This is a genomic window from Aminobacter sp. J41 (genome assembly GCF_000526635.1).
Lineage (GTDB): Bacteria > Pseudomonadota > Alphaproteobacteria > Rhizobiales > Rhizobiaceae > Aerobium.
In genome coordinates this window covers 1-57671 of sequence record NZ_JAGL01000015.1, presented here as the reverse complement: position 1 = coordinate 57671, position 57671 = coordinate 1, and the positions used below count along the sequence as shown (strand labels likewise).

Annotated in this window: 52 protein-coding genes and 1 pseudogene; 36 read left to right on the top strand and 17 right to left on the bottom strand. The window is 62.9% G+C overall.

The genetic code is table 11. The features are described 5' to 3' along the window. Positions 1 to 93: 93 nt before the first annotated feature. The 3 genes from L630_RS0111845 to L630_RS0111835 are packed head-to-tail and all read right to left on the bottom strand — an operon-like array spanning position 94 to position 3331. Positions 94 to 1599: an AMP-binding protein gene (locus L630_RS0111845; RefSeq protein WP_024848470.1), complete on the bottom strand. Its 1506-nt coding sequence runs from the start codon at positions 1597 to 1599 to the stop codon at positions 94 to 96. A 20-nt stretch (positions 1600 to 1619) separates the two neighbouring features. Then, positions 1620 to 2603 carry a fumarylacetoacetate hydrolase family protein gene (locus tag L630_RS0111840; protein WP_024848469.1) on the bottom strand — a complete coding sequence of 328 codons (984 nt, stop codon included), beginning with the start codon at positions 2601 to 2603 and terminating at the stop codon, positions 1620 to 1622. A gap of 32 nt (positions 2604 to 2635) precedes the next feature. Then, positions 2636 to 3331 carry a TetR family transcriptional regulator gene (locus L630_RS0111835; protein ID WP_024848468.1) on the bottom strand — a complete coding sequence of 232 codons (696 nt, stop codon included), beginning with the start codon at positions 3329 to 3331 and terminating at the stop codon, positions 2636 to 2638. A gap of 160 nt (positions 3332 to 3491) precedes the next feature. Between L630_RS0111835 and L630_RS0111830 the strand changes: the two genes are divergently transcribed. The 4 genes from L630_RS0111830 (at position 3492) to L630_RS0111815 (ending at position 7545) form a co-directional block, all read left to right on the top strand. Further along, on the top strand, positions 3492 to 4565 hold the full coding sequence (locus L630_RS0111830; RefSeq protein ID WP_024848467.1) for a C4-dicarboxylate TRAP transporter substrate-binding protein: 1074 nt from the start codon (positions 3492 to 3494) through the stop codon (positions 4563 to 4565). Positions 4566 to 4641: 76 nt separating this feature from the next. Continuing rightward, the gene (locus L630_RS0111825; protein WP_024848466.1) at positions 4642 to 5202 is read left to right on the top strand and encodes a TRAP transporter small permease; all 561 of its coding nucleotides are present in this window, start codon (positions 4642 to 4644) and stop codon (positions 5200 to 5202) included. Next, the gene (locus L630_RS0111820; RefSeq protein ID WP_024848465.1) at positions 5199 to 6515 is read left to right on the top strand and encodes a TRAP transporter large permease; all 1317 of its coding nucleotides are present in this window, start codon (positions 5199 to 5201) and stop codon (positions 6513 to 6515) included. The genes L630_RS0111825 and L630_RS0111820 overlap by 4 nt, the downstream gene beginning before the upstream one ends. Positions 6516 to 6528: 13 nt before the next feature. Then, positions 6529 to 7545, top strand: coding sequence for an MBL fold metallo-hydrolase (locus tag L630_RS0111815; protein WP_024848464.1), 1017 nt, complete (start codon positions 6529 to 6531; stop codon positions 7543 to 7545). A 103-nt stretch (positions 7546 to 7648) separates the two neighbouring features. Here L630_RS0111815 and L630_RS0111810 read toward each other — a convergent pair whose 3' ends face one another. Next, entirely contained in the window at positions 7649 to 8566 is a 918-nt protein-coding gene (locus tag L630_RS0111810; protein WP_024848463.1) for a LysR family transcriptional regulator, read from the bottom strand. 134 nt (positions 8567 to 8700) lie between these two features. Between L630_RS0111810 and L630_RS0111805 the strand changes: the two genes are divergently transcribed. From L630_RS0111805 to L630_RS0111775, 7 genes are all read left to right on the top strand, one after another. After that, entirely contained in the window at positions 8701 to 10248 is a 1548-nt protein-coding gene (locus L630_RS0111805; protein ID WP_024848462.1) for an ABC transporter substrate-binding protein, read from the top strand. Positions 10249 to 10273: 25 nt separating this feature from the next. Continuing rightward, positions 10274 to 11155, top strand: coding sequence for a dihydrodipicolinate synthase family protein (locus L630_RS0111800; protein ID WP_024848461.1), 882 nt, complete (start codon positions 10274 to 10276; stop codon positions 11153 to 11155). 105 nt (positions 11156 to 11260) lie between these two features. Then, the gene (locus L630_RS0111795) at positions 11261 to 12220 is read left to right on the top strand and encodes a nucleoside hydrolase (protein WP_024848460.1); all 960 of its coding nucleotides are present in this window, start codon (positions 11261 to 11263) and stop codon (positions 12218 to 12220) included. Continuing rightward, positions 12217 to 13191: a nucleoside hydrolase gene (locus tag L630_RS0111790; protein WP_024848459.1), complete on the top strand. Its 975-nt coding sequence runs from the start codon at positions 12217 to 12219 to the stop codon at positions 13189 to 13191. Before L630_RS0111795 ends, L630_RS0111790 begins: the two co-directional genes overlap by 4 nt. Continuing rightward, entirely contained in the window at positions 13188 to 14165 is a 978-nt protein-coding gene (locus L630_RS0111785; RefSeq protein ID WP_024848458.1) for an ABC transporter permease, read from the top strand. The genes L630_RS0111790 and L630_RS0111785 overlap by 4 nt, the downstream gene beginning before the upstream one ends. A 65-nt stretch (positions 14166 to 14230) precedes the next feature. Next, positions 14231 to 15100: an ABC transporter permease gene (locus L630_RS0111780; protein WP_051473235.1), complete on the top strand. Its 870-nt coding sequence runs from the start codon at positions 14231 to 14233 to the stop codon at positions 15098 to 15100. 3 nt (positions 15101 to 15103) lie between these two features. Next, a complete protein-coding gene (locus tag L630_RS0111775; RefSeq protein WP_024848456.1) occupies positions 15104 to 16924 on the top strand; it encodes an ABC transporter ATP-binding protein in 1821 nt (606 codons plus the stop codon). 85 nt (positions 16925 to 17009) lie between these two features. On the opposite strand, the gene L630_RS0111770 is transcribed toward L630_RS0111775, so the two are convergent. Then, positions 17010 to 17933 (bottom strand): LysR family transcriptional regulator, encoded by a 924-nt coding sequence (locus tag L630_RS0111770; RefSeq protein WP_024848455.1) that lies wholly within the window; start codon positions 17931 to 17933, stop codon positions 17010 to 17012. Between the two features lie 245 nt (positions 17934 to 18178). Between L630_RS0111770 and L630_RS0111765 the strand changes: the two genes are divergently transcribed. From L630_RS0111765 to L630_RS0111740, 6 genes are read left to right on the top strand one after another with little or no spacing between them, the layout of a single operon-like run. Beyond that, on the top strand, positions 18179 to 18559 hold the full coding sequence (locus tag L630_RS0111765; protein WP_024848454.1) for a carboxymuconolactone decarboxylase family protein: 381 nt from the start codon (positions 18179 to 18181) through the stop codon (positions 18557 to 18559). 9 nt (positions 18560 to 18568) lie between these two features. Continuing rightward, on the top strand, positions 18569 to 19462 hold the full coding sequence (locus L630_RS0111760; RefSeq protein ID WP_024848453.1) for an NAD(P)-dependent oxidoreductase: 894 nt from the start codon (positions 18569 to 18571) through the stop codon (positions 19460 to 19462). Positions 19463 to 19492: 30 nt separating this feature from the next. Then, the gene (locus L630_RS0111755) at positions 19493 to 20530 is read left to right on the top strand and encodes a TRAP transporter substrate-binding protein (RefSeq protein ID WP_024848452.1); all 1038 of its coding nucleotides are present in this window, start codon (positions 19493 to 19495) and stop codon (positions 20528 to 20530) included. 7 nt (positions 20531 to 20537) lie between these two features. Further along, entirely contained in the window at positions 20538 to 21077 is a 540-nt protein-coding gene (locus L630_RS0111750; protein ID WP_024848451.1) for a TRAP transporter small permease, read from the top strand. Next, positions 21074 to 22369 (top strand): TRAP transporter large permease, encoded by a 1296-nt coding sequence (locus L630_RS0111745; RefSeq protein WP_024848450.1) that lies wholly within the window; start codon positions 21074 to 21076, stop codon positions 22367 to 22369. Before L630_RS0111750 ends, L630_RS0111745 begins: the two co-directional genes overlap by 4 nt. A 22-nt stretch (positions 22370 to 22391) precedes the next feature. Further along, positions 22392 to 23798: an aldehyde dehydrogenase family protein gene (locus L630_RS0111740; protein ID WP_024848449.1), complete on the top strand. Its 1407-nt coding sequence runs from the start codon at positions 22392 to 22394 to the stop codon at positions 23796 to 23798. A 614-nt stretch (positions 23799 to 24412) separates the two neighbouring features. Here the strand turns inward: L630_RS0111740 and L630_RS23160 are convergent. Next, positions 24413 to 25177 carry an arginase family protein gene (locus L630_RS23160; RefSeq protein ID WP_084465961.1) on the bottom strand — a complete coding sequence of 255 codons (765 nt, stop codon included), beginning with the start codon at positions 25175 to 25177 and terminating at the stop codon, positions 24413 to 24415. A gap of 115 nt (positions 25178 to 25292) precedes the next feature. Between L630_RS23160 and L630_RS0111725 the strand changes: the two genes are divergently transcribed. Beyond that, positions 25293 to 26000: a glutathione S-transferase gene (locus L630_RS0111725; RefSeq protein WP_024848446.1), complete on the top strand. Its 708-nt coding sequence runs from the start codon at positions 25293 to 25295 to the stop codon at positions 25998 to 26000. Here L630_RS0111725 and L630_RS0111720 read toward each other — a convergent pair. From L630_RS0111720 to L630_RS0111710, 3 genes are all read right to left on the bottom strand, one after another. Continuing rightward, positions 25997 to 26842 carry a DMT family transporter gene (locus tag L630_RS0111720; RefSeq protein ID WP_198019545.1) on the bottom strand — a complete coding sequence of 282 codons (846 nt, stop codon included), beginning with the start codon at positions 26840 to 26842 and terminating at the stop codon, positions 25997 to 25999. The genes L630_RS0111725 and L630_RS0111720 overlap by 4 nt on opposite strands. Before the next feature lie 125 nt (positions 26843 to 26967). After that, positions 26968 to 29703, bottom strand: a complete 2736-nt coding sequence (locus L630_RS0111715) for an AAA family ATPase (protein WP_024848444.1) — start codon at positions 29701 to 29703, stop codon at positions 26968 to 26970. Between the two features lie 87 nt (positions 29704 to 29790). Next, positions 29791 to 30714: a LysR family transcriptional regulator gene (locus tag L630_RS0111710; protein ID WP_024848443.1), complete on the bottom strand. Its 924-nt coding sequence runs from the start codon at positions 30712 to 30714 to the stop codon at positions 29791 to 29793. A 127-nt stretch (positions 30715 to 30841) separates the two neighbouring features. Here L630_RS0111710 and L630_RS0111705 point away from each other — a divergent pair, with 127 nt between their 5' ends. Beyond that, positions 30842 to 31477, top strand: a complete 636-nt coding sequence (locus L630_RS0111705) for an FMN-dependent NADH-azoreductase (protein WP_024848442.1) — start codon at positions 30842 to 30844, stop codon at positions 31475 to 31477. Positions 31478 to 31665: 188 nt separating this feature from the next. Here L630_RS0111705 and L630_RS0111700 read toward each other — a convergent pair whose 3' ends face one another. Together L630_RS0111700 and L630_RS0111695 are read right to left on the bottom strand one after the other, a co-directional pair. Further along, a complete protein-coding gene (locus L630_RS0111700; RefSeq protein WP_024848441.1) occupies positions 31666 to 32760 on the bottom strand; it encodes a LuxR C-terminal-related transcriptional regulator in 1095 nt (364 codons plus the stop codon). A gap of 141 nt (positions 32761 to 32901) precedes the next feature. Continuing rightward, positions 32902 to 33690: an N-formylglutamate amidohydrolase gene (locus L630_RS0111695; RefSeq protein WP_024848440.1), complete on the bottom strand. Its 789-nt coding sequence runs from the start codon at positions 33688 to 33690 to the stop codon at positions 32902 to 32904. A gap of 213 nt (positions 33691 to 33903) precedes the next feature. On the opposite strand from L630_RS0111695, the gene L630_RS0111690 reads away from it, so the two are divergent. The 5 genes from L630_RS0111690 to L630_RS0111670 are packed head-to-tail and all read left to right on the top strand — an operon-like array spanning position 33904 to position 37923. Continuing rightward, a complete protein-coding gene (locus L630_RS0111690; protein WP_245263720.1) occupies positions 33904 to 34638 on the top strand; it encodes an ABC transporter ATP-binding protein in 735 nt (244 codons plus the stop codon). Next, positions 34631 to 35368 carry an ABC transporter ATP-binding protein gene (locus tag L630_RS0111685; protein ID WP_084465956.1) on the top strand — a complete coding sequence of 246 codons (738 nt, stop codon included), beginning with the start codon at positions 34631 to 34633 and terminating at the stop codon, positions 35366 to 35368. The genes L630_RS0111690 and L630_RS0111685 overlap by 8 nt, the downstream gene beginning before the upstream one ends. Then, positions 35365 to 36255 (top strand): branched-chain amino acid ABC transporter permease, encoded by an 891-nt coding sequence (locus L630_RS0111680; RefSeq protein ID WP_024848437.1) that lies wholly within the window; start codon positions 35365 to 35367, stop codon positions 36253 to 36255. The genes L630_RS0111685 and L630_RS0111680 overlap by 4 nt, the downstream gene beginning before the upstream one ends. After that, a complete protein-coding gene (locus tag L630_RS0111675) occupies positions 36236 to 37288 on the top strand; it encodes a branched-chain amino acid ABC transporter permease (RefSeq protein WP_084465954.1) in 1053 nt (350 codons plus the stop codon). The genes L630_RS0111680 and L630_RS0111675 overlap by 20 nt, the downstream gene beginning before the upstream one ends. After that, on the top strand, positions 37285 to 37923 hold the full coding sequence (locus L630_RS0111670) for an isochorismatase family cysteine hydrolase (RefSeq protein ID WP_024848435.1): 639 nt from the start codon (positions 37285 to 37287) through the stop codon (positions 37921 to 37923). The genes L630_RS0111675 and L630_RS0111670 overlap by 4 nt, the downstream gene beginning before the upstream one ends. A gap of 36 nt (positions 37924 to 37959) precedes the next feature. Here L630_RS0111670 and L630_RS0111665 read toward each other — a convergent pair whose 3' ends face one another. Together L630_RS0111665 and L630_RS0111660 are read right to left on the bottom strand one after the other, a co-directional pair. Next, positions 37960 to 39270, bottom strand: a complete 1311-nt coding sequence (locus L630_RS0111665; protein WP_024848434.1) for a glutamine synthetase family protein — start codon at positions 39268 to 39270, stop codon at positions 37960 to 37962. A 27-nt stretch (positions 39271 to 39297) separates the two neighbouring features. Next, complete coding sequence (locus L630_RS0111660) at positions 39298 to 40194, bottom strand: MurR/RpiR family transcriptional regulator (RefSeq protein ID WP_024848433.1); 897 nt, start codon at positions 40192 to 40194, stop codon at positions 39298 to 39300. Between the two features lie 175 nt (positions 40195 to 40369). Here L630_RS0111660 and L630_RS0111655 point away from each other — a divergent pair, with 175 nt between their 5' ends. From L630_RS0111655 to L630_RS0111620, 8 genes are all read left to right on the top strand, one after another. Then, entirely contained in the window at positions 40370 to 41509 is a 1140-nt protein-coding gene (locus L630_RS0111655) for an ABC transporter substrate-binding protein (RefSeq protein WP_024848432.1), read from the top strand. Positions 41510 to 41680: 171 nt separating this feature from the next. Then, a complete protein-coding gene (locus L630_RS21370; protein WP_245263718.1) occupies positions 41681 to 42241 on the top strand; it encodes an isochorismatase family cysteine hydrolase in 561 nt (186 codons plus the stop codon). A 234-nt stretch (positions 42242 to 42475) separates the two neighbouring features. After that, positions 42476 to 43636 carry an ABC transporter ATP-binding protein gene (locus L630_RS0111645; RefSeq protein ID WP_024848430.1) on the top strand — a complete coding sequence of 387 codons (1161 nt, stop codon included), beginning with the start codon at positions 42476 to 42478 and terminating at the stop codon, positions 43634 to 43636. Positions 43637 to 43662: 26 nt separating this feature from the next. Further along, complete coding sequence (locus L630_RS0111640; protein WP_024848429.1) at positions 43663 to 44799, top strand: extracellular solute-binding protein; 1137 nt, start codon at positions 43663 to 43665, stop codon at positions 44797 to 44799. Positions 44800 to 44861: 62 nt separating this feature from the next. Continuing rightward, positions 44862 to 45695, top strand: coding sequence for an ABC transporter permease subunit (locus L630_RS0111635; RefSeq protein ID WP_024848428.1), 834 nt, complete (start codon positions 44862 to 44864; stop codon positions 45693 to 45695). Next, entirely contained in the window at positions 45692 to 46528 is an 837-nt protein-coding gene (locus L630_RS0111630) for an ABC transporter permease (protein ID WP_024848427.1), read from the top strand. The genes L630_RS0111635 and L630_RS0111630 overlap by 4 nt, the downstream gene beginning before the upstream one ends. Then, on the top strand, positions 46525 to 47559 hold the full coding sequence (locus L630_RS0111625; protein ID WP_024848426.1) for a LacI family DNA-binding transcriptional regulator: 1035 nt from the start codon (positions 46525 to 46527) through the stop codon (positions 47557 to 47559). Before L630_RS0111630 ends, L630_RS0111625 begins: the two co-directional genes overlap by 4 nt. A 48-nt stretch (positions 47560 to 47607) precedes the next feature. Further along, positions 47608 to 48360: a phosphodiesterase gene (locus L630_RS0111620; RefSeq protein ID WP_024848425.1), complete on the top strand. Its 753-nt coding sequence runs from the start codon at positions 47608 to 47610 to the stop codon at positions 48358 to 48360. Positions 48361 to 48497: 137 nt separating this feature from the next. Here L630_RS0111620 and L630_RS22195 read toward each other — a convergent pair whose 3' ends face one another. After that, the gene (locus L630_RS22195; protein ID WP_156941760.1) at positions 48498 to 50861 is read right to left on the bottom strand and encodes a PAS domain-containing sensor histidine kinase; all 2364 of its coding nucleotides are present in this window, start codon (positions 50859 to 50861) and stop codon (positions 48498 to 48500) included. A 452-nt stretch (positions 50862 to 51313) separates the two neighbouring features. Beyond that, entirely contained in the window at positions 51314 to 51805 is a 492-nt protein-coding gene (locus tag L630_RS0111605) for a MarR family transcriptional regulator (protein ID WP_024848424.1), read from the bottom strand. 312 nt (positions 51806 to 52117) lie between these two features. On the opposite strand from L630_RS0111605, the gene L630_RS0111600 reads away from it, so the two are divergent. The 3 genes from L630_RS0111600 (at position 52118) to L630_RS0111590 (ending at position 55277) form a co-directional block, all read left to right on the top strand. Further along, on the top strand, positions 52118 to 53122 hold the full coding sequence (locus tag L630_RS0111600; protein WP_024848423.1) for a TerC family protein: 1005 nt from the start codon (positions 52118 to 52120) through the stop codon (positions 53120 to 53122). A 101-nt stretch (positions 53123 to 53223) separates the two neighbouring features. Then, positions 53224 to 53529, top strand: coding sequence for a hypothetical protein (locus L630_RS0111595; protein WP_024848422.1), 306 nt, complete (start codon positions 53224 to 53226; stop codon positions 53527 to 53529). Positions 53530 to 53693: 164 nt separating this feature from the next. Further along, positions 53694 to 55277: a sulfatase-like hydrolase/transferase gene (locus L630_RS0111590; protein WP_024848421.1), complete on the top strand. Its 1584-nt coding sequence runs from the start codon at positions 53694 to 53696 to the stop codon at positions 55275 to 55277. Here the strand turns inward: L630_RS0111590 and L630_RS0111585 are convergent. Beyond that, on the bottom strand, positions 55274 to 56191 hold the full coding sequence (locus tag L630_RS0111585) for a LysR family transcriptional regulator (RefSeq protein ID WP_024848420.1): 918 nt from the start codon (positions 56189 to 56191) through the stop codon (positions 55274 to 55276). The genes L630_RS0111590 and L630_RS0111585 overlap by 4 nt on opposite strands. 100 nt (positions 56192 to 56291) lie before the next feature. Between L630_RS0111585 and L630_RS0111580 the strand changes: the two genes are divergently transcribed. Continuing rightward, positions 56292 to 57050 carry an SDR family oxidoreductase gene (locus L630_RS0111580; RefSeq protein WP_024848419.1) on the top strand — a complete coding sequence of 253 codons (759 nt, stop codon included), beginning with the start codon at positions 56292 to 56294 and terminating at the stop codon, positions 57048 to 57050. A gap of 171 nt (positions 57051 to 57221) precedes the next feature. On the opposite strand, the pseudogene L630_RS0111575 reads toward L630_RS0111580, so the two are convergent. Then, positions 57222 to 57671 (bottom strand): annotated as a pseudogene (locus tag L630_RS0111575) (C4-dicarboxylate ABC transporter); the annotation flags it as partial.

Genomic DNA, 57671 nt, shown 5'->3' with positions numbered 1-57671 from the left:
AAAGGGGTCAGCAAGCCGGGCACCGGCCTCCGGCTTGTCGGGATCATCAATTGCAGAACGGTCGAGAGATGATGCGCAGTGAACCCTGGACCCTTACGCCCCGGTGCCCCCGAACTTCTCCCGCAGCTGGCGGCGCAGGACCTTGCCGTAGGCGTTCTTCGGCAGGTCGTCGAGGAAGAAGACCCGCTGGGGCTTCTTGAAGGAAGCCAGGTTTTCCTTGCAATAAGCCAGCAGTGCCTGCTCGTCGAAGCCGCTGTCACCGGCTACCACTGCAACCGCGACGCACTCGCCCCATTGTGGATCGGGGAGCCCGAAGGCGATCACCTCCCGCACCGCCGGATGTGCGGCGATCACGTCTTCCACTTCCTTCGGATAGATGTTGGTGCCGCCCGAGATGATGGTGTCGTGGCGCCGGTCGAGGACGCGAAGGCGCCCCCCTTTGTCGAACCGGCCCATGTCCCCCGTGTGAAGCCAGCCGCCCTTCAGAGCCTTTTGGCTGGCCTCCGGGTTGCGCCAGTAGCCCTTCATCACGACATCGCCGCGAACGCATATTTCGCCATCTTCGCCGTCAGGGACGTCGTTGTCGTCCTCATCGACGATCCGCACCTCAACACCGGTACGGACATAGCCGGCCGAAACCAGCGTTTCATCGTCCGCGCCAAGATGGTGGCTGCCCGGCAGGTACGAGATCGTCATCGGCGCCTCACCCTGCCCGTACAGCTGGTGGAAGATCGGGCCGAACTTCGCCACCGCCGCGCGGATGTGGTCGAGATGGATCGGCGCACCGCCGTAGATGACACCCCGCAGCGACGAGGTGTCGGCTCCGGTTTCTGCCTCCAGCATGCGCACGATCATCGTCGGGGCGACGAAGGCGATCACGGAAACACGTAGCTCCGCCACCGTCCCGATTACCTCATCGGCGCGGAACCCGGTGCGGTCGTAGATGATGTTTTCAGAGCCACGCGCCATCGCCGGAATCAGGTAGAGGCCGCTACCGTGCGAAAGCGGAGCAACGTGCAGCACGCGATCTTCCTGCTGAAAGGCAAAGACATCGGCTATGCAGTTGCTGGCGCAGGCAACCAGGTTGCGATGGCTAAGCGTCGCGCCCTTCGGCTTGCCCGTCGTGCCGGACGTATAGAAGATCCAGGCTGGGTCATCGGGTTCAACCTCCGCAACCGGGGTAGCTGGTCCGTCTGCCTCGGGAAATCGGAAATCCTCGATGGCGATGATCGTCGGCTGGTGACCTTCAGGCAGTGCGGAGCGGATCGATTCCACCTGATCCCCGTGCGCGAGGATAAGTCGCGCCTCTGCGTTGCCGGCAATCCAGGCAACTTCGCGCGGATGAAGCTTGGCGTTCACGGGAACGACGATCAGGCCCGCCCGCATCGTGCCAAGCAGCAGCGCCGGGTATTCGAAGCCATTGCGGATGAAGAGTAGCACCCGATCACCGCGCGCGTAGCCATGCTCAGAAAACCAGCGCCCTAGCGCAGCGCAGGTCGCGTCGAACTCGCGATAGGTGATCGTCCGATCCCCGTATCGTAGCGCGACGTCCTGCCCACGCCGACGAACGGCGTCGGTCAACAGCGAATAGACGTTCATCGAATTTCCTCGAAACGCTGTTACTGCCGCACCAGCACCCTGTTACGCAGGATACCGATGTTCTCGACCTCGAGCTCGACGACGTCGCCATGCTTGAGGAAGCGCATGTGTTCCAACCCGCAGCCGTTGCCGACGGTGCCCGAGCCGAAGAACTCGCCCGGATAGATCGTCTCGGACTGGGAAATGTAGGCAAGAAGATCCTCGAACTTCCAGTGCATCGAGCCGGAATTGCCCCTGCCCCACTCCTCACCGTTGACGCGGCAGATCATGGTCAGGTTGTATGGGTCCTTCAGCTCGTCCGCCGTGACGAGGCAGGGGCCCATCGCGTTGCCGAAGTCGAAATCCTTGCCCTTGGCCGGGCCAAGCTGGCCGCCCATCTCGGCGGTCTGCGCGTCACGGGCTGAAAAGTCGTTGAAGATCGTATAGCCGTAGATGTAGTCGCGCGCCTTGTCGCGCGAGATGTCGACACCCTTCTTGCGGATGAAGAAGCCGAACTCGAGCTCGAAATCCATGATCGTCGAATAGCGCGGCCAGTAGACGTCCTCGTCCGTACCCACCACGGAAAAGCGGTTCGCCTTGTAGTAAATCGGCCGTTCGTAAAACGTCTTCGGCACTGCGAGAACGCCCGTGCGCTCGAACTCCTCAAGGGCCTTCTCGGGATCCGGCATTGCATTTGCGCGCACGCGACGGGCAGCGTCAAAGGCCTGCTTCAGGTGGGTCTCGAAGCAAAGGCAGTCGCGGATCTGGATCGGCACCGGAACGGGCGCCAGCAGCTTCACGTCCGCACGCGGGAACGCAGAGTTTGTTGCCTTCTTCAGAAGCTCGTATGCCATGTCGAGAGCGGCATCTCCTGCCTCGATCATGTCATGCACCGACCGGAAGGACTCGTGCTGCTTTCCGTAAACCTCCTCGTGCGCGTCGTTGAGGTCGATGATCTTGTGATCACCATCGACCAGGGCCCCTGCCCGCTGCGTTCCCTTCCTGTCGTAGGTAACCAGTTTCATCGCTTCTCCTCCCTCTACGATGAGCGCTGCGATCAGCTCTCCCCCAGCTTCGGGGGCACCTTGCTGTAGAGCAGCGCTGCTTTCATCAGCGCCACGAGATGTGTCGCGGTGGCAAGTTCGTCCTCGGGATCGCAGACGCCATCCGACAGGCGCGCAATGCGGCCAGTGTCGGCCATGGTGTAGACCATGACACCCAGCATCGCCTGATACCCCCAGTTGATCTCTTCCATCGACCGCTCCGGCATCGCCTCCTTCAAAGCGGCCATCACCTTGTGGGCAACCGGATCGAAAAACTCGGCGATGATGCCGCGCGAGGTGGACTTCGGGTCTGACACCTCGCGGGCGAGGATGCGGGAATAGGCGGAGTTGCGCTCCTGGCTGCGCATATGCAGGTTCGGCACCAGTACCGCCTTGACGATCATTTCGACCTTGCGGTCGCGATCCGGCTCCATCCCGGCCAGGCGCAGCCCGGCGATACGGTCATCGATGATCATCGACGCGCGCATCTCGAAGATTGCGCGGTAAAGACCTTCCTTGCTGCCGAAGTGATAGTTGATCAACGCGACAGGCACATCGGCCCGCAGCGCGATCTGGCGCACCGAAACGCCATCAAATCCATGATCGGCGAATTCCACCTCTGCCGCCTGGAGGATACGCGCGCGCGTCGCAGCGGGGTTGCGCTGTGCTGCTTCCGTATCTGCGCCCGCCGTCTTGCGCGTCTTTTTCATCTCTGCCGTCTGATCCCGGAACCCGGCCTCACAGCCGTTCTGTTGGATGATTTGAACGACATATCAAAACTCTTGTCAACTTGTTCAATCCAAGTTAGCGTTTGTTCAAGAGCGCGGGGAGAGAGCAAAGGCGCTCTGCTTTTACTTGGGAGGTAAATTCATGTTCCGTAAGGCTTTTCTTGCGGGTGTTGCTGCACTCGCTGTTACCGTCGCCGCCGCTCCCGCGCAGTCGCAGGAGGTGCTTAACCTGACCGTTGCGACGGGCCATCCTGAAGTTTTCCTGTGGGTGAAGCACATCAAGGAGACCTTCATCCCGGCGGTGGACGCTGAGCTCGCCAAGACCGGAAACTACAAGGTTGAATGGACCCAGGGCTACGGCGGAACGATCATCAAGCTCGGCTCCGAGGCGGAAGCCTTCCAGCAGGGCATCATGGATGTCGGTCAGGTCATGGGCGTGTTCAGCCCGGCTCAGTTTGGTCTGCTCAACCTGACCTATGCCATGCCGTTTGGCCCGACCGATCCGCGGCAGGTCACGGACGCCGCAGAAAAGGCGCTGGTCGAAACCGAAGGTGCGCTTGCGGAGCTGGAGAAGGCAACCGGCGTCGTCTACATCGGCGGCGGCATTGCGATTGACGGTTACAACATCGGTGCGAACAAGCCGCTCGGCAAGGTTGCCGACTTCAACGGAATCAAGCTCGGCGGGGCGGGCCCCAACCTCGCCTGGCTGGCCGGGACCGGCGCTGTTGGCGTACAGGGCTCCTTCATCAGCTTCTACAATGACATCAAGACGGGTGTGTATGACGGCTTCATCGGCTGGATGACGGCAGCCGTCCCGGCCAAGCTTTACGAAGTTGCCCCGCACTGGAACGAGGTCGGCTTCGGCGCGATGTATATCGGTGGCCTCGGCGTGTCGCAGCAGCGGTGGGATACGTTCAGCGACGAGGTGAAAGCCGCGTTCAAGGCCGGCGCCAAGGCTTATTCGGAAGCCTATTTCGCCGAACAGGAACAGCGCTACGAGGCGATGAAGAAGACCATGCTCGACGCTGGCGGCACCGTCGTTGAGATGGACGCCGCGGAACGCGAGGCCTGGGCAAAGGCACTGCCAAACCCGACCAAGGCCTGGGCAGAAGCAGCCGAAGCGCGTGGCGAGCCGGGCCGAAAGGTGCTCGAAGCCTATCGCGACAACCTGAAGGCCGCCGGTTTCACCTTCTCCCGCGACTATCTCGCGGAGTAGCTGCCGGGCCGGGCAGTCTGCCGCTTCCGCACGCGCGGGAGCGGCATCTTCGGATAGGAAACTTCAGGAGCCTGCCATGGCTGGCGAAGCCGCAATCCCGCGCGATGACGCGCCGCCCCCCACTGCGCCCTTCGGGCCGTTCAGCCGCATCATCAGCGTCATGAACGCCGCCGGTACAGTCTGGATCATCGTCCTGATGATCCTGATCAACTCCGACATATTCGCGCGCAGCTTCATCAACTCACCGATCGCCGGGGTGCCCGAACTGGTGTCGTTCTCCATTGTTGGCATCGTCTTCCTTCAGCTGGCGCATACGCTGCGTTCAGGCTCGATGACGCGCTCCGACGTTCTGCTCAACATGCTGGAGCGCAGTGCGCCGCGGGCAAGGCGGACCCTGCTCTGCATCTTCCATCTGGTCGGCGGCTTGCTGATGGCATTGGTCGCCTGGACCTTCTGGCCGAGCCTCGCCGCGGCCTTCAGATTTCCGGCGCGTCACTTCATGGGCAATCCCGGCTTCTTCACCGTGCCGCAGTGGCCGCTGTTTGCGATTGTGCTGCTAGGCATAGTGGCAACCGCAATCCAGTTCCTGATCCTTGCATATGACGACGCGAAGGCCGTGCGGGAGGGACGACCATGAGCGGCATTGGCATCGCCTTCCTTTCGATCGGCGTGATGCTGCTGCTGATCTATTCCGGGCTTCACGTCTCGATCGCGCTGATCCTGTTGTCGTTCCTTGGCGTATGGCTGCTGAAGGGCAATTTCGACATTGCCTCCAACATGCTGGTCATTGCCTTCAAGGACTCGATCAGCGACTACATCTTCGGTGTCGTGCCGCTGTTCGTGCTGATGGGCCTGCTGGTCGCTGTCGCCGGAATAGGACGCGACACGTTTGAAGTCGCGGCGCAGCTGTTCCGCAAGGTGCTGGGAGGTCTCGGCATAGCCACCGTCGCCGCAAACGCGGTTTTTGCGGCGATCACCGGCATTTCAATCGCATCGGCGGCCGTTTTCACCAAGGTCGCGGTACCCGAGATGATGCGTCACGGCTATTCGGGACGCTTCGCCGTCGGCGTCGTTGCGGGCTCTTCTGTGCTCGGCATGTTGCTGCCGCCGAGCCTCCTCTTCATCCTCTACGGTGTTCTTACCGAGCAATCGGTCGGCACGTTGTTCATCGCGGGCATTCTTCCCGGCATCCTGCTCGCGGTGGTCTACTGCATCGGCATCCTGGCAATGGGCAAATGGTGGCCGTCGTTCATCGGTGCCGGCCAACCTGCCCTGGACGAGCCCGCGCGCGACATGGGCGTCGGCGAGATGCTGGTGAAGCTCGCGCCGATCGTCATTCTCGTCGCTGTCGTGATCGGCGGCATCTATGGCGGTTTCTTCACGCCGACGGAGGCCGGCGCGGCCGGTGCGCTCGGGGCCCTTGTCATCGCGCTCGTCAGGCGGCGGCTGACCTGGGAGGGGTTCTGGCAGGTTCTGGTTCAAACCGGCCACACCACCTCGTCCATCTGCTTCCTGATCATGGGGGCGAGCCTCTATTCGCGCATGCTGGCGATGTCGGGCATGCCGTCCTGGCTCGGGACCTGGGTGATGGAGTCCGGCATGGGCGCGACCGGCATCATCGTCGCGCTGATGCTGGTGATCATCCTGCTCGGGACGATCCTCGACTCCGCTTCGATCCTGCTGCTCACCTTGCCCATCGCGATCCCGATCCTCACCGGGACCGGCGTCGACCTGATCTGGCTTGGCGTGCTGGTCATTATCGCGGTCGAGATCGGCCTGCTGACGCCACCTTTCGGCATCGCCGTGTTCGTCGTCAGGGCAACACTAGGACCCGACAGCCAGGTTACGCTCAATGACATCTTCGCGGGCGCAGCCCCCTTCGCCGCCATGATGCTTGGGGTGCTGCTGCTCATCTTCTTCTTCCCGTGGCTCGCCACGGCACTAATCTAACGAGGAGGTCACAATGGCCAAATGGCAATTCACACGAGGCATTCATGACCTCGGCAATGGCTGCTACGCCTACCTTCAACCCGACGGGAGCTGGGGCTGGTCGAATGCGGGGCTGATCGTTGACGGCGACGCAACGCTGATGGTCGACACCCTCTTCGACCTGAAGCTGACGGCACAGATGCTGGCCGAGTACCGCACCTCCATCCCGGCAGCGAAGGAGATCGGCATCCTCGTCAACACCCATGCTGACGGCGACCACACCTTCGGCAACCAGTTGGTCGAGGGCGCGCGCATCATCGGCACACAGGGCACGGTCGATGACTTCGCGCGTTTCGATCCGAAAGTGCTGGAGACAATCTGCGCTAATGCCGAACAGTACGGCAGCTCCGGCTCCTTCATCCGCGAATGCTTCCGCCCGTTCGACTTTTCCGGCATCACGCTGACGCCCCCGACGGAAACCTTCTCCGGCACCATGGAGATAATGGTCGGAGACAAGAAGGTGCAGCTAATTGAGGTCGGTCCCTCGCACTCGCTGGGCGACGCGCTGATCTACGTGCCCGATGACAAGGTGCTTTACACCGGTGACATCCTCTTCACGGGCGGCACGCCGATCGCCTGGTACGGCCCGGTCGAGCGCTGGATCAATGTCTGTGACATGGTGCTCGATATGGACGTCGAGACCATCGTACCAGGCCATGGGCCACTTTCGACTCGCGACGACGTCCGCGAGATGCGGGACTACCTGCAATACGTCACCGACAAGGCACGTCCGCTGTGGGAGGCCGGCATGGACTACCTTGAAGCGTCGTACAAAGTGGATCTCGGACAGTATCGTGACCGCGAGGACGCCGAACGAGTTGTCGTCACCATCCAGACGCTGTTCGACGATTTCGATCACGCGCCTGAACGTCCGGTGCGCCCGCCCATCCCGTACTTCGCTGAGATGAAGAGCTTCCGTCATCATCTCGGACGGGGCCCGGTGCACGAGGCCTACTGCAAAGCCTGTGGCTTGCAGCACGGTCGGAGGTAGGAGCCGACAGTCTTAGATTGCCGCGAGGCCGGTTCGCTCGGGCCGGCCTCAAGAGCTCAGTGGAACATGCCAGCCTCGGCCATTTTATCCTGCCGATTTGCATCTATAACCGCGCATAATTGTTGCGTTGCTGAACCACTGCGTCCCGCTCCAGCGCCACTCGCATGTGCTCGATAATTTCGTCGAGTACCTGGATTTTTCTGCTCCCGGCGGGGCGTGCTGCGTAATACGAGATGCCGATCGTCGGCTTAAAGGGCCGCGTGACTAGATCGACGTTGGCAGCGCGGAGCGTGGTCCTGTCGACGATTGCGACTCCCATCCCCGCAGCCGCAAAGTGGCAGCAATTGAGCATGGAGCTTTCCATCGTGTTCAGCGGCGTCTGGTCAGCCAGCGCAAATGCGCGGTCAAGAGCACTGCGCAGGGGCGAGTTCCGGCCTGCAGTCAGCACCCGGTAGTCCCGAAGATCAGCAGGCGTGACACGATCCAGTTCCGCGAGCGGATGATTGGGGGTCATTGCCACGACGGCCTCCGAACCGTGAAGGTGAACCGTCTGCAGATGGCTGCGAGGCGGGCCGAAAACGATGCCGAGGTCGTAACGGTTCTTCTCGACCATGTCCCAGATATGCCTGCTGTTTTCGACGTCCAGGACGATTGGCAGATCGAGCCGCGGGCCAGCTATGTCGATGATTGCCTGATGAAGAAACGGGCGCACCAGCGAGGTAACGGTGCCAATCCGCAGGACGACGTTCTTGTGCCGGCGAATGTCCACCGCCGCGCGGGCCACCTGATCGATGCCGGTGTAGAGACGCTCCACCTCGTTCAGGAGCAGGTTCGCTTCCTCGGTGGGTACCAGCCGCGCACCGGCGCGAATAAAGAGCGTCATGCCGACAGCATCTTCCAGATCCCGGATCAGGCGGCTCACCGCTGGCTGCGTGACATTCATCGCTTCGGCGGCCGCTGTGACACCCTGGGCATTCATCACGTGCCGGAACGCTTCAAGTTGCCGCGGCTTCAGTCGCATCGTTCTCCCCCCTCCCATAACATTTAGTCATAGCGTCAAACTAAAATGCAATTTTTCATCACAAGTAGCGATCGATATGTCTAGCGCGAATTTCCGTCGAACGTGGACCTGGGGTCCTCAAGGGAGAGAATTCGATGAAGATTTTCGCGACCGCAGCGCTCGCCGCCTCGGTATCATTTGTTCCCTTCTCTGCGATGGCGCGAGATCTGACTGTCGGCCTTTCCGCCTCGACGACGTCGATGGATCCGCAGTTCTATGTCGGCGGAGCGAACAGCGCTTTGGCGCGTAACATATTCGACGGCCTCGTCAATCAAGGATCTCATCAGGAGATACAGCCTGCGCTCGCCGAAAGCTGGGAGCGAATTGACGACACCACTTGGCAGTTCAGGCTGCGTGCCGGCGTCAAGTTCCACGACGGCAGCGACTTCACGGCCGATGACGTGGTTGCCAGCATCGGTCGTATTCCGCTCGCTTCGACCAACAGCCCGAGCTCGTTCGCGGCTTATGTGAAGGCGATCACTGAAGTCGTCGCGATTGATCCGCTTACGGTCCAGATCAAGACGGACGGCCCGACGCCGCTGCTCCTCAACAACCTCAGCCGCATCGCCATCCTTCCGGCGGAGCACGCGAAGACGACCACCGAGGAAATGAACAAGGGCGTCGGCGTCATCGGCACCGGCCCGTTCAAGTTTGTCTCTTGGACACCCGATGCGGACGTGGTTGTCGAGCGCAACGACTCCTACTGGGGTGGCGAAGTCGCGTGGGACAAGGTTACGTTCCGTATCATCAAGAACAACAGCGCTCGCGTCGCCGCGATCCTGTCTGGTGATGTCGATCTGATCGAGAGCATTCCGACCGCGGACACCCGCCGTCTGGACGAATCCAAGGACATCAACGTCATCAAGGCGACGGGTAATCGCCTGATGTACCTGCACATGGATCAGGATCGCGAAGAGTCTCCATTCTCGAAGGACGCGAGCGGCAAGAATCCGCTGGTCAAGAAAGAAGTTCGCCGCGCGCTTTCTCATGCGATCAACCGTGAGGCTCTCGTTGACCGCGTCATGGACGGCCAGGGCACGCCTGCGGGCCAGGTCGTGCCGGAGGGATATTTCGGTTTCGATCCTGAACTGAAGGTGGATGCATACGATGCCGAGCTCGCGAAGAATATGCTCGCAGATGCGGGCTACCCGGACGGGTTTGAGCTGACGTTCCACGCTTCAAACGACCGCTACCCGAACGATGCGAAGATTGCGCAGGCGATCGGCCAGTTCTTCACCCGCGCAGGCGTGAAGACGTCGGTTGAGACCATGCCGGGCAGCGTCTACTTCACCCGCGCCTCGGCACGCGAGTTCAGCTTCATCATGGGCGGTGCGGCCATTGAAACCGGCGAGCCCTCCGGCATCCTCGGTCCGCTCCTCGAGACGTATGGCGAGAAGGCAGGCCAGGGCAATCGCGGCCGCTATTCGAACCAGGAATTCGACGCGGCGCTCGACAAGGCTCGAAAGACTCTTGATGACGCCGAGCGCGAGGCCCTGTTGAAGTCGGCAACGAAGATCGCGATGTATGACCTTGGCATCATCCCGCTGTTCTTCCTCGACAATACCTGGGCAGCCAAGGCGGACCTCACTTATGAGGGCCGCTCCGATGGATACACCCTGCCCTTCTACGTGAAGGCTCAGTAGGCCTGGCAGAAGGAGGCAATCGCCGATGTCGCTCCACGGCGTATTTCCCTACCTGGTGTCACCGACAACCGCTGAGGGCGAGGTCAAAGCCTCCGTCCTCGGCGATCTGGTCGAGCATCTGGTAGCGCAGGGTGTCCATGGTCTGGCTCCCCTGGGCAGCACGGGCGAGTTTGCCTATCTGTCGAACGCGCAGCGGCTGCAGGTCGTGCGGGCGACGGTAGATGCCAATCGCGGGCGTGTCCCGGTGGTAGCCGGCGTCGCCTCCACATCCATCCATGATGCAGTCGCGCAGACGAAGGCTCTCGTCGAGGCCGGGGTCGACGGCATCCTTGCGATACTGGAGGCTTACTTCCCGGTGAAGGACGCGGGGGTCGAGGCATACTTCCGCGCGATTGCGGAAGCCGCTGGCGGGCGCCCCGTGGTGCTCTACACGAACCCTCAGTTCCAGCGTTCCGACCTTACTCTGCCGGTCATCGAGCGGCTGAGCCACGTCGACAACATTCGTTACATCAAGGACGCCTCGACCAATACCGGGCGCCTGCTGTCGATCATCGAGCGTACGCGCGGGCGGATGGAAGTGTTCTCTGCGTCCGCACACATTCCTGCCTGCGTGCTGCTAATCGGGGGCGTCGGTTGGATGGCGGGGCCAGCATGCATCATCCCGCGCCAGAGCATTGCACTCTACGATGCTGCTCGCGCGGGTGACTGGAACCGGGTCATGGATCTCCAGCGTCCGCTCTGGCGGGTCAACGAGATCTTCGCGAAGTACTCAATCGCGTCGTGCATCAAGGGTGCCCTGCAACTGCAAGGGTTCGACGTCGGTGACCCCATCGCTCCGCAGGAGCCACTGAGCGAAGCGGCGCGGGCCGAGATCGCCGAAGTGCTTGCATCGGTAGGTGCACTTTAGGCTCGATCATCGGCCAACATGAGACCAGTTGCCGTCCGGATTGGGCCGGCCGTCATTCCGCCATCGGCCGGCACAGTCTCCCTTAAGCATTCGAGGTGAGACCTTATGGAAAAGACCCGGATCATCATCGACTGCGATCCCGGGATTGACGACGCGATCGCGCTTCTGGCTGCGTTCGTGTCGCCCGAGCTCGATATTCTTGCGATCACGACCGTCTGCGGGAACCAGCCGGTCGAGACGACCTCGCGCAATGCGCTGAAGATCTGCGAGCTCGGTGCACGGGCGGACATTCCTGTCCACGCCGGGAGCCATCGCCCGCTGATGCGCGCGCCAATTCGCGGCCAGTTTCACGGCGAAACCGGGCTCGGATCCTGCGTGCTCCCTGAGCCGGCAAAGAAGATCGAACCGCAAAGGGCCGTCGAGTTCCTCATTGATCGCCTGCTCCGAGCAGGCAACGAACGACAGCCCATCACCATCTGCGCGCTCGGGCCGCTGACCAACATCGCAATGGCACTTCGCATTGAGCCGGAGATTGCGCGCGGCATCGAGCGGATCGTGATGATGGGCGGGGCCTATCGCGAGCCTGGTAACCGCTCGATGACGTCCGAGTTCAACGTGCTTTCCGACCCGCATGCCGCACACATCGTCTTCTCAAGCGAGGTTCCGATCGTGGCCTTGCCGCTCGATGCGACACACCAGGTGATCTTGACGCCCGCGCATGTGAAGCAGTTCGAGGCCGTGAGCGGGCGCATCTCGCAGGCTGTCTCACAGCTCATGGCGTCCTGGGACCGCAACCAGGTCGAACGCTACGGTTCTCGTGGTGGTCCGCTCCACGATCCGCTGGTGATCGGCTGGCTGATCGCGCCGCATCTGTTCGAGACCAGACGCGTCCGCGTCTTCATCGAGTACCAGAGCGAGCTGTGCATGGGGCAGACGATCGCCGACTGGTTCGACAAGTCCGGGCTGAACCCGAACACAGCCATTGTCACGAAGGTCGACGCGGCAGCTGTCATCGAGGTCTTCCTCGACCGGTTCTCCCGTTATCAGGATACGGTGATGCAATGAATCGCTGGCGCGTCATTATCGACACAGACCCGGGCGTAGACGATGCGGCTGCGATCCTGCTTGCCCTCGCCTCCTCCGAGATCGAGCTGCTCGGCATCTCGGTGGTCGCTGGTAATGTCGGCTTGGAGGCGAGCGTCAGGAACGCCTGCAAACTGGTGGCTGTCGCGCGCCGACCTGATGTTCCGGTCTATGCGGGGGCCGCGAGACCGCTGGTGCGCGATCAGGTGTTCGGCAAGTATGCTAACGTTGGCGCATTCTCCGACGCACTCGTTCCTGCCACGGACGTGCGCCCGCGCCAGCTTTCCTCCGTCCGGTTTATCGCAGACAAGGCCCGCGAAGCCGCCGCGAGTGGCCATAAAATCACCATCTGCGCGATAGGGCCGCAGACCAATATTGCACTTGCCCTGCTGCTCCATCCGGACGTCGCCGCCGGCATCGAGCAGATCGTCGTAATGGGAGGTGCTTTCAGCGCGCTGGGACATAGAACGGCTTGGTCTGAGTACAATGTCCACGCGGACCCGCATGCGGCGGACATCGTTTGGAACTCGGGTGTTCCGCTGGTACTGTTCCCGCTCGACGTCACCATGCAGGCACTCTTCAGTGAAGAGGATTTCCGCGGCTTCGAGGCGCGGGGCGGACTGCCGGGCAAATGCCTCGCGCGCCTTCTGCGCGCTTATGACCGAAGCGATATTGCACGTTACGGCCGGCCCGGCGGACCGATCCATGACGCCATGACTGTTGCCTGGCTGGTGCGGCCCGAGCTTTTCCAGGGGCAGATGACCGCGATCGGCGTCACCGTGGACGGGCCGACCGCAGGTCACACCTGGGCCGATTTCTACGGCAGGTCTCACCACGCCGCTAACGCGATGGTCATGAAGACAGCCAACGAGGCGGGTTTCCGGCAGCTGCTCGTGGAGCGCATTGCCAATTTGGGGGCGAACATCACTCCTGCAGGCGAGAACGCGGCATGAGCAGCTATCTCCTGAGCCGCCTTTTCCAGACGATCGTGACGCTTTTCGTGATGAGCGTGCTCGTCTTCGTCGGCCTCTACATGGTTGGCAACCCGGTAGACGTGCTTCTGAGTTCCTCGGCGACGCCCGAAGAACGTTTGCACGTGATCCAGTCATTCGGCCTCGACCGCCCGGTTTGGGAGCAGTACCTCGTGTTCCTGTCCAAGGCGCTGCAGGGTGACCTTGGCAACTCCTTCGTTTTCAACCAGCCAGCGCTCGATCTCATTTTCCAGCGCATGCCCGCCACGCTTGAACTCGCGTTCGTGGCGCTGCTGATGGCGCTGGTCATCGGCATTCCGCTGGGGGTTCGAGCGGGACTGAAGCCGAACAGCTTCGTCTCGCGCACCATCATGACCTTCTCGATCCTTGGCTTTAGCCTGCCGACCTTCTGGATCGGCCTGATCATGATCATGGTCTTCAGCGTTTATCTTGGCTGGCTGCCAGCATCCGGACGCGGCGATACCGTGGAGGTGCTGGGCGTGCCAGTGAGCTTCCTAACGCTTGACGGCCTCTCGCACCTGGTGCTGCCGGCGTTCAACCTCGCCCTCTTCAAGATCTCGCTGGTGATCCGCCTGACCCGAGCAGGCGTCATGGAGGTGATGCAGCTCGACTATGTCCGCTTCGCACGCGCCAAGGGCATCAACGAGCGGCGCATCCTGAGGGTGCATGTCCTCAAGAACACACTCATCCCGCTAATTACCGTCATCGGCCTCGAGCTCGGTTCACTGATCGCTTTCGCGGTGGTTACCGAGACCATCTTCGCCTGGCCGGGCATGGGCAAGCTGATCATCGACGCGATCGGAGTGCTCGACCGTCCGGTTATCCTGGCCTACCTGCTGATCACGGTCGTGATGTTCAGCGTCATCAACCTGTTGGTCGACATCCTTTATTCGATCGTTGATCCGCGCGTGCGGCTTGAGGGAGGTTCAAGGTGAGCAGTTCCGGCAAGCAGCCATCAACGTCGGTACACGCGGGCAATGGCGATGCCTCCCCCGAGCGCATCTCGCCGTTCAGGCGAACGTTGCACGCACTCATTCGCGATCCAGGCGCGCTGACGGGCATCATCATCGTTGGCGTCCTCGCGATCCTCGCCCTCGTGGCTCCGCTGATTTCGCCGCAGGATCCTTACGACCTCGCGCAGCTCGACATTATGGATGGACGGCTTGCGCCGGGAGCGACCAGCATGAACGGCATGGTCTACCTGCTTGGAACCGACGATCAGGGACGCGACCTGTTCAGCGGCATCCTCTACGGCCTGCGCACCTCGATCCTCGTCGGTATCATCAGTGCAGCCGTCGCAATCGTCATCGGAACCTGCGTTGGCCTGCTCAGCGCTTATGCGGGTGGGCGTGTCGACGCGCTGCTGATGCGCATCGTCGACATCCAGCTCAGCTTCCCGGCAATCCTCGTCGCGCTGATCTTCCTGGCGATCCTCGGGCAGGGCGTCGACAAGATCATCATCGCTCTCGTTGTAACCCAATGGGCCTACTATGCGCGCACGGTTCGCGGCTCGGCGCTGGTCGAAAGTCGCCGCGCCTATACCGACGCCGCGCGCTCGATGGCGCTGTCGGACAAGCGGATCATCTTCCGCCACATCCTGCCCAACTGCGTTCCGCCGCTGATCGTGGTGGCGACCATGCGCATTGCCTATGCCATCATGCTGGAGGCGACGCTCTCCTTCCTTGGCATCGGCCTGCCTATAACGGAGCCGTCGCTCGGCTTGCTGATCTCCAATGGCTTCGAGTACCTGCTTTCAGGCGACTACTGGATCAGCGTCTTCCCCGGCATCACGCTGCTGCTGCTGATCGTGGGCATCAACCTGATTGGCGATGCGCTGCGCGACATTCTCAACCCGCGTCAAGAGGGCTGAGCGATGAACGAACCAATTCTTTCGATCTCGAACCTCACCACCGAGTTCAGGGTTGGCGGCGAATGGCGCGATGTCATCCGCAACGTCGATCTCGACATTCATCCGCGCGAAACAGTAGCAGTCGTGGGCGAGTCCGGATCGGGCAAGAGCGTGACGGCGCTGTCGATCATGCGCCTTCTCGGCCGCAATGCGCGCTTGTCGGGGCGCATTCTCTTCGAGGGCCAGGACCTCCTGGCACTGCCAGAAGAAGATATGCAGAGGATCCGCGGCAACCGGATCGGCATGATCTTCCAGGAGCCGATGACATCGCTGAACCCGGTCCTGAAAATTGGCGAACAGATCACCGAGGTGCTGATCGAGCATCGCGGGCTGGACCATGCCGCAGCCATGGCTGAAGCCGCCCGTCTCCTCGAGAAGGTGCGCATTCCCTCGGCACGACAGCGGCTCAATGAATATCCGCTAAGTTTTTCGGGCGGCATGCGCCAGCGCGTCGTCATCGCCATAGCGCTTGCCTGCGAGCCCAAGCTGCTGATCGCCGACGAGCCCACAACTGCACTCGACGTAACCATCCAGGCGCAGATCCTCGAGCTCATCAAAGAGCTGCAGAAAGAAGAGGAGATGGCAGTCCTCTTCATCACGCACGACATGGGCGTCGTCGCGGAAATCTCGGACCGCACCGCCGTGATGTATCGCGGCGACGTGGTCGAGACCGGCACGACCGAGCAGATTTTCAAGTCTCCCGTCCATCCCTATACACGAGCGCTGCTTTCGGCCGTGCCGCAGCTCGGTTCCATGAATGGACAGAACCTTCCCCTGCGCTTTCCGATCGTCGACATGGCAACCGGCAGCGTCGAGCCTGTAAAGCCGACCGTTGACACCGTGCGCCTTGACGTCCCGCCTGCCCTCAGGGTCGCTAATCTCGTCACCCGCTTTCCCGTGAAGAAGGGGATCCTGCGCCGCACTGTGGGCAATATCCACGCCGTCGAGAATGTTTCCTTCGAGCTGCGGGAAGGCGAGACCCTGTCGCTGGTGGGCGAGTCCGGGTGCGGCAAGTCGACGACTGGCCGCTCGATCCTTCGCCTGACCGAACTCACCTCCGGGACGGTAGCGATCCGCGACCACGACGTTGCCAGAGCGGGCAAGCGGGAACTCGCCGAGATCCGCCGCCTGGCACAGATGATCTTCCAGGACCCGTTCGAGAGCCTTAACCCGCGCATCCGCATCGGCGACGCGATCGCCGAGCCGATAATTGCGCACGGGCTGATGCCTCGCGCGGAAGTGGGCACGCGCGTCCCACAGCTGCTTGAACAGGTTGGGCTGTCGCCTTCGATGGCCGACCGCTTTCCTCACGAATTCTCCGGCGGCCAGCGCCAGCGCGTCTGCATCGCACGTGCCCTTGCCCTCAACCCGAAGGTCATTGTCGCGGACGAATCCGTCTCCGCGCTCGACGTGTCGATCAAGGCGCAAGTGATCAACCTTATGCTCGACCTGCAGGAGCAACTCGGACTGGGCTATCTGTTCATCAGCCACGACATGGCCGTCGTTGAGCGGATCAGCCATCGCGTCGCGGTGATGTACATGGGCGAGATCGTCGAAATCGGCCCGCGGCAAGCCGTGTTCGAGAACCCGCAGCACGACTATACGCGCAAGCTGATGTCCGCGGTGCCGATCGCGGACCCAACCCGTCGCCGCGTACGCCACCTCAGCAACGACGAAATCCGCACGCCCTACCGCGAGGCTGGTTTCACCCCTCCGCCGCAGAAGTACCGTGAAGTCGACGAAGGGCACTTTGTTCTGACGCAACACCTCGAACCGGCAGCTTGAGGGGCATTCCTTCGGCCCCCTAAGAACGCACTGGACGTTTGAAGGTTCTGCCCAATACGTCAGTATTGGAGAGGATGCATCACGATCAAGTGTCGAATCTCAAGTTGTCTGCCACCTGCTGGATCATCGACCGAAACCAGATGTGCGCCGGGGATTTGTGGGTGCGGGAGGACCAGTACATCCGGATTGGAAAGTCGCAGTCGAACGGCGCCGGGATCATCGTCAGGCGTGGGCAGAAGATCCGTTCGAACCCGGCGGAGGCCGTGAAGATCAGGTCGCAATTTTCGATGATGTGGTCGACGATGCCGAATGATGGCACTTCTAGGACGATGTCGAGCGAGACGCCGAGGCGGTCGAGCGTCTCGCGATAATAGGGGCGCCAGTGGGGAGCATGGCGCACAAGGATGTGCTTTGCACGGCTATAGGCCTCAAGCGTCAGAGGTTCGCGGGTGAAACGTGAATCCGGTGCAACAAAGCAGGCATAGCTTTCGCGGATCAGCTCGCGCGCATAGATGCCAGACGTCTCGGCTGTCAGCGGGGCGATGACAACGTCGCAGTCACCGTTCTCAAGGTGGCGATGACCTTCCGAGTTCGCCTGGATGACGACGATGCGCACGTTGGGTGCCTCCCTTCGCAGCCGCCGCATCAGCTTGGGCAGGAATATGCTACGCTCGTAGAAATTACAGGACAGCACGAAGCGTTCGTTGGAGACGGATGGATCGAATTCCTCCGTGGTCAGCAGCGCCTGAAAACGCTGCAGCAGTTCTTCCGCGCCCTTGACGATGGCCGTGCAGCGCGGCGTCGGCTCGATGCCGCGTCCCAATCTTACGAAAAGCGGATCGCCGAAGATCTGCCGCAACCGGTCGATGGTGTAGCTCACCGTCGACTGGTTCTTCTCCAGCATTTCCGCCGCGCCGCGGATCGAGCGCTGGTCGTGGACGCATTTCAGGACATGAAGCGAGGCAAAATCCGTCTGAAGCAGTGCGCCATCATCGATTGTGTTCTTCAATCGCGTCTCCTACCCTGCAATCAATCCCGATCGATCACATGTTAATTGATCGAATTTTTCGAATCCAGAATTTGATGGCGCCGCGTTGCACCTTCCGCAAAGGAAGCTAGCTTTTGAGGATGGGCCGCGCGGCGGACCGGACATCCCCAGGGAGGGGAGCTTCAGGAAAAGACAGGCTGGGAAGGCGGCGCGCCCCGCATCGGCGAGGCGTGAGCAGGCGATGCCTGCCTGATGGAGACCAGGATATGAACCAATCGAATTTTGACGCGGGTATCGAGCTGAGGCGGAAGATGTTCGGCAAGGAGGGGGCCGACGATCATCATGCGAAGGCTTCGGACATGATGGCGCCGATCCAGGACATCGTCACGCGGATCTGCTTTGGCGAGATCTGGCAGCGGCCGGTGCTCGATCACAAGACCCGCAGCCTCATCACGCTCGCCATGCTGGTAGCGACCGGGCGCACGCACGAGATCAAGATCCACACTCGCGGTGCAGTCGCCAATGGTGCCACGCGCGAGGAGCTCCGGGAACTCTTCCTGCACGCATTCCCCTACTGCGGTATCCCGCTGATGGTGGACGGCATGGTCGCCTGTGAGGCGACGCTGAATGAACTCGGCGTGAAGTAGGGGCGGCGCATGAGCCTAGAGAAAATCGGGTTCGTCGGCCTCGGCAACATGGGTGCGCCGATGTCGGCGAACATTGCCAAGGCTGGCTTCGCTCTGACCGTCTACGACGTCGACCAGGAACGAACGACGAAGCACGCCGAAGCAATTGGCGCAAAGCCTGCATCGTCGCTCGCCGAACTTGGCGAGAATTCCGACGTCGTCGTCACGATGCTGCCGACGGGAAAGATCGTTACTGACGCTGCGATTGGCGCTGGTGGCTTTGCACATTCTCTGAAGCGCGGCTCGATGCTGATCGACATGAGCTCGTCGGTACCGGGCGGTTCGCGTGAACTTGCCTCCACACTTGTCGACAAAGGCATCGCCTTTGTGGATGCGCCCGTATCCGGCGCTGTCCCGCGCGCTACGACCGGCACACTGACCCTGATGGTTGGCGCAGACTCGGACGAGGACTATGCGCGCGCCGAGATCGTCCTAAAGTCGATGGGCAACCTGCTGTTCCGCACGGGAAGCGTCGGCACCGGGCATGCGATGAAGGCGCTCAACAATTACGTCGCTGCCGCCGGCTTCGCGGCCGCCTCCGAGGCGCTGATCATGGGCAAGAAACTCGGCCTCGATCCGGCTGTCGCTCTCGAAATCATGAACGTTTCCACGGGGCGCAATTTCAGCACCGAGAAGACGATCAAGAGCGAAGTGGTGGAGGGCCGCTTTGCTTCCGGGTTCGGACTGGCGCTGCTCACAAAAGACGTGCGCATCGCGGCTGACCTGGCGACGTCGCTCGGGGCGGATCTGCCGCTGGTCGCGCAGACGATCGCCTGGTGGGAGAAGGCCGAGGCCGCCATCGGGGGGGCACGAGATCACACCGAGGCGTTCAAGGTTTGGGAAGAGGCGGCGAACGGGAGATAGCCGCTTCAGGGTCTAACGGGAGGAGACAGCATGCTTATGGGGAAGATCAGGGCCGCAGCACTTGCTGCGACAGCCGGCTTGTGGATGGCGATCGGCGCGGGTGTTGCAGATGCGCAGACCACCTTGCGCATGAACAACTGGTTGCCGCCGGGCCATCTGCAACTCAACAACATTATCCTGCCGTGGGCCGCAGAGGTCGAAAAAATCACCGAAGGTAGAGTCAAGATCGAGCTCACGGATGCATCGCTCGGCGCTCCGCCTCGCCAATATGATCTCGCGGTCGACGGGATCGCCGATCTGACCGTCGGCGTCCTCGGCTACACGCCGGGGCGTTTCAACCTCGCCGGTATCGCCGAACTGCCATTTGTGGGAGAGACCGCCGAGGAGTTGTCCGTCGCCCTCTGGCGCACCCACAAGGAATTCTTCGAGAAGGCCGACGAGTACCAGGGTGTGGTGCTGCTCGGGATCTATGCCAATGGCACCGGCCACATCATGACTGGCGAGGCGGCTGGCCCGATCACCGACATCGACAAGTACCAGGGCAAGAAGTTCCGTGTTGGCGGGGGGCTGGTGCAGCAGGTCAACACGCTGCTCGGCGGCGTGAACATCGCCGTGCCGGCGGGCGAGACCTACGAGGTGCTGTCGCAAGGTATCGCCGATGGCACACTGCTTCCTTACGAGGCTGTCCCTAGCTTCAAGCTGGAGCCGCTTATCAAGCACTCGGTCAAGGTCCCGGGCGGCTTCTATTCTTCCGTCTGGTTCGTGGCGGCCAACCCGGATGCCTTTGCGCGCCTGTCGCCGGAAGACCAGGAGAAGGTGATGTCCGTGTCTGGCGAGCATCTTGCCCGCTTGGCCGGTGAGGCACAGGACAAGGCTGACCTTGAGTCAAAGGCGAAGATGGAGGCGGCAGGCACGCAGTTCCTTGAAGCAGACGACGCGTTCGTGGCCGCGATCAAGGAGCGCCTCGCTTCCATGGAAGAGTCCTGGGTGGAGACGGCCGGAAAGCTCAGCGTCGACGGAAAGGCCGCGCTCGAGTTCTTCCGCGCGCAAGTGGCCGAGATGAAGTAGCGGACCGATGACCGGTACTTCCGAGAACGTAGTGGTGGAGGACGACCATGGTCGTCCTCCCGAAAACCCTGTTCTGCGTCTGGCCGATGCAGCCTGCATGGTTGGTGCAGGGGCAGTCCTCCTCGCCATGATGCTGATGACATTCATCGACGTTGCCGGTCGCTACTTCTTCAAGGCTCCACTCGGTTTTGCCTATGAAATGACGCAGGTCGCCATGGCAACCGTCGTCTTCCTCGCGCTGCCATCAGTCTCCGTGCGCGGGCTGCATGTCACGACCGGCCTGTTCGAGAACTCCTTCCGGGGCATCGGGCGTGTCCTGCGCGACGGCGTCATCGCGCTCGCGATGGCGGTGTGCTGCTTCTACATCACCGTCCGGCTTGCGCGCCTGGCCGGCCGCTTCGACAGTTTCGGTGAGGTGACTTCCGTGCTTCGCTTCCCGGTTGGCTACGTTGCCTGGCTTGGCGTTGGTGCTTTTGCACTCAGCGGCGTGATGATCCTTGCGGCCTTCATTGCCGAGGTGCGTCGGGAAACGGGGGCAAAGACATGACGGCGACACTCACGGGCTTCGGCGCGCTTTTCGCGCTGCTCTTCGCCGGCATGCCGCTGGCCTTCGCAATGGCGATCATCGGCTTCGTCGGTTTCGCGCTGACCGTCGGATTCAACCCCGCCGGTGCCATGAGCGCACAGATCGTCTGGGACAACCTGTCCTCTTACAGCCTGTCGGTGCTGCCGCTGTTCGTTTTGATGGGCAATCTCATCAACCATGCCGGCCTTTCGGCCGACCTCTACAACGCGTCAAACGCGCTGATCGGCCATCGCAAGGGCGGTCTCGCCATGGCGACCATACTGGCAAGTGGCGGGTTTGCAGCGGTGTCGGGCTCAAGCCTCGCCACTGCCGCCACCATGTCATCGATCGCGCTGCCATCGATGCGGCGCTACCGCTATCACGACAGCCTGTCGTCTGCGACGGTCGCAGCGGGCGGCACGCTCGGCATCCTCATTCCCCCGTCGGTCATCATGGTGATCTACGGCACTATGACCGAGACCAGCATAGCCAAGCTGTTCATGGCCGGCATCATTCCCGGCATCCTCGGCGTCCTGTTCTATCTTGCCGCTGTCCGGTACGTCGTCTGGCGAAGGCCGGAGGCGGGCCCGGCGGCCGAGCGCATGCCGTGGGCGGAACGGTTGCAACACCTTCGCCAGGTGTGGGCTATCGCCCTCCTCTTCCTGATCGTTATGGGCGGCATCTACATCGGCATGTTCACCGCAACAGAGGCAGCGGGTATCGGCGCAACCGGAGCATTTGTCATCGCGCTGTTCAAGGGCGGGCTATCTGTCAGGGTACTGTTCAAGATCCTGGCAAACACGGCGCGGACGACGGCGATGCTGATGGCGGTCCTGCTCGGTGCACTGATCTTCGCGAACTTCATCAACGTGTCGGGCATGCCATCGGCGGTGGTCAAGGCGATCAACGGGCTCGAACTCAGCCCCTACGGCGTCATCTTCGCGCTGATCGCATTCTACATCGTGCTCGGTTCGGTATTCGACGAGCTGGCGATGATCTTGCTGACCATCCCCCTGTTCTTCCCGCTGGTGATGGGGCTTGGTTTCGACCCGATCTGGTTCGGCATCGTCATCGTCATGGTCGTCGAGATCGGTCTGATCTGCCCGCCGATTGGCATGAACCTGTTCATCATCCGCGCAACGCTGCGCGACGTGCCGCTGACAACGATCTTCCGAGGCATCGTGCCCTTCGTCATCGTCGATGTGCTGCGGCTGGCTCTGATCGTCTTTGTCCCGTGGCTGGTGCTCGCGCTGCCATCACAGATGACCCACTAGATAGCTTTAAGGGGAGGAAGTCGTGGAGAAGTATCGCATTCTGATCAACGGCAAGAGCGAGGAAACGACCTCGCACCAGCCGGTGCGCAATCCGGCAACCGGCGAGGTCGTGGGCATGATGCCGGTGGCCACACCCGCGGATCTCGACCGCGCAGTGGCCGCCGCGGCGGAAGCCTTCAAGAACTGGAGCCGCACTTCAGATGAGGAACGGAAGGCAGCCTGCCACGCCATTGGCGCGAAAATCGAGGAGCATGCGGAGGAGCTTGCCCGCCTCATCACGCTTGAGCAGGGCAAGCCGCTCACTGGCCTGGGCTCCCGCTTCGAGGCAGGCGGTTCGGCCGGCTGGGCCCATGCGACGGCTGAGTTCGGCCTGCCGGTCGAGGTCATCCAGGACAACGAGCAGGGCCGCGTCGAAGTCCACCGCAAGCCGCTCGGCGTCGTCGGCTCGATTACCCCGTGGAACTGGCCGATGCTGATCGCCGTCTGGCACATCGTGCCGGCCGTGCGCACTGGCAACACGATTGTCATCAAGCCCTCACCCTACACACCGCTGTCGACGATCCGGCTGGTCGAGTTGATGAACGAGGTGTTGCCTGCAGGTGTCGTCAACGTCGTGACCGGCCCGGACACACTCGGCGCGGCGATGTCCGCGCACACGGGTATCGCGAAGATGGTGTTCACCGGTTCGATCGCCACCGGCCGCAAGGTCATGGCATCTGCCGCAGAGACACTGAAGCGGCTAACGCTCGAACTCGGCGGCAACGATGCTGGGATCGTGCTCCCGGACGCGGACCCGAAGGCGATCGCGGAAGGGCTGTTCTGGGGCGCCTTCATCAATGGCGGCCAGACCTGTGGGGCGATGAAGCGGCTCTATGTCCATGACAGCCTTTACGACAAGGTCTGCGGCGAACTGGTCGAGCTTGCCACCAGGATGCCGATGGGAAATGGCCTCGACGAAGGCAACGTCCTCGGCCCGATCCAGAACGAGATGCAGTTCAACAAGGTGGTCGGTTATGTCGAGGCCGCCCGTCAGTCAGGTGCGCGTATCCTCACCGGTGGCGCAAGGCCCAATGGTCCCGGCTATTTCTACCCGATCACGCTGATCGCCGACATCGCGGATGGCCATCCGCTGGTCGATGAAGAGCAGTTCGGCCCGGTGTTGCCAATCATCCGCTACAGCGATGTTGAAAAGGCGATCGAGCTTGCCAACAACAATCCACATGGACTGGGAGGTTCAGTCTGGAGCTCCGACGCCAGCAAGGCAAAGGAGATTGCGCTGCGGCTGGAATGCGGCTCGGTCTGGGTCAACAAGCACGGCGCGATCCAGCCCAATGCACCTTTCGGCGGAGCCAAACAATCTGGCATCGGCGTCGAATTCGGTCCTGAGGGCCTGAAGGAATATACTCAGCTGCAGACTGTTTACTGCTGAAGGTAATCGGCGAGGGCATCCGGCCTCGCTGGATGCCCTCTTGGTGCGATCTGAATTAAGGGTGGTGCGGCGTTTCCCCAAAAAACAGAAAGCTCGCCGTTTCCGGCGGGCATGTCCGGTGATTCGCGACGGCTGGCAGAAGGGCCAACCTGCCCGGCCAGTTCAGGGCAATCAGGCACGGTGACTAAGCCGTGCACTGCATTGCCCAAAGGGTCGGCTCCTTTGCCAGTCCACGACAAAAGGACAGGGCCGGACGCCACCACTCTCGCCAGGATGAACTACTGATTTTCTCGCAACAGCCATTCGAGCTGTCTGGCGCACACCTTCAGTAGATCAACGAACTGGTTGGACTTCGCAATCGTCATCGCCCGAATAGGCCGCCATGACAACGCCTCAGGGTCAACAGCGCGACGGACACCATTAATCAGGATCGGTGCGGAGTTTCCCGGCAATCCATTGTGCCAGCGCGCGAAAATCCGCACAAATCTGGTCGATGACCACGGGGCCAGGGACCTCGACGAACGCCCCTTCGCCGGGGGTTAGCTCAAGCCCTCCGGGTGCGCACGGGGTTGATAAGCGCCGGGCAGCGGCATGCAGGGCGATCCCTCGACGGGTCAGTGTTTCCGACAGTCGTAGTGCAATGCTATTATGTCTGAGCCGGGGAGTTGGCGAAGAGAGAACAACTTAACCGGTCCGCTCAGGCCGGGCTCGGATGTCCGCACGCCAGCACCGGGTATGACGTTGCCCAAAAGCGGGTGAAGCTCATCGACAAGGCCGTGCGCAAGCAGGTCGTTGTAAAGCGTACTGCTTCCAAAGATCACCAGACCGCTGTGGCTATTGGCCTTGAGGTCAGCAATGCGCGCATGCGCGCTGAAAGCAAGCTCCATCGAGGCGCCTTCACCATTGGGTTCCGCCTCGGGCTGAAAGAAGTCGGCATGGCCGTCAATGAAGAAGAGGCCGTAGCGGCCTCGCCGTCGAAGCGCGAGCATCGAGCCCAGCAGGCTCGTGCAATCGCCGCCCAGGACGACCGGAATTTCGCCAGCATCAAGCAGCGTTTCCACCGCGTCGGCGAGCCTGGGCCTAGGCGTCCATGCGGCAATTGCCCCGGCGTTCAGGATGCGGTCTTGGGATCGGGCGTGGGTTTTGGGGAGGCACCGCCAGGGGCCCGGCGCCTCGCGCATCGATGCGTTCCGCAAGACCCAGATCGAGCAGTTTGTCGGGCAAGCGCTCCACACCCTCCGTTGCGAGGCTTGCCTCCAGCACGCGCTCGTCACGGATGCCGCGCCGCGCAATCTGCGTGTCGACCATCTGGTGCCGGGCGTGCTCGTAGTCAAGCATGGCTCGTGTGCCGATCTGCCGGTGAAACCCCGCGCCTTCATGACGGTCGCGGGTGCCGCCTAGAACCAGCGAGCAAGCGGCAGGTTCCCGTTCGCCTGCTGAACGGACTGGCCGCTCGCGCGTTGTCGGCAGTCGTACGACCGAAGGAGGCGGTTCATGGAAGACTATACGCTCTACTACTGGTCGGTGCCATTCCGCGGACAGTTCGTCCGCGCCGTGCTGGCCTTTGCCGGAAAAAGCTGGCGCGAAGCCGGCGACGGTGAAATCGGTCGGCTGATGAACCTCACGGTCGAGGAGATGCCGATCCCGTTCATGGGGCCGCCGATGCTCGTTGACCACGCAAGCAACATCGCAATCGCCCAGATGCCGGCCATCATCCTTTATCTTGGCGATACGCTCCGCCTGTTGCCGCACGATCCGGCCTTGAGGGCGTTGACGATGAAGATCGTCAACGACGCCAACGACGTGATCGACGAGATCACGCTTCAGGGCGGGCAGCAGATGTGGACGGAGAAGAAATGGGCGGAGTTCGTGCCGCGGCTGCAGCGATGGATGACCTTCTGGGAGGCAACCGGCCACCGCCACGGGCTTGCGTCTGGTTCGGGATTCCTCCTTGGCGGCAAGGAGCCGGGTATCGCCGATATTGTCACGGCCACACTCTGGTCAACCATGGGCGAGCGTTTCCCGAAGATCGCGGCGATGCTGGATGAAGCGGCCCCCGACATCAGCGCCCTGGCTCGCCGCATCTCCGATCTTCCGCCACTACGCGAACTGGCCGCGAGAGCACGTGCAGGCTATGGCGACGCCTACTGCGGCGGGCAGATCGAAGCCTCCTTGCGAAAAGTGGTGGGCGGCAACCTCTAACCCTCCGCCGTCTCCAGCGCTGCCATCGCGATCGCAACCAGGATTGCGCTCGAGCCGATGAGAAGGCTGGGCGTGGGCGTTTCCTGCCCAACCGCGAGCGAAGCTATGAGGCCAACGGCAGGCACGCCGAGCAGGACGATCGAGACGACGTCGGCGCGGGTGCGGGTACCGACTTCGACCACCGCCCATGAGCAGAAGGCGGTGGCGAGGATGCCGATGAAGAGGAGGTGATCCCACCGCTCGAGCAGCCATGAGACTTCGGGTGGGCCTTCCATCGCGTAGGCGAGCGGGATCAGGCAGATGGTCGCAAGCGCCATTTGCCACGGCGCGAGGTCGAGTGCGGCGCCGATCCAGCGATGATGATGTATGTGGACCATGCAGACGGCCCATGACAGCGCCGCAATCAGCAGCAGCGCGCCGGCAATAAGGCCGTCGAGCCCGAAAGCGCGAAAGCCGCCCACATCAATGAGAAGGAGAATGCCCGAGAGGCCGAGGGCGGCCGCGAACAGTTGCCGGCGGCCGATGCGCCCGCCAGGATACATCGCAACGATCGGCAGTACCCAGAGCGGCATGGTGTAGGCCAGCACGACCGCGCGGCCCGTCGGCATGATGCGCAGCGCCGAGGCTGCGAGCGCCGTGAACATAAGCATCTGCAACAGGCCGACGCTGAGCACGACCGGCAGGTCGCGACGGCTGGGCAGCCGCAGGCGGCCGAAGGGGATCAGGATCGCAAACAGGACCAACGCACCGATGAGGTAGCGGATGACCGTGAACCAGATCGGGGGGACGATCGCGACCGAAGATTTCATCACCGGCCAGCTCAGCCCCCAGATGATAACCACACATGCGACCAGCACCTAGTCGATACGCCTACCAGAACCCTGACCAGCTACTGATCGCATGTCGCGGCCCCGCAAGTCCTCCCCTCCGCCGTTGATTGGGCGGATGGCCTGTCCAGAGTGGAAGACTAGGCGGGGTTGGGCCGCGGCGCTTCGGTGCCAGCCCCCATTTTTCGGGAAGACCTGTACCCAGATTTCGCGGACCTGCCCGGCTCGGCCTCCTGCAGCAGCCAGGGTTCGTTGCGAAGGCGCAGCATCACTTCCATGCGGTTGGCGGCCCTGAGCTTTGCGAGCACTGCCGAAACATGATGCTCGATTGTGCGTGGCGAGCGCACCAGCCGAGCGGCAATCTCGCGATTGCCCGCACCCTCGGCGATCAGCCGCAGCACCTCCAGTTCGCGACGAGTAAGGCCGAACGGGTGCGCGCGAGCAGACGCGTATGGCCCCCGCCGCACCTTCGGCAGCCGGTCGGCGACGCCAAGAAGCTCTGCCTTGCGGCGGGCAAGGCGAAGCGCGGGCGTCGCCCCAAGCTCCTGCAAAATGGTGGCAGCGCGGCTGAGCGCTACTTCCGCATCGTCGCCTTCGACCCGCATAAGGGAGAGTGCCGCCTCGTAAGGAAGTCCCAGCCCGAGCCACTTGTCAGCAGCACCTTCGGGATTGCCCTTCAGTTCCATGAGCCGCGGCTGGGCTGCCCGATCGACGGGGAACTGCGGCGGCTCGCAGTGACAGCGCTGCCACCAGACCACCAGTTCGCCGAACTCCCACCGGTCGAAGGCATCGAGATCCATTGCGGCAAGCTGCGCCAGTTGCTCATGCGCCGCGACCAGATCGCCTGACAGCCAGGCAGCTTCGACGAGCGCAAGCCGCGCCGGCGCGATATATTGCGGCTCGCCGGTCGAGAGCGCGTTCCTGAGTGCCTGCTGCAGAAGGAGCGGAGCATCCGACTCGCCGAGGCGCGTGCGGGCACGGCCAAGCACCAGCAGCGCCGGCAGCTGCATGATGAGGGTCAGCCGCTCAAGCTTCATCACGCCCGCCGCAATCGTCTCTGCATCGCGGAGCCGCCCCTGTTCCAGCCGCAGTTGCGCCAGCCGCCCGACGAGGTAGTGCGTCCACGCGTCGAGGTCGTGCTTGGTGTCGTAGGCAATGCCCTCGGCGAGCAGCCGCTCGGCAAGGGGGAAGTCCTTGAAAAGAACGGCATACTCCCCGTAGTTCGTATAGGCGCGAGCGGCCTGCTCATGATGGCCGTGCTGCAGGGCAAGCGCGAGGCTGCGCTCCATCATCTCGCACCCGCCCGGCTGATCCGAATGCAGCAGCGCCGTCGCCACGGTGTTGAGCGCATGGGCAAGCGTTTCGGTAGCGTTAAAAGCTTCGGCCAGCTCGATCGCCCTGTTGCCCCAGCCGACAGCCTCCGCGAAGCGATCGTTCAGCATGTGCAGTTGCGAGCGAAGCGCATAGGCGGTCGCAAGTTCGGGCCCAGGGGGAAGGCTTTCGAGCACGCGGATCGCCTCGTCGGCATATCGCCCGGCTTCCTGTGAATCGCCCCGATACCAGTGCAGCCGGGCGAGCCAGCGCAGGTTCTCGCCAACCTTGTCGAGCCGCCCGAGCTGGCGCCACAGCTCGACGGCGCGGTGACGCCACTCGATGACGAGGTCATCGATCTGGAGAGCTATCCCCGCTTCATAGGCCCAGTCCTCGCAAAGCTGGGCAGCGAGTTCCTGCGGCGCTTTGCCGACATATTCCAGCGCCGTTTCGAGATGGGAGGCGGCCTGCTGATGCGCGCCAAGGCTGGCGGCGTGCGCGGCCGCCTGCGGCGCGAGTTCCAGCACGCGCCTTGCCTCGCCTGCCACTGCCGCGTGATGTACCCGCCGCGATAGCGAAGCCTCACCAGATTCCGCAGCAGCCTCATCGAGCGCAGAGAGGACCTGCCGGTGGAGCTTGCGCCGCCGCGCCGCCGATACTCTCTCCAGCGTCGACTGGCGCGCCAGTTCATGCCGGAACTGGAGGTTGCCATTGATGTCACGCACCAGCAGGCCCCGTTCGACACAGTTGTCGACGAGGACCTCGGCGTCGGGGCCCAGCAAAGCTTCGGCAAGCCAGGGCTCGATGCCGGCGGGCTCGACGCTGAGCGCCTCCAGCGCCTCGCGGTCTTCCTTGTCGAGCCGCGACAGGCGGGACCACACCGCATCGCGGATCGACGGCGGAATGCCTTTGATGAGCGGCTCGTCGCTCGCGAGGATCTCCGTCACGAAGAACGGATTGCCGGCGGTCAGGCGATGAAGATCCGGCTCGACGCGTCCGGCCACCCGCGCCAGCGTCGCCACACCCTGCGGCGACAGCGGCTGCAACCGCACGCGCGCGACCGTCTGCGACGGCAGATCGCCGATTACCTGCGCCAGCGGATGATCGGGTCCGACCTCCTCGGACCGAAAACTCAGGATCATCAGCAGTCGCAGCAACCCGGCGCGGCGGCCGAGGTAACGGACGAGGTCGAGCGAGGCCTTGTCTGCCCAGTGCATGTCCTCAAACACGAGCACGCTGGTGCGCGGATTGTCCTGCAATGAGTCGAGAACGGCGGGAAAAAGCTGCTCGGGTGGGGCCGACCGACGAAGAAGCTCCGCCACATGCGGACCCAGGCCATGTGCCACGTCGTGCAGGGGTCCGAGCGCACGGGCGGTGAAGAAGGCCTCGCAGGCGCCGCAATGGACGCTGCTGTCCTTTTGCGCGCTTGAGACGAATTCGCGAAGAACGGACGACTTGCCAATACCGGCCTCGCCCATCACGAGGGCGACACGACCCTGACCTTTGCGCGCCTCATCGAGGGCGAGGAACAGGGCGGACAGCGGCTCTTCCCGTTCGACAAGCATTTGCCACCTCGAGCATGCGCCAACCGCCCGCCAAAACCATACGACGTCGACGGCCTCTTGTCAGCAATCGTGGCGTGTTGAGGTGCGTCAGCTCTGCCCGCGGGAAGCTCCGGAACTCTCGGCCAGATGCTCGCGGAAGGAAGCAATCAGCCAGCTGGCGGCGGGCCCCGGCGGATTGGCCGTCCTGCGCAGGACATAGATCGGGTACTCGGTCACCTCATAGGCATCGACCATCAATTCCACCAGCCTGCCCTTCTCGATGTCCTTGCGAACGACCGCGTCCGGCAGGCCGCCCCAGCCGAGACCGCCGCTGATCAGGCGGTGCTTGGTGACAATGTCGCTCACGCGCCAGGTCTTGTAGGAGTGAACGTTGAAGTCGCGTCCCCGCGTTATGCCGGAAGAATCCATCACCACGATCTGCACCTCCTCGCGCACGTCGGCTCGGGTAAGCCGCCGGTTGAGCCGTGCTAGCGGATGATCGGGCGCAGCGACCGGCACCATGTAGGAATGGCCGATCCTCTCCGGCGTGATGCGATCGTCGTGGACCAGCAGCGCGCCGGAAAAGCCCACATCCGCCTTGCCGCTCAGGATCAGGTCGTGAACCATCCCAAGCTCACCAACGGTGAGGTTGAGCGGAACGGCCGGAAACTTTTCGCGGAAGGCGCGCAGCGAGGCAACGACCGCTTCGGACGGCACCATGACACTGATGGCGAGCGACAGTTCTGCTTCGACACCCTCCTTAAGGCTTCTTGCACGGGCGCGCAGGCTTTCGAGCCCAGCAGCGATGCGGCGGGCATCCGTCAGCATCGCCTTTCCAGCCTCGGTCAGGCGGGGATGGCGCGAGCCAGCCCGCTTGAACAGCTGCACCTCGAGTTGCGCTTCGAGGTTGGCAATCGTGTAGCTGACGACCGACTGAGCCCGGTTCAGCGCGCGGGCCGCGGCCGAAAAACTGCCCGTCTCGACAACGGTCAGGAACACCTGCAGCTGGTCGAAGGTGGGCTGCGCTTCCATGATCATCCATCCAATTGATAGATAGTTTTGTTCGATCTTTTATCGGTTTTCTGGATGACCTTCCAGACCTAGCTTTTGGCGACACCTGGGCACCGCCCGTCTCCGATTCTGAGGAAAGGAAGAGACCATGTCCTCCATTCTGCTCGTTACCTCCAGCCCGCGCGGCAATGAATCCCTCTCCAGCAAGTTTGCGATCGATCTTGCCAACCAGCTCGCCGATCGCTTGCCAAGCGCCGCGATCGTCCATCGTGACATCGGCACCCACCCAGTCCCCCACCTCGACGAGGTCACCACCACCGCCATCCGCAAACCGGCCGAGGCGCGCAATGCGGAGGAAGCCGCAGCCGTCGCCTATTCCGACCAGCTCGTCGACGAACTGCTTGCCGCCGACGCCGTGGTAATCGCGACGGGCCTCATCAACTTCAACATCTACTCGACGCTGAAAAGCTGGATCGACAATGTGGCCCGGGCGGGCTTGACCTTCCGCTACACGGAAAGCGGCCCGGTCGGTCTTGCCACGGGAAAGAAGGTCTATCTCGTGCTGGCCGCCGGCGGCGTCTATTCCGAGGGAGCGGCGAAAAGCATGGACCACGCGGTCCCCTACCTGAAGTCCGTACTCGGCTTCATGGGCATGACCGACGTCGAGGTGATCTATGTCGAAGGCCTCGCCTTCGGCCCCGAAGCCGCCGAGAAGGCAATCAGCGCCGCCCATTCGCGCGTACAGGAAGTGGCAAAAACGGCGCAGCTGGTGCTAGCCGCCTGATCGCCTGGAGCTACACCACGAGCTAACACGGGTCTACGCTTTTCAGATGAGTACTTCACCCTCCAGGGTGATCCGCACGATCCGGTCATGAGCTACCCTTTCCCTGCCTGAGTGACATATCTGGGGCGGGGGCCTTTTTTTTCGGGATGCGCGCGGGCAACGGGAACACAGTCAGGAAACCGGGCCGTTCACTTTGTCGCCCGGCGCAGATCGAGCTGTGCCACCTGCCTGATTACGTCGATCCGGCCGGCGGCGCCGAGTTTCGCGTAGAGGCTTTTGATCTGCGTCCTGACCGTTTCCCGCGACAGGGACGCTTCGGCCGCAATGGCCGCCGCATTCTTTCCTTCCAGAAGGCCGACCAGAGCGCGCGCTTCCGCAGAGCTGAGCTTGTGCGACTTCACGAAATCTTCAAGCTCGAGGGCACGAGGGCGCAGCACCGGCTCGAGGAACAGCACCACGGTGGGGCCTTCGAAATAGGCCGCGAACCGATCCTTCATGACCCGGACCAGGGTCGCCTTGGTCCCGTTGATGACACGCGTGAACGCGCGCGGCGCATCCTCTTCGGTGCGGTCGAGCATCCGCTGAAGCACCTGCGCGGCTTCCGCATCGCATAGCCGCAGTCGCCCCAACGGGTTGAGCCGTGCACACCTGCCTTCAGCCAGCATCCGTTCGGCCGATGCCGACGCCGACTTCAGCCGTCCGCCCTCGCCGACGACGAAAACGCCGACATCCGCGCTGTCGAACAGCGAGCCCGCGATCTCGGCGATCTGCCGATGCTTCGGCCCCGCGCGAAAGTAATGAAAGGCACGCCGCAGATGCGGAGCGAGTTGCGTCAGCAACTCCGCCGCGCGTGCGTTCTCATCCGGATCCTCGCGACTGGTTAGAACCGACAGGAGGAAGGATTTCCCCTCCTCACGGACGATCGTCAGCCCGACTGCCGCCCTGGTTCGAAAGCGGCCATAGACGAAGTCGGTGTAGAACTCGGTCCGCTTCAACTCATTGACCGGCAGCATCTGGTCGGAAATGACACCGACGCCCACCTGCCTTGTCGCGGCTCGCTTCATCCATGGATTGATGCTGGCATAATATCCGCCGTCGCGCAGCGCCGAGGCATCCGCGCCGTAGACGAGGTCCCAGCTGCCCCTCGACTTCTCGCTGTCATGGTAAAACAACGTCGCGACACCGTCGGGAAGCTGCTCACTCAGAGCCTTGAGAAAATCCTCCCACGTCCTCTCCCCAAGGAGAGCCGCATAGATCAGATCCACAAGTTCTTCACTGTCCACCACCCCGCTCCATCAGGATGAAAACATGGGGTTGCTCGGACAATATCATTAAATACTGCCAAGAAAAACTACACGCTTCCCACGCTCAGGTGAACAGAGATAGTATAGTTCAAGATGGCGATTTAATGCGGGCGAAGATTATCATCCAAGTTTAACCGCCGTCTCCCGCAGCGCTCTTGCCAGCACTTTGCCCCATTCACGGGCAGCGGGGGCCGTGCGGATCAGGTCGTTGCGGATTTCGATCTCGACGCAGGGCAGACCCCGCTTTTCGCCATGGATTGGGATCGCGTAGTCAGTATCGTCGCCGACGCTGTAGGGCTGGTTGATGCCGACGCAGTAAGCGGTGTTCATTTTGAGCCACTCGGCGAGAGCCGGTGACAGCACATTGTCGCGGTTGAAGAGCACGCCGATCTCCCACGGGCGGCTGTTGCCCAGGAACACTGGCGTGAAGCTGTGCACGGTCACGAGGATCGTGCGGCGGCCGGCGGCCGCGCGAGCGTCGAGCGCGGCGGTGACCGCGTTGTGGAACGGCCAGAAGATCGCGTCGGCGCGAGCCTTCCTTTCCTCTTCGTTGAGATCCAGATTGGCCGAAATGACCGTGTCCTCGCTGCGCGTCGGCGCAAAGTCGGCAACGTCGGGACGGCGGTTGCAGTCGCAGACGAGGCGCGAATAGACCTGCGTGAACAAGGGCGCGTCGAGCAGCGTAGAAAGTTCGAGCGCGACGTCCTTTGCGCCGATGTCCCAGGCGATGTGACGCTGAAGGTCTTCTTCCGACAGCCCCATGTCGCCATAGCGGCGCGGAATGCGGCGCCCGGCATGCTCGCAGATCAGCACATAATCCGAAGACCCGTTCTCGTTGTACGCCTCAAGCGGATGCGGCTCGTCTTCGGCGAGGATCGCAATGGCGTTCGCCTGAACTGAACGGGTCAAGGGTTTGTCTCCGGCGCAGAATGTCTGAAATGGTACAAATCTGCGAATGGAATTCAAGTTGTATCTTTTCGTTGACGCCATCTCGCCCCCGCCCCTATCATCACCCTGGGGAACAGAAACAGAGCCGCGTCAAAGCGAGTCAAAGCGTTAGAACGCATGACCCATGAGCCAATCATCGAGGCAAAGGGCCTTTCCATACGCTTCGGCGGGCTGGTGGCCGTCGACAGCTATTCACTGGTGCTGCGGTCCGAGGACCTTGCCGGGCTGATCGGCCCGAACGGAGCCGGAAAGACCACCGCGTTCAATTTGCTCACCGGGGTGCACAAGCCCTCGGAAGGAGCGATTCTGATCGGCGGGCAGGACATGACCGGGCAAAAGCCGCACAAGCTCGCGCAGGCGGGTCTCGCCCGCACCTTCCAGAATATCCGCTTGTTTGCGGACCTCACCGTGCTCGAGAACGTCATGTGCGGCGGGCATCTGCGTCATGGTTCTTCGTTGTTTTCTACCCTCGCCTATCTGCCAGCATTTCGACGCAGCGAGCGGCAGATCGCCCAAGAGGCGACAAAGATCATCCGCGAGGTGGGACTGGCGGATGCGATCGACCGGCGCGCCGGCGACCTTTCCTATGGCGACCAGCGCCGGGTCGAGATAGCGCGGGCGCTTGCCACGCAGCCGAAGGCCCTGCTTCTTGACGAGCCCGCCGCGGGGCTGAACCCCAGCGAAACGCAGGCACTCGTCGAACTCATCCGCCGCATCAACGGGGAGATGGGCATTGGCGTTCTGGTGGTTGAACATGACATGCGCCTTGTCATGAGCCTGTGCCGCCGCATCCAGGTACTCAATCGTGGAAAACTCGTCTGCGAGGGAGCGCCCGCCGAAGTGCAGGCTGATCCTGCCGTAATCGAAGCCTATCTGGGCACGCGACGACAAAGGGCCGCCCATGCCTGATGCACCCATCCTCCAGGTCAGCGAACTGAACGTGTTCCGTGGCGCAACCCATGTGCTGAAGGATGTTTCGTTCGAGGTCGCCAGGGGCGAGCTCGTCGCGCTGATCGGTGCGAATGGTGCCGGCAAGTCGACGACGCTGCTGGCACTGTCCGGGCTTCTTCCCGCCCGTTCCGGCACGGCCAGGATGACGACCGATGAAGGAACGATCGAGCTTACGCGCGCTTCCACGGAAACGATCGTCCGCAACGGCCTCATCCATTGCCCGGAAGGCCGGCAGATCTTTCAGTCGCTCTCCGTCGCCGACAACCTCGCGCTCGGTGCCTACACCCGCACCGACAAGGACTGGATCGCGCAGACCACCGAAGAGGTCTACCGGCTGTTCCCCATCCTGCGCGAACGCGAGAAGATACCAGCAGGCGCGCTGTCCGGCGGCGAGCAAATGATGCTCGCGATGGGCCGGGCACTGCTTGGGGCACCGAAACTGCTTCTCCTCGACGAGCCATCCCTCGGTCTCGCGCCCAAGGTGATCGACACGATTTTCGACGTCATCGCCGAGCTCAGGCTGCGGGGCGTCACCATCCTGCTGATCGAGCAGAACGCGGCCATGGCACTGGAGATCGCCGACCGCGCGCATGTCATGGAGCATGGGCGCGTCACGCTTTCCGGCACCGGCGCGTCGCTGATGGAAAACGACCGGGTGCGGCAGGCCTATCTCGGGGTGAGCGCATGAGCCAGTATCTGTTCCAGCAGTTGATCAACGGGCTTGCGCTCGGCAGCCTCTACGCGCTCGTCGCGATTGGCTTTTCGATGATCTACGGCATCGTCCGCCTCATCAACTTCGCCCACGGCGATCTTGTGATGATCGGCGCTTTCGCGACGCTCGGAATGCTGTTCTACGGGACGCCCTGGCCAGTGACGCTGCTGGTGGTGCTGCTCGTCGGGGCGCTGGCCGGCGCGATGATTCAGACAGTCGTGTTCCGGCCTATGCTGGGCGCGCCGCAGGTGACCGGCTTCATCGCCTCGCTTGCGGTTTCGATCACCATCCAGAACTCGGCACTGATGCTGCTGTCGGGCCAGCCGCGCAACTTCCTGTTTCCGGAAGCGATGCGCCAGCGCGTCTCGCTCGGCGGCGTCAGCGCGTCGCTCACTGACCTCGTCATCATCGGCCTGACCCTGACGCTGATCGCGATCCTGTTCGTGATCGTCTACCGTACGCGGCTCGGACGAGCGATGCGGGCGACGGCGGAAAACCTGATGGCGGCTCGGCTGATGGGCATCGGCGTCAACCGAACGATCGTTGCCGCGTTTGCCATCGGCTCCGCGCTTGCCGCCGTCGCCGGCCTGTTTTGGGGCGGGAAGTTCGGCCAAATCGATCCGCTGCTCGGCTCCGTGCCGGGGCTGAAGGCGTTTATTGCCTGCGTCATCGGCGGCGTCGGCTCGATTGGCGGGGCGATGCTTGGCGGCTATATCCTCGGCCTCGCCGAGGTGCTGTTTGTCGGGCTGCTGCCGCAGGCCTACGCCGGCTACCGTGACACCTTCGTCTTCTCGCTGCTGATCCTGATCCTCCTCATCAAGCCGTCGGGGCTGTTTGTCCGCCATGTCGAAGAGCGCGCCTGAAACCATTACCATGGGCACTTCGGGCGGCGGCCAATGGCTTGCCGCACCCTTGCGCATCGCCCTGCTCATAGCGGCTGCGACCGTTGCCCTGTGGCTGGTGACGGCGGGTTCCAGCGCGTATCTCACGACGCTTATCGCCGTCATGTTCATCAACGCAGCGCTTGCGGTGTCGCTCACCTTTACTAACGGCATGACCGGCATGTTCTCGCTAGGTCATCCGGCCTTCATGACCATCGGCGCCTACGTCGCGGCGATCCTCACCTTTCCCTCGCGGCGCAAGGCATCGATGCTGCCTGACCTGCCGGAGTTCATCGCCAGCCTGGACCTGTCGTTGCTGCCCGCCACCGTCATCGCCGGGCTTGCGGGCGCGCTGGTCGCGCTCCTCGTGGGGCTACCGGTGCTGCGCCTGCGCGGGCACTATCTTGCCGTGGCAACGCTCGGCCTGATCGTCATCGTCCAGGGGCTGGCGCTCAACTGGAACGGTATTACCCGCGGTGGGGCGGGACTGTCCGGCATTCCGCGTCTATCCAACATCTGGTGGGCATTCGGCTTCATGGTTCTGACCGTCGCCGCCGTCTGGCGCATCAAGTTTTCCTCGCTTGGGCGCGCGATGATGGCAACGCGCGAAAACGACCTTGCCGCCGAATGCACCGGCATCGACACGGTGCGCATCCGTATGCTCGCCTTCGTCATCGGCGCATTCTTCGCGGCGGTTGCCGGCGCGCTGATGGCGCACCTCATCAGCGTGGTGACGCCCCGCACCTACTCGATTGTGCTTGCCTTCAACCTCGTCGTGATGATCGTCATCGGCGGTTCGGGCAGCATCGTCGGCTCAGTCATCGCGGCGTTTGCCATCACCATCGTATCGGAGCTGCTGCGCCCGGTGGAAGAATCCTTCGGCCTCTACGGCATGAGCCAGGTGATCGTGGCGCTCAGCCTGATCCTGGTGCTCTACTTACGCCCACGAGGTCTGTGCGGCAGCGACGAGCCCGCCTTCGTGAAGCACTATCTGAACGGAAAGAAGCACCTATGAGTTCACCCCGCCCGCAGGACGTGTTCGAGAGCCGTGCGCTGCGGCTGACGGCGGCGCGCACGGCCCTGCTCGTGATCGACGCCCAAAACTGGGTGATGGACGAGAAGAACCGCCACCCGCGACCGGAGTTCTACGAGGATGTGCGCGGATTCGTCGTTCCGAATATTGCAAAGCTCATTGAGGCTTCGCGCCGGTTTGGGGTCGAGGTCGTCTACACGGTGATGGAGAATTTTACCGAGGATGGGCGCGACCGCAGCCTCGACTACAAGCTTTCGGGCTTCTTTATCCCGAAGGGCTCGCACGATGCGAAGGTTATCGATGAACTGCGCCCGGAGCGCGACGAGATGGTGATCCCGAAAACCTCGTCCAGCCTCTTCAACTCGACCAATTTCGAGTACCTGATGCGCAATATCGGCATCGACACGATCATGGTCACGGGTTTCCTCACCGACCAGTGCGTCGACCACACCATTCGCGACGGTGCTGACCGCGGCTTCCACATGATCTGCATCAGCGACGGCGTTGCGACCGACACGCGCGAGCGTCACACGGCGGCACTCAATGCCTTCAAGGGCTACTGCCGAACCGAGACGACGAGCTCGATGATCGCCACCATGGAGCGCGATTTCGCGTGAGGGAGGGGGTGGCGGTTGCCCGCCACCAACACCTAGTCAGTAGGCCTTGGCGTACCGAACGCACTGCTCCTCGAGCGACAGTTCCTCCATCATCTTCGCCTCGAAGCGCTTGTGGGCGAGATAGGCAGCCTTCAGCTCCGCGCCGATTGTGTCTTCCAGCACCTTGTCAGCCTCGAACAGGTCGAGCGCCTCGGTGAGCGACTGCGGCAGGCGCACGATGTTGAGCTCGCGAAGCCGCTGTTCCGGCAGGTTCTGTGGCGCCCCCTCGCAAACCTGCGGGATCGGGAGCGAGGCGTTGAGGCCCTGGAGGCCCGCGGCAAGGATCGCGCCCAGCACCAGATAGGGGCTCCCTGCTGCGTCGGCGGCGCGGAACTCGAAGTGAAACTGGCGCGCGATCTCGCTCTTCTGGAACACCGGGCAGATGCGCACGCCGGCCTCGCGGTCACGGTAGCCGAGATTGTTGTATGCCGCGCTCCAGCGGTTCGGGGTCAGGCGCAGATAGGAGACGGTGGCGGCGGCAGTCATCGCCGTGATCGCCGGCAGATTGGCAAGAATGCCGCCGACGAAGCTGCCGGCGCGCGCTGAGATGCCGCCCGGGTGCGAGGCGTCGTAGTTGACCGGCTCGCCGGTCGCCGCATCGATGAGGCTGAAGTGGACGTGGACGCCGTTGCCAACCGCATCGGGCCGCAGTATCGGCGTGAAGCTGGCGCGCCCGCCGAGATTGTGAGCGACGGCGCGGGCAATCTCGCGGACCGCGACGGCCTGATCGGCGGCGGCAACGCCGATGGCGGGTCCCACCGTCACCTCGTACTGCTTCGGACCATATTCTGGCATGAAGGTGTCGATGGCGAGCCCCGCCTCCTTCATCGCCCCGAGATAGCTTTCAGCGAACAGGCCCTGCCGGCGGAAGGCATCAAGCGCATAGCTCGAGTTGGGCCGCTCCTCGACCGCCTCGTAGACGAATTCGTGCTCGAAAGCCGCCTTTACCTTCAGGCCATGGCGGATCTCGATCTCGGCCAGGACGCGCTTGAGGAAACTGCGCGGGCAGACCGCCCAAGGCGTGCCGCCGAGCTGCATGATGTCGCCAAGGATGAAATGCTCGGCCGCGGCGTCGGCCCCAAAATCGACACGGATGCGGCTCGCCGGATCCGGGATGAGGACGAGATCACCGAAGGGGCCCCAGGGACTTGGCGCGATCGGCCCGTGAGACGTGATCATGCTGTTGGTCGGCGTCCAGCCGATGCCCTTCTTCAGACGATCTTCGAGATCGCAGAGCGGGAAGCCCTTGCCCCGCGTCTGACCTCCGAGATCGTTCGTACACAGCATGACTATTTCTTCACGCTTCATCCTGGACCCCTCTTTTCATTATGTTATTCAAGTCTTCGTGCCGCGCGCCGGCCGCTGTGGCGGCAGTTCCTCGCGCAAAGCCTCCAGCCGCTCCATGCGCGTCTTGCCATCGCCGCCGATGCGGGCTGCTGACGCGCCGACCAGTGCCTCGCCGAGCGCCATGCCCATGGTGAGCATGTCGAACACCGAGGGTGACTGGACAGGAACCGAGAGGACGTATCGTGCCACGCGCGCTACCGGCGACTGCCAGATATCCGTGATCAGCACGACGGTCGCGCCCTGCACCTTCGCGGCCTTGTGGGCGAAATCGATGACGTCTCGCTGATAGCGGCGCACGTCGAAGACGACCACAACGCTGTTGCGCCCGATCTCGAGCAGGTGCTGCGGCCAGCGCTGGGTCTGTCCGCCGACAATGTTGACCTTCCCACGAACCGCGGCGAGCAGGTCCGCGAGATAGGCTGCAACATTGGATGAGTAGCGGCCACCGACGAAATGAATGTCGCGGCGTGGATCGGCAAGCAGTTCCACTACCTTGTCGAACTCGGCCTCGGGCACCCCGTGTTCCAGTTCGTGCAGCGCTGCAGCGAGGTTGCCGGTGAAGCGCTGCAGGAAATGCGCGCCCTCCCCCGCGGGGCGGTCCTGCGGCTCGCTGAAACGCAGAAGCGGCGACTGCAGCGTAACTTCGAGATGGCGACGCAGCGCATCCTGAAAATCCGCGTAGACCGGAAAGCCCAGCCGGCGCACAAGCCGCAGCACCGTAGCGGTGCTGACGCCGCTCTGATCCGCAAATTCAGCCACCGTGCCAAGGCCTGCCATTGGGTAATTTGCCAGCAGGTGGCGCGCCACGCGCGCCTCGCGCTGGCTCAGGGACGGCAGCTCGCGCCTCAAGATTTCCTGCACGTCGGCGGCCGGGTTAGCTGTCATTCCAATGCACCTCTCACCTGTATCAAATCAGACAAATTCGATTCATTGAAGAAAAATGTACCGTTCTGTTGACGAAGATGACGCAGGGGAGCATCCTTGCGGGATAAACGCCGGACATCTTCGCATCTGGCCTCCCGGATGTCGGAGACGACGGCATAACGAGGGGAAGCAAAAGATGTACAAACTGGTTTCTTTATCTGCCCTGGCGCTGGCCGCAATGCTGGGAACAGCAAGCGCGCAGGACGCCATCAAGCTCGGGGCCCTGTACAACCTCACAGGCGGCATGTCCTCGCTGGATGGCCCGTCGCTGAAGGGTGCGCAGCTTGCCGCCAAGCAGATCAACTCGTCGGGCGGTCTGCTCGGCAAGCAGATCGAACTGATCGCTCCCGACGGCAAGACTGACCAGCAGGAGACCGCGATTTCCGCGCAGCGCGTGCTCTCGGAAGGAGTGGTCGCCGGTTTCGGCCAGTCGGACACCACCTTCGTGATGGCCGCTGCGCCGCTCTTCCAGGAGAAGGGTATCCCCTTCCTGACCTCGGGCGCGACCCATCCCGAGCTGCCGCAGTGGGTCGGCGACCACATGTTCATGACCGCCTTCGGTGACGACGACCAGTCCTACGCGATCGCCGACTATGCCTATGACAAGCTCGGTGTGCGCCGCGTGGCGGTGTGGACCGACAACTCGATGGACTTTACCAAGGCACTCAGCAAGTACTTCATCGAGCGCATCAAGCAGAAGGGCGGCGAGATCGTCGGCGAAGATGCCTTCATGATGGGTGACACCGACTTCTCGGCGCAGATCGCGCGCCTCGCCGCAGTTGAGCCGAAGCCGGATGCAGTCTTCATCTCGGCGATCCCGTCCGAGGCAGGCCTCTCGGTCAAGCAGATCCGAGAGCAGGGCATCGACATGCCGATCCTGTCGGGCGACGGCTTTGACACGCAGCTCGTCTCGACGGTGCCGGGACCGAGCCTCGCCAACAAGGTCTACTTCTCGACCCACACCTATCTTGGCGACAATCGGCCGGAAGTCGCGAAGTTCATCGAGGACTACAAGGCCGAGTACGGCATAGAGCCGGAAAACTCCTTCGCGCCGCTCGGCTATGACGCTCTGAACCTGATCGCCGACGCTATCCGCCGCGCCAATTCCGACGAGCCGGCGAAGATCCGCGATGCGCTCGCCGAAACCCGGGGCTTCAAGGGCGTGACCGGCGAGATCAGCTACACGCGCGCCTCGATGGTGCCCCCGAAGCCGATCTCGATCGTCAGCGTCACCGGCGGCGAGTTCAAGGTCGAGGAGATCTGGCGTCCGGAGTAAGCTCCTTCTCCCGCTACGCCACGGACAGGGCGCCGGCCCTGTCCTTTTCTTTGTTGAAGAGCCGGCCAGGCCGGCACCAGAAGATTCCATGGGCAGTCGATGAACAGCAGACAGGGCAGCACTCTTGCACGTTACGAAGGAAGGGACCGGAAACTGGAGGCCGGGCGGACGGTGATTCTGATCGTCGACGCCCAGAAGGCCGAGCTGGTGCCGGAAGTCCTCGAGAAATATCCCGAGTTTGACCGGGCGGTGCATGATCGCGCCCTACCCGCGATGAAGCGGCTGATCGGCGGCGCCCGCGAAAAGGGCGCGGAAGTGGTCTACACGGTGATCGAGGCGCTTACCCGCGACGGACGGGACCGCTCGCTCGACCATAAGCTGTCCAACATCCTGGTACCGCGCGGCTCGCCGCTTGCAGAGGTGATCGATATGGTCGCGCCGCGGGACGACGAGATCGTGCTGCCAAAGACATCGTCGGGCGTCTTCAACTCGACCAACATCGACTATGTGCTGCGCAATCTTGGCGCGGAAAATGTTGTCGTCGCCGGCTTCCTCACCGACCAGTGCGTCGACATGGCCATCCGCGACGGCGCCGACCGCGGCTACTACATGGTGTGCGCCACCAACGCCTGCGCCTCTTACACCGAAGCCCGCCACCAAGGGGCCTTCAAGGCATTTGGCGGCTACTGCCGCCTGCAGACGGTAGATGAGGTGCTGGCGGACATCGTCTGAGGCTCTGGCGCACAATCTTTCTCTTTTCGCCATTGGCAGGGTGTAAGCAACCGCTCACGCCCTGTTGCCGCATGCCTCCCTGAGGTCTTGCGCCTCCCTGTGAGCGCCCCATTCTCGCCGACTGTCACACGCCTGTAATCTAGCGTTGCTAGTCCTTGACTTAACGTAATCCCGCTGCCATCGTCATTGCACAGCTGTGCAAGGGAGGGCAGAGCTGTACCTGGGAGGAAATTCGTGAGCGCAGAGGGCTTTCTCCGCGTCGAGGACGTGGTCGTCGGCTATGGGCAGCTCGACATCCTGAAGAACCTCAGCCTGTCGATCAGGAAGGGCGAGTTCGTAGCGCTGCTTGGCTCGTCCGGCTGCGGCAAGACCACCCTGCTGCGCACCATCGCCGGGTTCAACAAGCCGAAATCCGGGAGCATTCTCGTCAACGGCCGCGACGTGACGCAGCAGCCACCCGACAAGCGCGGCATGGCGCTCGTCTTCCAGTCCTACGCGCTGTGGCCGCACATGACGGTGGCGCAGAATATCGGCTACGGGCTGAAGCTGCGTGGCATGGGCCGCGCCGAAATCGCTAGCCGTGTCGAAGAGCTGCAAATATTGCTCGGCCTCGCGGGGCTGGGCCAGCGCAAGCCCGCGGCTCTGTCAGGTGGCCAGCGCCAGCGCGTCGCGCTCGGACGCGCGCTCGCGATCGACCCCGAAATCTTGCTCCTCGACGAACCGCTGTCGAACCTCGACGCGCGCATCCGTCTCAAGGTGCGCCACGACATCAGCGCGCTGCAGAAGCGCCTTGGCATCACCGCCATCCACGTCACCCACGATCGGGAGGAGGCGATGGTGATGGCCGACCGGATCGTCATCATGGATGCGGGCAACATCGCCCAGCAGGGAACTCCCGAAGAGGTGTTCAACCGCCCCGCCTCGCCCTTCGTCGCCGCCTTCATGGGCGCGGAGAACGTCGTGGCACTGAACGGCAGGGCGGGCGGCGGCAAGGTGCGCATCGAGCCCAGCGCCATCAACGCAGAGGCCGACCTTCCTCTCAACGGGAGGACGCTGGTCGACGGCGCGTACGAAGCGCGGTTCCGCGCAGAAGGCGCCCAGCTTCTCGCCGACGACGGCACCACGCGGCCTGCCGGGGATGCGCTCGACCTCATCGGGCGCGTGGAGGCCGCGAGTTATCCGGGCGGCACCTGGCGCCATTCGGTGCGGGTGGGCGACGATGTTCTGCTCGTCGATGCGCCTCACGCCTTCGGCCAGGGCGAGGCAGTGCGCGTCCGCATCCCCGCGGAAAATCTCTTCATCTTTAATTCGCAGGGCCGCATGCCTGGGCGGCCGCAACAAGGTTCCCTGAACGAGGGTGGCGCCGCCCGCGTCCTGGAAGCATCCCACGCATGACAGAAGTCGAACGGGAGACAACCATCATGAGGACTTTCCTTCACGCATCGCTGGCTTTGGGGCTTTCAGCCATGCCGGCTGCTGCCGCAGAACTCACCGTCATGACCGCAGGCGACCAGAACATGGTCGACTACATCAACGAATATCTTGGACCGCTGTTCGAGGAGCAGAACCCGGGCCACAAGGTCCGTGCCGTCGGCACCGGGCCGGGTGATGCCGGGTCGCAGAAGATCGTCGAGCGCTTCGACGCGCAGGCTCAGGCCAAGAGCGAGACCTGGGACACCGACGTTGCTGTCGTGCACGAGAAGTTCGTGGGGCCGCTGGTCGAGAATAGCTATCTAGACGCCTATCGCGACCGCATCTCGAGCGGCAAGTTGGTGACGCGTTCCAATGCCGACATGGCGCTCGGCACGAACGTGAAGGGCTATGTCATGCCCATGTTCAACAGCCAGACGGCGCTTGCCTACAACCCGGCGCTGCTGCCGAACCCGCCGAAGAGCTATGAGGAACTCGCCGCGTGGGTGAAGGAGAACCCGAAGCAGTTCGGTTACAACGGCATCAAGGGCGGCGCCTCGGGCGTGAGCTTCGTGATGGGCTGGATCTACGCCTTCGGCGAGGGCGACGCCAACAAGCTGATGAACGGCCCGTTCGAGGAAGCCGAAACGCAGAAGTGGTCGGCGGCCTTTGACAAGCTCGCCGAATTCACCACCAACGCAACGCTGACGCCGGGCAATGCCGGTACGCTCGACCTTCTGTCGCGCGGCGAGATCGCGATCGGCCCTGTCTGGGTCGACATGTTCTATTCCTGGCAGGCGAGCGGCCAGCTGCCGCCCGAGTTCAAGTTGGTGCTGCCGGCGCCCGGCATGCCCGGCCAGCCAATGCACTACGTGATCCCGGAGAAGGCGCCGAACAAGGAGCTCGCCGAAAAGTTCGTCGAACTCGCCACCAGCCCGAAGGTGCAGGCCGAAGGCATCGTCAAGCGCTTCAACTGGTACCCGGGTATCGACGCCCAGCACGTCCAGGCAGAGCTCGACGAGGAGACCTGGAACAAGCTGTTCACGGACGTGACGCCCGAGGATCTTGCCAGCTACGGCAAGCCATTCCCGATCACGCCCTTCAACAACGCGATCCTTGAAGCCTACGAGCGCCACGTCACCAACTAGGACCGCACGAGCAGAAGGCCGCTCGCCCCGCGGCGGGCGGCCGCTTTGCGCCGGACACCCCGATGACCAACGACACGCCGAACCGCATCCTCGGGCTTCTTCTCGTCCTGCCTGCGCTGGCAGTAATCGTGCTCCTGTTCGTGGTGCCACTCGCCAGCTCCGTGGTCGGCGCCTTCAGGGTCAATGGCGGCTTCGGCTTTGGCAATTTCATCAAGTCGTACGAACTCTACACCTCCGACATCATCTTCACGGTGGTGATCGTCTCGCTGTCGACGTTGCTGATCGGCATCTTCTCGATCGCGATCGGCGGCTATCTCGTCCTCGGCGAGAACCCGCGCGCAGTCGCGATCCTGCGCTGGCTCTATCGCTGGCCGCTGTTCATCCCCTTCATCGTTGTCGGCCAGGTGCTGCGCACCTTCCTCGCCAAGAACGGGTTGATGAACAACATCCTGATCGAGGTCGGCCTGATCACACCGCTGCAGGCGACCAGCTTCCTCGACTGGCGCGGCATTGTCATCGCCTTCGTCTGGAAGCAGACGCCGTTTGTCGCCCTGCTCGTCTCCGGCGCCATGGCCGCGCTCGACCGCAGCACCATCGAGGCGGCGCGCAATCTCGGCGCTTCGCGCCTGCGCATCCTGATTGAGATAGTCGTGCCGCAGGTAGCAACCACGCTGATGGTCGGGCTGGTGCTGTCGTTCGTCACCATGATGTCGGTCTTGTCGGTGCCGCTGATGATCAACGCGCAGTCGCCGACGATGATCACCGCCGACATTGCCTTCCGCATCAACGCCTATGGCGACTACGGCGTCGCCAACGCGCTCGGCCTCATTTCCCTCGTCGCGAGCGGTTGCGTCGGCTGGTTCTACCTGCGCCAGACCCTGAGGGAGCGGGCATGACGACCATCGCCGCCTCGCGCCCTGCCTTCTCCCTCGACCTGTGGTGGATCCCGCGCTCGATCGCGCTCGGGCTGGTCGCCTTCATCATCTTCGGCCCGCTTACCAACCTGTTCCTGTGGGCCGTGACGGAGCGATGGTATTTTCCGCACGCGCTGCCGCTCGAATACGGCTTCAGCTACTGGGGTCGCGTGTTCTCGCCGCGGGGCACGGCGATGGAGTCACTCACCAACAGCATCCTCGTCGCGTTTCTCACAGTGGCGCTGGCTATGGCTCTCGCCGTTCCCGCTGGCTACGCGCTTGCCCGGCTGCGGCTGCCGCTGCGGGCGCTGATCATGCTCACCTTCCTCATCCCGCAGGCGTTCCCGAACCTGCCGGTCTACGTGAACATTGCCCGCCTGTTCTACCAGTTCGGCCTCAACGGCACGGTCGCGGGCGTCGTCCTCGTCCACGTCACCCATGGTCTCGTCTATGCGGTTTGGATCGCGACCGCCGCCTTTGCCTCGATTGACCGGGAATTGGAGGAGGCCGCCCGCTCGATCGGCGCCTCGCCGCTTCGCACCTTTCGCGATGTGACGCTGCCGCTCGCCGCACCGGGGCTCCTCGCCAGCGCCATCTTCGTCTTCCTCGAATCCCTCGACGAATTCACCGGCAGTTACTTCGTCGGCGCACCCGACGTGAACACGATGCCGCTTCTTCTCTACACGGCAAGCGCGGGCGGCAATTACCAGATCGCGTCCATCACTGCCGTGCTGCTGCTGCTTCCGTCGGTGGGGTTCATGCTGGTAATCGAACGCTTCCTGAAGTCGGACGTATTGTCGAAGGTCGGCCATTGAGCAGGAAAAGTAGGCAGAAGGCGTCAGGGTTCGTCAGCGCCCAGCAGGTGGCCGAACTCGCGGGCGTATCGCGCTCGGCCGTATCGCGCGCCTTCACGCCGGGCGCGAGCATCGCCGCCGAGACGCGCGACAAGGTGATGGAGGCGGCGGCCAAGCTCGGCTACCAGGTCAATGACCTTGCCCGCGGATTGCTCGCCAACCGCAGCCGGCTGGTCGGGCTGGTGACGACTAAGCCCGAAGTCGGCTTTCGCGCCCATCTTGTCGCCGCACTCACGCGGGCGCTTATCCGGCGCGGCAGCATTCCGCTTCTCATCAACACCGGCAGCTCCGAGCAGGAGATGGAGGCGGCACAGACCGCCCTGTTCGGCTACCGCGCCGAGGCCACGATCATCCTGTCCGGCTCACCGCCAGCCTCGTTCGTGGAGCTTGCGCGCCGCAACGGCCAGCCGCTGGTGATGCTCGGCCGCTCTGAGCCGGGCTGCGATCACGTCCGCATCGATAATGCCGGTGCTGCCGCCCGTGCCGCGCGCCAGTTCATCGATCTCGGCCTCAAGCGTCTTGCCGTTGCGGGATCCGAGTCCGCCACGCCCAGCATCGTCGAACGGGAGCGCGTGTTCATCGAGACGGCTGAGATGCTTGGCGCAAGTGTCGCCGTCGCCCGAGGGCGCGACTCGGACTATGCCGGTGGTCAGCAGGCGGCGGCCTCGCTGCTCGGCAACGTAAGCCCGCCGCAGGCTGTGTTCTGCGTCAATGACCTGATGGCGCTCGGCCTGCTAGACGCAGCACGCAACCGCTTCGGTCTTCGCGTGCCGCGCGATGTCTCGGTTATCGGCTTCGATGACATCCCCGAGGCGTCCTGGGACGCCTACCGTCTCAGCACGTTCCGGCAAGACCCGGAGGAGATGGCGGCCGAGGTCATCCGCCAGCTGGAGCGTCGGCTCGAAAATCCGCACGCGCCGGATTCAGTGGTCCAGCTGGACGCAGCCTTCATCCAGCGCGAGAGCGCACTCGCCGAGCCCCAGCATGCGTGATCAGCCACAAACGAGACTTCTTCCCGCCAGGCATTCCGGAAAAAAGACATGAAACTCATTCTCGTCAGCGACCTGCATCTCGTCGCCCCCGGCGAAAAACTGTTCGGCTTCGACCCGCTCGCCAATCTCGAAGCGTGCATCGAATCCATCAACGCCGAACATGCAGACGCCGACCTCGTCGTCTTTTGCGGCGACATCACCAATGACGGGCTGCCGGCCGCCTATGCGGCCGCTGCCGAGAAGCTCAAGGCTCTGCGCCCGCCCTTCCGGATAGTGCCAGGCAACCATGACGACCGCGCCGCGCTGATCGCGGCCTTTCCGGAGGCGGCGAGCGGAGATGGCTTCACCCACGCGGCGATCGATGCCGGCGGAAAGCGCTTGCTCCTCCTTGATACGCTCTGGCCGGGCCACGTCGACGGGCAGCTGTGCGACCAGCGCCTTGCCTGGACAGACCGGGAGCTGGGAAAGACCTCCGACGCGCTCGTCGTCATGCACCACCCGCCATTCGAGATCGGCGTGGCGTCGATGGATGACTGCCGCCTGACCGACCCCGACCGGCTGCTCGAAATCTTCAAGCGACACGGCAACGTCCGCCACATCTTCGCAGGGCACGTGCACATCTTCGCCAGCGGTCACTGGGGCGGCATCCCGTTCACGACGCTGCGCAGCACCAACCATCAATCCGCTCTTGCCTTTTCAGGCCCGCACCGCGTCAGCTTCGAACCCCCGGCCTACCACATCGTGCTCTCTACCAATGCAGGCATCGTCGTGCACATGCGCGAATTCGAGGCGCGGAGGTGACCGAGAAGCCACGGGCCATCCTAGCCAGCCGTTGCCAAGGAAACGATCTTTGACGAGGAGGGTGGGGATCTAACGGATGTCCGACTGAGGATGCTCGGCAAGGACAGCCTCGGTCTTCTTGTTGTCCGCCCGCTCCATCACCCTCGCAATGACTTCCGCAAGCTTGCGCTGGTCAAAAGGCTTGCCGAGGCGCTCGACGTCGCGCCCGGGTACTTCAAGGCCCTCCCCGTAGCCGCTGGCGATGATGACGGGGACGCCGGGCCGTAATTTTCGAGGGCCGTGACCAGCTGGATGCCTGTCATGTTGGGCATGGCCTGATCGGTCATCACGAGGTCGATGTCCGGCCGCTCCCTGAACTTCTCCAGCGCCTCGGCACCCGACATCGCTTCGATGACCTCATGCCCGAGGTCTTCCAGGAGTGCGGCGGTGTTCATCAGGACGAGCGCGTCGTCGTCCACCGCGAGGACCGTCAGTCGGCATTCGCTCACGGCCGGCGTCTCCTCTGCAGGAGCGGCTTGCAGCGGCACCATGTGGTGTTCAACCGCCGGCAGCCAGAGTATGGCGCTGGTTCCCTTGCCCATCTCGCTGACGAGTTCAAATGTGCCGCCAAGCTGCTGCGCCATGCCGTGCACCATGGGGAGGCCGAGGCCGGTCCCCTTGCCAACACCCTTGGTGGTGAAGAACGGCTCAGTAGCCCTCCGCATCGTTTCGCGGTCCATGCCGGTCCCCTGGTCGCGCACCACGATGCGGACATAGTTGCCCGGCTGAAGACCACTTCCTGAACTGCCAGCAATCGTCTCTGCGCTTGCGAGAATGACAATCGAGCCCCCCAGAGGGGACGCGTCACGCGCGTTCACGATCAGGTTAAGCAGCGCCATCTCCAGCTGGTTCGCATCGGCGCGTACGGCGGGCAGCCGCAGCGGGAAGTTCGTCGTGATCGGCCATTCCGGACCGATCGACCGCTGCACGAGGTCATTCATCCCGGCAAGCAGCTGGGCAACATCAACGCTATCGAGATGAAGCTCCTGGCGGCGCGCGAAGGCGAGCATGCGCTGGGTCAGCGTCGCCCCGCGCTGTGCGCCCTCCACCGCATTGACGAGCAGCCGCTGCGCCAGCGGATCAGGCGGCAGGCGCTTGCGCAACAAATCAAGGCTGCTCATGATCGCCATCAGCAGGTTGTTGAAGTCGTGCGCCACGCCGCCCGTGAGCTGACCGATCGCCTCCATCTTCTGGCTCTGGAACAGCGCGTCGCGCGCGCGCTCAAGCTGGCGCTGGGCTTCGTCGCGCTCGGTCACGTCACGGCCATAGGCGTAGACGAGTCCATCCTCCATCGTCGTGTGCCACTCGATGAGGTGATAGCTGCCATCGATCGCGCGCAGCCGGTTCGCGTAATTACTAAGCTCCTGATCGTGCAGCGCATGCCGCAGCGCTGCCTCGCTCTCTTCGACCTCTTCAGGGTGCATGAAGCCACTGAAATGCTGGCCCACGACCTCCTCCACCGGGTGGCCGAGGATCCGGGTCCATGACGGGCTCACGGATCGGAAAATGCCCTTGGCATCGATGACCAGCATCAGGTCGCGCGATACGCTCCAGAGACGGTCGGCGCGGCGGCGCTCGTTGTCGAGCGCGACGACATTGGCAAGCGCACTGCCAATCTGCCCGGCAATCAGCTGAACGACATTGAGGATATCCTCATCCTCGACGCGATAGGGATTAAGCGCGAGCACCAGCAAACCAGCAACGGCACCCTCGCCAAGACCTGGTACGGCAATCGCGACCGCCTTTGAAGGCGGCCGGTCCCAGGCACCACAGGGCCAGTCGATATCGGGCATCAGCTGCACCACCTCGCCAGACTGGCTGAACGAATCCATGGATCGACCGGCCGCGTCGGGGAAGATCTTTTCCCAATCATCGGGCTGCTCGTCGCCCGCAAGATGAAGGGCAACGAACGGAAAGTCGCACTGGTTGGCGGCAAAAACCGAATTCACCGCGCTTTTGATCGCGGCCTTGTCCGTTGCGGTGGCAAGCGACGTTCCAAGATGCCGCAGCGTCTCCAGCCGCCGCTCGCTGATCACCCGAGCCGTCTCTTCCGTGACCACACAAAGCAGGCCGCCAACCTCACCGTTGGGCAGGAACAGCGGGCTGTAGGAAAAGCTGTGGTAGGTCTCCTCCGGGTAGCCGCTGCGTTCCAGCAACAGAAGCAGCGCCTTGTTCCAGGTGGCCTCGCCCGAGCGCACACGCTCGACCTGGTCGGCAACGTCCTCATAGACCTCGGACCAGACCTCACGAAACGGTTTGCCGAGCGCGTCCGGATGCTTGATCCCGAGCGTCGGAATATAGGCGTCGTTGTAGAAGAACCGGAGGTCAGGGCCCCAGCCGAGCCACATCTCGAAACGTGAGGTGAGCAGCATGCGCAGGGGAATCTTCAGCGCATCTGGCCACTGCTGTGGTGGCCCAAGAGGCGTGTCCACCCATCCCCGTGCGCGCATGGTTTCTGCCATCACGCTCGTCCCCGGGAAGATGTCTGCCAGCTTGTCGTTCAATTGATGGCCCCACAACCCTCTCCGCAGCTGCGATCAAACGCGCGCTGCCAAAGTTGGTTGCATGGCGCTTTCGTGCCGGGAGCTGCTATATCGGGCGTTTCCATCCGATATTAGGCTCGCTCTTCAGACCTCCCGCGTTTCGCGGCTGCGTCGACCGCATCATCCCGCTCGAGCAGGTCGCCCATCATCAACGCCGAGCCACAAGCTAAGCGCGTGATCATGTCAGTTGCACTTGCAGCGGACATGCCGGTCGATCTCTCCGCGATACAGCGCGGGCTGGCCGGCAGACTGAATACTGCGCACCCAGCATCTCGAGGAGCGGTTTCCCGCCGGAGCCGAGGCGCTGATGTCGACGATGGAGGTGATAGGTCGCCTTATCGCCACGCTCGACCGCCTGACGACTTCCTGTTCTAGTCGAGCGCGGGCTCTGGCTCGCGCAGTTCGGCAGGCGCGACCTTGCGCTCGGTATCGCGCAACTTCTGCAGATTCTGGGCGATCTGCTTGAGATTGGACTTGAGGTCGGCGATGCCGCCCTGCCTGATCCCCTCAAGCATGACTTCCTCGAGGTTCTGGATCGCGGGAATCAGCTTTTCGATTACCTGCCGTCCGCGATCTGTGATCTCGATGCGCACGATGCGCCCGTTGTCCTCGGGGCGGGTACGAGTGACGAGGCCTTCCTTGACCATCGCTCCGAGCTGGCGCGACAGCGTCGACTGTTCGACGGAAATGATCTGCGCCAGTTCCTTCAGCGTGCGCACGACACCGTCCTGCAGGACCACGAGGGCCCGGTAGCTCGGGATCGATATGCCGTATTCACCGAGACGGTTTGAAACCACCTCGTTAAACACCGTCGAAATCTGGGTGATGCAGTAAGGGACCGTATCCCGGTATGGATATTTCATGCTCTGGAGGGCCTTCGACTGAGAGTCGGCCAGAACCGACGCAACACTGTAGCCGGAATGACGCTAGGGCAGCAACCCACGCGAGCCATGTCTTTGGCCGCATTTAGCGATCAACTGCAAAAAACTGCCGTAAGGACCATTGAAAACTCCGTATTCCCACCCCATCTGACCTGCGCGGACCGGGCCCCTCTGTCGGGAGCATAGTCTTCCGTCATGTCGGCCGCATCGGAATGTTCCGATGCCGCGGTGGTCCGCTCCCCCGCAAATTCCAGGACGTTCCGATCGAGCACATCATTCGAGAGGAGCAATCCCGTGGAACTTCTGTTTACTGACTGGCTGGGAACTCCGGCATGGTTCTGGCTGGCCTTCCTTGGCCTCGTCATTTCACTCACCGCATTCGACCTTGGCATCCTCCACAAGGAGGACCGCGAAATGGGCATCGCGGAAAGCCTGAAGCTGTCCGTCTTCTACATCGCCATCGCGCTCATGTTCGGCGGGTGGATCTGGTATGCGCGCGGGTCTGAACCCGGCATGCAGTACCTGACCGGCTATTTCATCGAGAAGGCGCTATCGATCGACAACGTCTTCGTCATCAGCCTGATCTTTTCCTATTTCGCCATACCGCGAAAATTTCAATACCGGGCGCTCCTCTGGGGCATCATGGCCGTGATCGTCCTGCGCGGCATCATGATCGCCGGCGGCGCAGCGCTCGTGAACGAGTTCTACTGGGTCCTCTATCTCTTTGCCGCCTTCCTGATTTTCACCGGCATCAAGATGTTCTTCACCGGAGACGAGCCAATTGACGTCGCCAACAATCCGGCGGTGCGGTTCATCTCGCGCCACATGCCGGTGACCCACACCCCGCATGGCGAGAAGTTCTTTGTCCGGACACTCGATGCAAAGACCGGAAAATTTGTGCTCGCCGCAACGCCCCTGTTCCTGGCGCTGGTGGTGATCAACATTGCCGACCTCGTCTTCGCCGTCGACAGCGTGCCGGCGATCTTCGCGATCACCACCGACACCTTCATCGTCTACACGTCGAACATCATGGCGATCCTCGGCCTGCGCGCGCTCTACTTCGCGCTGGCGGCGATGGTGCACCGGTTCCACTACCTCAAATATGCGCTGGCTGCGGTGCTGGTCTTCATCGGCACGAAAATCTTCGTTGCAGACTTTGCGCTCGGAGGCGGCAAGTTCCCGCCGCTCCTGAGCCTCGGCGTCACGCTGGCGCTGATTGCCGCAGGCGTCGTCTATTCGCTCTGGAAGACGACGGGCGAAGAGGAAACCCTGCCCACAACAAGCGGGTCGGAACGATAAGCATGCAGGGGTGTCCCGGTTGGGACGCCCCTGCGCAGGAACTTGCCCACCAGATCTGCATTTTCATCAGGTCAAACCGCGATCAGGCGGAGGGGTAACCAGTGTACGTTGTCGAAGTCTTCCTGCCGTTGGAAACTGGCGACGGCCGCCGCGTCGGCCGTCGCGAGCTTGAAGGTCTGGTTACGCGCCTTGCCGAAAAATTCGGCGGCGCGACCGCCTTCACCCGCTCTCCCGCCCTCGGACTGTGGAAGCCGGGCGAGACGATCGAGAAGGACCAAATCATCATCGTCGAGGTGATGGTCGAGGAACTCGACGAAGCATGGTGGCGCAACTACCGCCGGCACCTCGAAAAGCAGTTCGACCAGGACGAGATCCTGATCAGGGCCACATCCTGCCGGAAGCTTTAGAAGCTTGCTTTGCTAGTGTTGCCGACTTCCCATCTTCTCCTACATACATTTTGGTATCCTGTGAGAACCCGGGTACGGGACAAGCAGCGGTGACGAATGCGCGATAAGGACTCCACTCGACCGGAAATGCACTTGTCGGCTGGCGACGACAGGCTGATCCGGCCATGAACGCCGAGGTGTCCCGCGCTCCGAACCCGATCCTCACTTGGCCGCTACACCCTTTTCTCTTCGCCGTAGCCTCGGTGCTCGCGCTGATGGCGAGCAATCTCAACCAGGTGTCGCCGATGCATGTCGTCGGAGCGCTCCTTGGTGCGCTTGTCTTCGCAGCAGCAGTCTATGCGCTCGCGTTTATGATCTGGCGGGACGGCGCACGGGCGGGGCTGATCGCCAGCATCTGGGTGGTCGGCAGCCTGTTCTACGCCGCGGTGTTTGGCGCTCTCAACGATCTAGTCGAGGGCGGATTCGAGATGGTGCGCTCACTGCCCCTCGCGCTCGCCGCACTGGTGGTGCTCACCTTCGTCGCGGCAAGGCTGCCCCACTCCGTCGTGCGCATTCTCGCCGTCATCCTGAACTGCCTCGCGGCGGTGATGGTGGCGACGCCCGGCCTGCAGGCCGCGGCGTTTGAATGGCGCAACGGGGCTTCGCGTGCCATCTACGACCCCTATCAGGCGGCCGAGGCACTGCCTCCGGCTGACCCTGCGCAGCAGCAGGGCGATCGGCCGCCCGACATCTACCACTTTGTCTTCGATCGCTACGCCTCGCCGACCACGCTCGCCGAATATTATGGTTACGACGACAGCCCGCTGGTCGCCTTCCTGGAGGACCGCGGCTTTCGGGTACTGCGCGATGCGCACTCGAACTATCACCGCACCGCCCATTCGCTCGCCTCGACCTTCTACATGGACTACCTCGACCTGTTCGACGGGAAGCCGGACCTTGCTGGCAGCAGCAACTGGCAGCCGGTGTTGTCCATGCTCGCGGACCACCGGGCGGGGCGCTTTCTCAAGGCGCGCGGCTACCGCTTCATCCAGTTCGGCTCATGGTGGACGGGAACGTTTCACAACCGGCTTGCGGACGAAAACCGGCCACACGGCCTCAACGAGTTCGACATGCTTTACCTGCGCCGTACGGTGTTGCGGCCGCTTCTGCACCTTTTGCCTGACGCGCCGGAAACCAGCCTCCTCGACTGGGATAACGCCCAGTGCTACCGGGTGAAAGCGCAGATCGAAGAGATCAAGGCGATCGGCGAGCAGGATCAGCCGGTCTACGTTTTCGCCCATTTCCTCGTTCCGCACGGGCCGTACAATTTTTCCCCCGAGGGCGAGTGCCTGACGATGGAGCAGTCCGGACGGCGCGGGCTCGAAAAGGGCTATCTTGAGCAGGTGGAATATGCCGGGCGCATTATCCGGGAACTGGTACCAGCCCTGCAGGCAGACCGGCAGAACCCGGCTGCAATCATCATCCAGTCGGACGAAGGCCCGTTTCCGGCGCGCGAGCCGAACGTTGCCTGGCAGGACCAGCCCGACCCGATCCTGCGGATCAAGACCGGGATATTGAGCGCCTACAGCATTCCGGGCGCCGATGAGATCGACGAGCACCTCACGCCGGTGAACACCTACCGCATCCTGTTCAATGCGCTGTTCGGCACCAAATTCGAGCGGCTTCCGGACAGGACCTTCGTCGTGCCCGATGACGATCACCTCTACGAGTTCCACGACGTGACCGGCCGGGTGCGCGCGCTCGACTAGGCCTGCTTCTTGCCCCTGCGGCCCATGTCGAGCTTCGGGCTGATCGTTTCAGCCAGCCAGTCGATGAACACCCGGACGCGCGGCGACAGCTGCCGGTTGCTCGGATAGAGCACCGAAACGGGCGTTGGCGTCGGCGGAAAGTCGGGCAACACTTCCGCCAGCGCACCGCTGGCGAGATCCTCGGCGAAACGATAGCGCGGCGCCTGGGCAAGGCCGAGACCATGCAGCGCGGCGGCGGCATTGGTGTCGGCGCCACTTACCAGCACACGCGCTGGCAGCATCACCTCGATCACCTCGCCGTCGCGGGTGAATTCAAGCGGCAGCGGCTGGCCCGTACGCGACGAAACAAAGGCGATCATCTGATGCCCTTCGAGATCGTCGGGTGTGCGGGGCGTGCCATGCGAAGCAAGATAGGCCGGGCTCGCCACCGTCACCTCCTCCATCAGCCCAAGCCGCCGCACGATCATGTCGCTGTCTGCGAGTTCGCCTGCGCGCACGACGCAATCCACGCCCTCACGAACGAGGTCGACGAAACGCTCGCCTTCGCCGACGTGGACGCTGAGCCCGGGATGCCGGGCAAGGAACGCCGGCAGTTCGGGAAGCAGGATCGAGCGGGCCAGGTGACCAGCAACGTCGACGCGCACCACCCCGGAGATCGCGCCGCCGGCGCTGCGGTCGGCGTCCTCGAGTTCGGCGAGGATTGCAACGCAGCGGCGGTAATAAGTTTCGCCCTCGGCCGTCGGCTGGACATGGCGGGTGGTGCGCTGCAGGAGCCGCGCGCCCAGCCGCTCTTCCAGCGCCTTGATGGCCGCCGTCGCGACGGGACGCGACACGCCGCAGTCCGCCGCCGCGGCACTGAAGCTGCCGCGCTCGACGATGCGGACGAAGAGATTGAGCGTTGCCAGCCTGTCCATGCGATTGTTCCACCCTGCCAAACAATGCTGACCGAAAACACGGTCTAATCATGGCGGCACGTAACGCCCAGATTGGGGACCTCACGAACAGGAGGTTTTTATGTCTCAATCCCGCATCGCTCTTGTCACCGGCGGCAGCCGCGGACTTGGCCGCTCGACCGTAGAAGCGCTGGCGCGTCGCGGCGTCTCGTTGATCCTTACCTACCACAGCAACCAGGCCGCAGCCGACGAAGTCGTCGCAAATATCCGAAAGAAGGGCGTCCGGGCCGCCACCTTGCCGCTCGACACCAGCGACACGAAAGCGTTCCCCGTCTTCGCGCAGGAAGTCAGGCGCGTGCTCGGCGGATGGGACGCGGATAGCTTCGACTATCTCGTCAACATGGCTGGCACGTCGCACAGCGGCCTGATCGATGAGGCGACGGAGGATGACTTCGACGCCGCCTACCGCGTGCACGTCAAGGGGCCGTTCTTCCTCACGCAGACGTTGCTGCCCCTGATCGCCGACGGCGGGCGGATCGTGAACATCTCGTCAGGGCTGACGCGCATCATCAACCCGGGCCGTATCGTCTACGCGTCGATGAAGGGGGCGGTAGAGGTGATGACGCGCTACATGGCGAAGGAACTCGGGCCCCGCCGCATTGCGGTGAACGTCGTCGCACCCGGCGCCATCCAGACCGACTTTTCCGGCGGCATCGTCCGCGACAATCCGGACGTCGCCCGCCACATCGCCGAACTCACCGCCCTCGGCCGCCCCGGCGTTCCAGATGACATCGGCCCGATGATCGCTTCGCTGCTTTCGGAGGACAACCGCTGGGTCAACGCCCAGCGCATCGAGGTCTCCGGCGGCCAGGCGATCTGACTGAAAGTGTTGCGGGGTTGTCGTCAGGGATCAGCGCGATCTGTGGCGACATCTGTCGAAACGACGCGAGGGGCGGCTGCGCACCCCTCGCCGATCTGGATAGGCCTGCCGGGGCCATTTCCGGCAGGCACACAGTAGCAGGGCGGGAGAAGGCTCCCGCACTGATATCTCTTAGCGGTACGGGTAGCCGGCCTTTTCCTGGTCGGCAGCGTACTTCTTGAAGATCTTTACGACCTTGCGCGCGCGCTCGGATTCGCCCGCGATCTCGTCCCAGAAGCTCTCGGCATCCTTGACGATCTGTGCCCACTCTTCCTTCGGAAGCTCGGTCTGCTCCAGCTTCTCGCCGTGGACGCGCAGCTGTGCCTCGCCGCCCCAGTACCAGACGTTGCGGTAGTAGTGCGACTGGTCAATCGTCGTGCGATAGAGCTGCTGCAGGTGCGGCGGCACCTTGTTCCAGCTCTCGGTGTTGACGAAGTAGGAGCCAAACCAGGCGCCGGTGACCGAGTTCGACAGCGCGTACTTGCACACGTCCGCCCAACCCACTTCATAGGTCTCGGTGAAGCCGCACCAGGCAACGCCGTCGAGGTCGCCCGTGCGCAGCGCGACTTCCACGTCGTCCCA

Excerpts from the sequence above, each read along its gene's own strand:
- L630_RS0111845 (WP_024848470.1), bottom strand. The coding sequence starts at position 1,599 with ATGAACGTCTATTCGCTGTTGACCGACGCCGTTCGTCGGCGTGGGCAG.
- L630_RS0111840 (WP_024848469.1), bottom strand. The coding sequence starts at position 2,603 with ATGAAACTGGTTACCTACGACAGGAAGGGAACGCAGCGGGCAGGGGCC.
- L630_RS0111835 (WP_024848468.1), bottom strand. The coding sequence starts at position 3,331 with ATGAAAAAGACGCGCAAGACGGCGGGCGCAGATACGGAAGCAGCACAG.
- L630_RS0111830 (WP_024848467.1), top strand. The coding sequence starts at position 3,492 with ATGTTCCGTAAGGCTTTTCTTGCGGGTGTTGCTGCACTCGCTGTTACC.
- L630_RS0111825 (WP_024848466.1), top strand. The coding sequence starts at position 4,642 with ATGGCTGGCGAAGCCGCAATCCCGCGCGATGACGCGCCGCCCCCCACT.
- L630_RS0111820 (WP_024848465.1), top strand. The coding sequence starts at position 5,199 with ATGAGCGGCATTGGCATCGCCTTCCTTTCGATCGGCGTGATGCTGCTG.
- L630_RS0111815 (WP_024848464.1), top strand. The coding sequence starts at position 6,529 with ATGGCCAAATGGCAATTCACACGAGGCATTCATGACCTCGGCAATGGC.
- L630_RS0111810 (WP_024848463.1), bottom strand. The coding sequence starts at position 8,566 with ATGCGACTGAAGCCGCGGCAACTTGAAGCGTTCCGGCACGTGATGAAT.
- L630_RS0111805 (WP_024848462.1), top strand. The coding sequence starts at position 8,701 with ATGAAGATTTTCGCGACCGCAGCGCTCGCCGCCTCGGTATCATTTGTT.
- L630_RS0111800 (WP_024848461.1), top strand. The coding sequence starts at position 10,274 with ATGTCGCTCCACGGCGTATTTCCCTACCTGGTGTCACCGACAACCGCT.
- L630_RS0111795 (WP_024848460.1), top strand. The coding sequence starts at position 11,261 with ATGGAAAAGACCCGGATCATCATCGACTGCGATCCCGGGATTGACGAC.
- L630_RS0111790 (WP_024848459.1), top strand. The coding sequence starts at position 12,217 with ATGAATCGCTGGCGCGTCATTATCGACACAGACCCGGGCGTAGACGAT.
- L630_RS0111785 (WP_024848458.1), top strand. The coding sequence starts at position 13,188 with ATGAGCAGCTATCTCCTGAGCCGCCTTTTCCAGACGATCGTGACGCTT.
- L630_RS0111775 (WP_024848456.1), top strand. The coding sequence starts at position 15,104 with ATGAACGAACCAATTCTTTCGATCTCGAACCTCACCACCGAGTTCAGG.
- L630_RS0111765 (WP_024848454.1), top strand. The coding sequence starts at position 18,179 with ATGAACCAATCGAATTTTGACGCGGGTATCGAGCTGAGGCGGAAGATG.
- L630_RS0111760 (WP_024848453.1), top strand. The coding sequence starts at position 18,569 with ATGAGCCTAGAGAAAATCGGGTTCGTCGGCCTCGGCAACATGGGTGCG.
- L630_RS0111755 (WP_024848452.1), top strand. The coding sequence starts at position 19,493 with ATGCTTATGGGGAAGATCAGGGCCGCAGCACTTGCTGCGACAGCCGGC.
- L630_RS0111750 (WP_024848451.1), top strand. The coding sequence starts at position 20,538 with ATGACCGGTACTTCCGAGAACGTAGTGGTGGAGGACGACCATGGTCGT.
- L630_RS0111745 (WP_024848450.1), top strand. The coding sequence starts at position 21,074 with ATGACGGCGACACTCACGGGCTTCGGCGCGCTTTTCGCGCTGCTCTTC.
- L630_RS23160 (WP_084465961.1), bottom strand. The coding sequence starts at position 25,177 with ATGAAGGCGCGGGGTTTCACCGGCAGATCGGCACACGAGCCATGCTTG.
- L630_RS0111725 (WP_024848446.1), top strand. The coding sequence starts at position 25,293 with ATGGAAGACTATACGCTCTACTACTGGTCGGTGCCATTCCGCGGACAG.
- L630_RS0111715 (WP_024848444.1), bottom strand. The coding sequence starts at position 29,703 with ATGCTTGTCGAACGGGAAGAGCCGCTGTCCGCCCTGTTCCTCGCCCTC.
- L630_RS0111710 (WP_024848443.1), bottom strand. The coding sequence starts at position 30,714 with ATGGAAGCGCAGCCCACCTTCGACCAGCTGCAGGTGTTCCTGACCGTT.
- L630_RS0111705 (WP_024848442.1), top strand. The coding sequence starts at position 30,842 with ATGTCCTCCATTCTGCTCGTTACCTCCAGCCCGCGCGGCAATGAATCC.
- L630_RS0111685 (WP_084465956.1), top strand. The coding sequence starts at position 34,631 with ATGCCTGATGCACCCATCCTCCAGGTCAGCGAACTGAACGTGTTCCGT.
- L630_RS0111680 (WP_024848437.1), top strand. The coding sequence starts at position 35,365 with ATGAGCCAGTATCTGTTCCAGCAGTTGATCAACGGGCTTGCGCTCGGC.
- L630_RS0111675 (WP_084465954.1), top strand. The coding sequence starts at position 36,236 with ATGTCGAAGAGCGCGCCTGAAACCATTACCATGGGCACTTCGGGCGGC.
- L630_RS0111670 (WP_024848435.1), top strand. The coding sequence starts at position 37,285 with ATGAGTTCACCCCGCCCGCAGGACGTGTTCGAGAGCCGTGCGCTGCGG.
- L630_RS0111665 (WP_024848434.1), bottom strand. The coding sequence starts at position 39,270 with ATGAAGCGTGAAGAAATAGTCATGCTGTGTACGAACGATCTCGGAGGT.
- L630_RS0111660 (WP_024848433.1), bottom strand. The coding sequence starts at position 40,194 with ATGACAGCTAACCCGGCCGCCGACGTGCAGGAAATCTTGAGGCGCGAG.
- L630_RS0111655 (WP_024848432.1), top strand. The coding sequence starts at position 40,370 with ATGTACAAACTGGTTTCTTTATCTGCCCTGGCGCTGGCCGCAATGCTG.
- L630_RS0111640 (WP_024848429.1), top strand. The coding sequence starts at position 43,663 with ATGAGGACTTTCCTTCACGCATCGCTGGCTTTGGGGCTTTCAGCCATG.
- L630_RS0111635 (WP_024848428.1), top strand. The coding sequence starts at position 44,862 with ATGACCAACGACACGCCGAACCGCATCCTCGGGCTTCTTCTCGTCCTG.
- L630_RS0111630 (WP_024848427.1), top strand. The coding sequence starts at position 45,692 with ATGACGACCATCGCCGCCTCGCGCCCTGCCTTCTCCCTCGACCTGTGG.
- L630_RS0111620 (WP_024848425.1), top strand. The coding sequence starts at position 47,608 with ATGAAACTCATTCTCGTCAGCGACCTGCATCTCGTCGCCCCCGGCGAA.
- L630_RS22195 (WP_156941760.1), bottom strand. The coding sequence starts at position 50,861 with ATGGCAGAAACCATGCGCGCACGGGGATGGGTGGACACGCCTCTTGGG.
- L630_RS0111605 (WP_024848424.1), bottom strand. The coding sequence starts at position 51,805 with ATGAAATATCCATACCGGGATACGGTCCCTTACTGCATCACCCAGATT.
- L630_RS0111590 (WP_024848421.1), top strand. The coding sequence starts at position 53,694 with ATGAACGCCGAGGTGTCCCGCGCTCCGAACCCGATCCTCACTTGGCCG.
- L630_RS0111585 (WP_024848420.1), bottom strand. The coding sequence starts at position 56,191 with ATGGACAGGCTGGCAACGCTCAATCTCTTCGTCCGCATCGTCGAGCGC.
- L630_RS0111580 (WP_024848419.1), top strand. The coding sequence starts at position 56,292 with ATGTCTCAATCCCGCATCGCTCTTGTCACCGGCGGCAGCCGCGGACTT.